General features: G+C 50.5%; 55 protein-coding genes and 2 tRNA genes (1 of these 57 cut by a window edge). 28 read left to right on the top strand and 29 right to left on the bottom strand.

The window, feature by feature from the left end; genetic code table 11:
* Positions 1-66: 66 nt before the first annotated feature.
* On the bottom strand, positions 67-1,668 hold the full coding sequence (locus ACQ5ES_RS08495) for a S8 family serine peptidase (protein ID WP_445015827.1): 1,602 nt from the start codon (positions 1,666-1,668) through the stop codon (positions 67-69).
* Between the two features lie 235 nt (positions 1,669-1,903).
* Between ACQ5ES_RS08495 and trmA the strand changes: the two genes are divergently transcribed.
* A complete protein-coding gene (gene trmA / locus ACQ5ES_RS08500) occupies positions 1,904-3,001 on the top strand; it encodes a tRNA (uridine(54)-C5)-methyltransferase TrmA (protein WP_445015829.1) in 1,098 nt (365 codons plus the stop codon).
* Here the strand turns inward: trmA and ACQ5ES_RS08505 are convergent.
* The 3 genes from ACQ5ES_RS08505 to efp form a co-directional block, all read right to left on the bottom strand.
* A complete protein-coding gene (locus ACQ5ES_RS08505) occupies positions 2,985-3,371 on the bottom strand; it encodes a MerC domain-containing protein (RefSeq protein ID WP_445015831.1) in 387 nt (128 codons plus the stop codon). The two genes, trmA and ACQ5ES_RS08505, sit on opposite strands and share 17 nt — an antisense overlap.
* A gap of 84 nt (positions 3,372-3,455) precedes the next feature.
* Positions 3,456-4,427: an EF-P lysine aminoacylase EpmA gene (epmA, locus tag ACQ5ES_RS08510; protein ID WP_445015833.1), complete on the bottom strand. Its 972-nt coding sequence runs from the start codon at positions 4,425-4,427 to the stop codon at positions 3,456-3,458.
* 17 nt (positions 4,428-4,444) lie between these two features.
* Positions 4,445-5,014, bottom strand: a complete 570-nt coding sequence (gene efp / locus ACQ5ES_RS08515; RefSeq protein ID WP_445015835.1) for an elongation factor P — start codon at positions 5,012-5,014, stop codon at positions 4,445-4,447.
* A 111-nt stretch (positions 5,015-5,125) separates the two neighbouring features.
* On the opposite strand from efp, the gene epmB reads away from it, so the two are divergent.
* Positions 5,126-6,139, top strand: a complete 1,014-nt coding sequence (gene epmB / locus ACQ5ES_RS08520; protein ID WP_445015837.1) for an EF-P beta-lysylation protein EpmB — start codon at positions 5,126-5,128, stop codon at positions 6,137-6,139.
* Positions 6,140-6,152: 13 nt separating this feature from the next.
* Here the strand turns inward: epmB and ACQ5ES_RS08525 are convergent, their stop codons facing one another.
* Positions 6,153-6,665 (bottom strand): DUF3016 domain-containing protein, encoded by a 513-nt coding sequence (locus ACQ5ES_RS08525; protein ID WP_445015839.1) that lies wholly within the window; start codon positions 6,663-6,665, stop codon positions 6,153-6,155.
* A 419-nt stretch (positions 6,666-7,084) separates the two neighbouring features.
* Here ACQ5ES_RS08525 and ACQ5ES_RS08530 point away from each other — a divergent pair, with 419 nt between their 5' ends.
* Positions 7,085-8,494, top strand: coding sequence for an amidohydrolase family protein (locus ACQ5ES_RS08530; RefSeq protein WP_445015841.1), 1,410 nt, complete (start codon positions 7,085-7,087; stop codon positions 8,492-8,494).
* Positions 8,495-8,750: 256 nt separating this feature from the next.
* On the opposite strand, the gene groL is transcribed toward ACQ5ES_RS08530, so the two are convergent.
* Together groL and ACQ5ES_RS08540 are read right to left on the bottom strand one after the other, a co-directional pair.
* Positions 8,751-10,385 carry a chaperonin GroEL gene (gene groL, locus ACQ5ES_RS08535; protein WP_445015843.1) on the bottom strand — a complete coding sequence of 545 codons (1,635 nt, stop codon included), beginning with the start codon at positions 10,383-10,385 and terminating at the stop codon, positions 8,751-8,753.
* Positions 10,386-10,422: 37 nt separating this feature from the next.
* The gene (locus tag ACQ5ES_RS08540; protein WP_445015845.1) at positions 10,423-10,716 is read right to left on the bottom strand and encodes a co-chaperone GroES; all 294 of its coding nucleotides are present in this window, start codon (positions 10,714-10,716) and stop codon (positions 10,423-10,425) included.
* Positions 10,717-10,889: 173 nt separating this feature from the next.
* Between ACQ5ES_RS08540 and cutA the strand changes: the two genes are divergently transcribed.
* The 11 genes from cutA to purD all read left to right on the top strand — a co-directional run bounded on the left by cutA (position 10,890) and on the right by purD (position 21,681).
* Positions 10,890-11,210 (top strand): divalent-cation tolerance protein CutA, encoded by a 321-nt coding sequence (cutA, locus tag ACQ5ES_RS08545; RefSeq protein WP_445015847.1) that lies wholly within the window; start codon positions 10,890-10,892, stop codon positions 11,208-11,210.
* Entirely contained in the window at positions 11,210-13,006 is a 1,797-nt protein-coding gene (locus ACQ5ES_RS08550; protein WP_445015849.1) for a protein-disulfide reductase DsbD, read from the top strand. The genes cutA and ACQ5ES_RS08550 overlap by 1 nt, the downstream gene beginning before the upstream one ends.
* 145 nt (positions 13,007-13,151) lie before the next feature.
* A complete protein-coding gene (gene aroQ / locus ACQ5ES_RS08555) occupies positions 13,152-13,616 on the top strand; it encodes a type II 3-dehydroquinate dehydratase (protein ID WP_445015851.1) in 465 nt (154 codons plus the stop codon).
* Positions 13,617-13,653: 37 nt separating this feature from the next.
* On the top strand, positions 13,654-14,112 hold the full coding sequence (accB, locus tag ACQ5ES_RS08560; RefSeq protein WP_445015853.1) for an acetyl-CoA carboxylase biotin carboxyl carrier protein: 459 nt from the start codon (positions 13,654-13,656) through the stop codon (positions 14,110-14,112).
* A gap of 23 nt (positions 14,113-14,135) precedes the next feature.
* Entirely contained in the window at positions 14,136-15,485 is a 1,350-nt protein-coding gene (gene accC / locus ACQ5ES_RS08565; protein WP_445015855.1) for an acetyl-CoA carboxylase biotin carboxylase subunit, read from the top strand.
* 5 nt (positions 15,486-15,490) lie between these two features.
* Positions 15,491-16,372 carry a 50S ribosomal protein L11 methyltransferase gene (prmA, locus tag ACQ5ES_RS08570; protein WP_445015857.1) on the top strand — a complete coding sequence of 294 codons (882 nt, stop codon included), beginning with the start codon at positions 15,491-15,493 and terminating at the stop codon, positions 16,370-16,372.
* A gap of 124 nt (positions 16,373-16,496) precedes the next feature.
* Positions 16,497-17,489, top strand: coding sequence for a tRNA dihydrouridine synthase DusB (gene dusB / locus ACQ5ES_RS08575; protein WP_445015859.1), 993 nt, complete (start codon positions 16,497-16,499; stop codon positions 17,487-17,489).
* Entirely contained in the window at positions 17,482-17,775 is a 294-nt protein-coding gene (fis, locus tag ACQ5ES_RS08580; RefSeq protein ID WP_126764210.1) for a DNA-binding transcriptional regulator Fis, read from the top strand. Before dusB ends, fis begins: the two co-directional genes overlap by 8 nt.
* A 94-nt stretch (positions 17,776-17,869) precedes the next feature.
* Positions 17,870-19,438, top strand: coding sequence for a bifunctional phosphoribosylaminoimidazolecarboxamide formyltransferase/IMP cyclohydrolase (purH, locus tag ACQ5ES_RS08585; RefSeq protein ID WP_445015861.1), 1,569 nt, complete (start codon positions 17,870-17,872; stop codon positions 19,436-19,438).
* 67 nt (positions 19,439-19,505) lie between these two features.
* Positions 19,506-20,369, top strand: coding sequence for a class I SAM-dependent methyltransferase (locus ACQ5ES_RS08590; protein WP_445015863.1), 864 nt, complete (start codon positions 19,506-19,508; stop codon positions 20,367-20,369).
* A 25-nt stretch (positions 20,370-20,394) separates the two neighbouring features.
* Entirely contained in the window at positions 20,395-21,681 is a 1,287-nt protein-coding gene (gene purD / locus ACQ5ES_RS08595; RefSeq protein ID WP_445015865.1) for a phosphoribosylamine--glycine ligase, read from the top strand.
* Between the two features lie 55 nt (positions 21,682-21,736).
* Here purD and ACQ5ES_RS08600 read toward each other — a convergent pair whose 3' ends face one another.
* From ACQ5ES_RS08600 to ACQ5ES_RS08615, 4 genes are all read right to left on the bottom strand, one after another.
* On the bottom strand, positions 21,737-22,102 hold the full coding sequence (locus tag ACQ5ES_RS08600) for a MaoP family protein (RefSeq protein ID WP_445015867.1): 366 nt from the start codon (positions 22,100-22,102) through the stop codon (positions 21,737-21,739).
* Between the two features lie 110 nt (positions 22,103-22,212).
* A complete protein-coding gene (locus ACQ5ES_RS08605) occupies positions 22,213-24,408 on the bottom strand; it encodes a TonB-dependent receptor domain-containing protein (protein WP_445015869.1) in 2,196 nt (731 codons plus the stop codon).
* Positions 24,408-26,495, bottom strand: a complete 2,088-nt coding sequence (locus ACQ5ES_RS08610) for a cytochrome D1 domain-containing protein (protein ID WP_445015871.1) — start codon at positions 26,493-26,495, stop codon at positions 24,408-24,410. The genes ACQ5ES_RS08605 and ACQ5ES_RS08610 overlap by 1 nt, the downstream gene beginning before the upstream one ends.
* Positions 26,496-26,639: 144 nt before the next feature.
* On the bottom strand, positions 26,640-27,113 hold the full coding sequence (locus ACQ5ES_RS08615) for a hypothetical protein (RefSeq protein ID WP_445015873.1): 474 nt from the start codon (positions 27,111-27,113) through the stop codon (positions 26,640-26,642).
* Positions 27,114-27,172: 59 nt separating this feature from the next.
* Here ACQ5ES_RS08615 and ACQ5ES_RS08620 point away from each other — a divergent pair, with 59 nt between their 5' ends.
* The 4 genes from ACQ5ES_RS08620 (at position 27,173) to dgcN (ending at position 29,997) form a co-directional block, all read left to right on the top strand.
* Entirely contained in the window at positions 27,173-27,544 is a 372-nt protein-coding gene (locus ACQ5ES_RS08620; RefSeq protein ID WP_445015875.1) for a DUF423 domain-containing protein, read from the top strand.
* Positions 27,545-27,556: 12 nt separating this feature from the next.
* Complete coding sequence (locus ACQ5ES_RS08625) at positions 27,557-27,946, top strand: hypothetical protein (RefSeq protein ID WP_445015877.1); 390 nt, start codon at positions 27,557-27,559, stop codon at positions 27,944-27,946.
* 60 nt (positions 27,947-28,006) lie between these two features.
* The gene (locus ACQ5ES_RS08630) at positions 28,007-28,897 is read left to right on the top strand and encodes a LysR family transcriptional regulator (RefSeq protein ID WP_445015879.1); all 891 of its coding nucleotides are present in this window, start codon (positions 28,007-28,009) and stop codon (positions 28,895-28,897) included.
* A gap of 95 nt (positions 28,898-28,992) precedes the next feature.
* Positions 28,993-29,997 carry an N-acetyltransferase DgcN gene (gene dgcN / locus ACQ5ES_RS08635; RefSeq protein WP_445015881.1) on the top strand — a complete coding sequence of 335 codons (1,005 nt, stop codon included), beginning with the start codon at positions 28,993-28,995 and terminating at the stop codon, positions 29,995-29,997.
* Positions 29,998-30,030: 33 nt separating this feature from the next.
* Here the strand turns inward: dgcN and ACQ5ES_RS08640 are convergent.
* The 3 genes from ACQ5ES_RS08640 to orn form a co-directional block, all read right to left on the bottom strand.
* Positions 30,031-30,106 (bottom strand) — tRNA-Gly (locus tag ACQ5ES_RS08640).
* A gap of 28 nt (positions 30,107-30,134) precedes the next feature.
* Positions 30,135-30,209 (bottom strand) — tRNA-Gly (locus tag ACQ5ES_RS08645).
* A gap of 77 nt (positions 30,210-30,286) precedes the next feature.
* Positions 30,287-30,841 (bottom strand): oligoribonuclease, encoded by a 555-nt coding sequence (gene orn / locus ACQ5ES_RS08650; protein ID WP_445015883.1) that lies wholly within the window; start codon positions 30,839-30,841, stop codon positions 30,287-30,289.
* Between the two features lie 113 nt (positions 30,842-30,954).
* Between orn and rsgA the strand changes: the two genes are divergently transcribed.
* The 3 genes from rsgA to ACQ5ES_RS08665 are packed head-to-tail and all read left to right on the top strand — an operon-like array spanning position 30,955 to position 33,619.
* Positions 30,955-32,019 carry a small ribosomal subunit biogenesis GTPase RsgA gene (gene rsgA, locus ACQ5ES_RS08655; RefSeq protein WP_445015885.1) on the top strand — a complete coding sequence of 355 codons (1,065 nt, stop codon included), beginning with the start codon at positions 30,955-30,957 and terminating at the stop codon, positions 32,017-32,019.
* Positions 32,016-32,885: an archaetidylserine decarboxylase gene (gene asd / locus ACQ5ES_RS08660; RefSeq protein WP_445015887.1), complete on the top strand. Its 870-nt coding sequence runs from the start codon at positions 32,016-32,018 to the stop codon at positions 32,883-32,885. Before rsgA ends, asd begins: the two co-directional genes overlap by 4 nt.
* Positions 32,886-32,890: 5 nt before the next feature.
* Positions 32,891-33,619: a glycerophosphodiester phosphodiesterase gene (locus ACQ5ES_RS08665; RefSeq protein ID WP_445015889.1), complete on the top strand. Its 729-nt coding sequence runs from the start codon at positions 32,891-32,893 to the stop codon at positions 33,617-33,619.
* Here ACQ5ES_RS08665 and ACQ5ES_RS08670 read toward each other — a convergent pair.
* From ACQ5ES_RS08670 to nudC, 4 genes are all read right to left on the bottom strand, one after another.
* On the bottom strand, positions 33,616-36,723 hold the full coding sequence (locus ACQ5ES_RS08670) for an efflux RND transporter permease subunit (protein ID WP_445015891.1): 3,108 nt from the start codon (positions 36,721-36,723) through the stop codon (positions 33,616-33,618). The two genes, ACQ5ES_RS08665 and ACQ5ES_RS08670, sit on opposite strands and share 4 nt — an antisense overlap.
* A gap of 2 nt (positions 36,724-36,725) precedes the next feature.
* Entirely contained in the window at positions 36,726-37,781 is a 1,056-nt protein-coding gene (locus tag ACQ5ES_RS08675; protein WP_445015893.1) for an efflux RND transporter periplasmic adaptor subunit, read from the bottom strand.
* Positions 37,782-37,890: 109 nt separating this feature from the next.
* Positions 37,891-38,955: a uroporphyrinogen decarboxylase gene (hemE, locus tag ACQ5ES_RS08680; protein ID WP_445015895.1), complete on the bottom strand. Its 1,065-nt coding sequence runs from the start codon at positions 38,953-38,955 to the stop codon at positions 37,891-37,893.
* 70 nt (positions 38,956-39,025) lie between these two features.
* Positions 39,026-39,847, bottom strand: a complete 822-nt coding sequence (gene nudC / locus ACQ5ES_RS08685; protein ID WP_445015897.1) for an NAD(+) diphosphatase — start codon at positions 39,845-39,847, stop codon at positions 39,026-39,028.
* An 88-nt stretch (positions 39,848-39,935) separates the two neighbouring features.
* Here nudC and rsd point away from each other — a divergent pair, with 88 nt between their 5' ends.
* Positions 39,936-40,406: a sigma D regulator gene (rsd, locus tag ACQ5ES_RS08690; protein ID WP_445015899.1), complete on the top strand. Its 471-nt coding sequence runs from the start codon at positions 39,936-39,938 to the stop codon at positions 40,404-40,406.
* 159 nt (positions 40,407-40,565) lie between these two features.
* On the opposite strand, the gene fkpA is transcribed toward rsd, so the two are convergent.
* Positions 40,566-41,357: an FKBP-type peptidyl-prolyl cis-trans isomerase gene (gene fkpA / locus ACQ5ES_RS08695; protein WP_445015901.1), complete on the bottom strand. Its 792-nt coding sequence runs from the start codon at positions 41,355-41,357 to the stop codon at positions 40,566-40,568.
* A gap of 87 nt (positions 41,358-41,444) precedes the next feature.
* On the opposite strand from fkpA, the gene ACQ5ES_RS08700 reads away from it, so the two are divergent.
* Together ACQ5ES_RS08700 and ACQ5ES_RS08705 are read left to right on the top strand one after the other, a co-directional pair.
* Complete coding sequence (locus ACQ5ES_RS08700) at positions 41,445-41,681, top strand: SlyX family protein (RefSeq protein WP_445015903.1); 237 nt, start codon at positions 41,445-41,447, stop codon at positions 41,679-41,681.
* 87 nt (positions 41,682-41,768) lie between these two features.
* Positions 41,769-42,662: a phosphoribulokinase gene (locus ACQ5ES_RS08705; protein WP_445015905.1), complete on the top strand. Its 894-nt coding sequence runs from the start codon at positions 41,769-41,771 to the stop codon at positions 42,660-42,662.
* Here the strand turns inward: ACQ5ES_RS08705 and ACQ5ES_RS08710 are convergent.
* The 8 genes from ACQ5ES_RS08710 to rpe form a co-directional block, all read right to left on the bottom strand.
* Complete coding sequence (locus tag ACQ5ES_RS08710; protein WP_445015907.1) at positions 42,659-43,525, bottom strand: 23S rRNA (adenine(2030)-N(6))-methyltransferase RlmJ; 867 nt, start codon at positions 43,523-43,525, stop codon at positions 42,659-42,661. The two genes, ACQ5ES_RS08705 and ACQ5ES_RS08710, sit on opposite strands and share 4 nt — an antisense overlap.
* A complete protein-coding gene (locus ACQ5ES_RS08715) occupies positions 43,526-43,930 on the bottom strand; it encodes an OsmC family protein (protein ID WP_445016178.1) in 405 nt (134 codons plus the stop codon). It lies immediately after the preceding gene.
* Between the two features lie 15 nt (positions 43,931-43,945).
* Positions 43,946-45,430: a succinylglutamate-semialdehyde dehydrogenase gene (gene astD, locus ACQ5ES_RS08720; protein WP_445015909.1), complete on the bottom strand. Its 1,485-nt coding sequence runs from the start codon at positions 45,428-45,430 to the stop codon at positions 43,946-43,948.
* 29 nt (positions 45,431-45,459) lie between these two features.
* The gene (astA, locus tag ACQ5ES_RS08725; protein ID WP_445015911.1) at positions 45,460-46,479 is read right to left on the bottom strand and encodes an arginine N-succinyltransferase; all 1,020 of its coding nucleotides are present in this window, start codon (positions 46,477-46,479) and stop codon (positions 45,460-45,462) included.
* A gap of 15 nt (positions 46,480-46,494) precedes the next feature.
* Entirely contained in the window at positions 46,495-47,697 is a 1,203-nt protein-coding gene (locus ACQ5ES_RS08730; RefSeq protein WP_445016180.1) for an aspartate aminotransferase family protein, read from the bottom strand.
* Between the two features lie 183 nt (positions 47,698-47,880).
* Positions 47,881-48,474 (bottom strand): anthranilate synthase component II, encoded by a 594-nt coding sequence (locus ACQ5ES_RS08735; protein ID WP_445015913.1) that lies wholly within the window; start codon positions 48,472-48,474, stop codon positions 47,881-47,883.
* Positions 48,475-48,493: 19 nt separating this feature from the next.
* A complete protein-coding gene (trpS, locus tag ACQ5ES_RS08740; RefSeq protein WP_445015915.1) occupies positions 48,494-49,498 on the bottom strand; it encodes a tryptophan--tRNA ligase in 1,005 nt (334 codons plus the stop codon).
* Positions 49,499-49,547: 49 nt separating this feature from the next.
* The gene (rpe, locus tag ACQ5ES_RS08745) at positions 49,548-50,222 is read right to left on the bottom strand and encodes a ribulose-phosphate 3-epimerase (protein ID WP_445015917.1); all 675 of its coding nucleotides are present in this window, start codon (positions 50,220-50,222) and stop codon (positions 49,548-49,550) included.
* Positions 50,223-50,391: 169 nt separating this feature from the next.
* Here rpe and ACQ5ES_RS08750 point away from each other — a divergent pair, with 169 nt between their 5' ends.
* Both ACQ5ES_RS08750 and ACQ5ES_RS08755 read left to right on the top strand, forming a co-directional pair.
* On the top strand, positions 50,392-50,724 hold the full coding sequence (locus ACQ5ES_RS08750; RefSeq protein ID WP_445015919.1) for a hypothetical protein: 333 nt from the start codon (positions 50,392-50,394) through the stop codon (positions 50,722-50,724).
* Between the two features lie 9 nt (positions 50,725-50,733).
* A complete protein-coding gene (locus tag ACQ5ES_RS08755) occupies positions 50,734-50,931 on the top strand; it encodes a DUF2970 domain-containing protein (protein ID WP_445015921.1) in 198 nt (65 codons plus the stop codon).
* On the opposite strand, the gene prlC is transcribed toward ACQ5ES_RS08755, so the two are convergent.
* On the bottom strand, positions 50,928-52,994 hold the full coding sequence (prlC, locus tag ACQ5ES_RS08760) for an oligopeptidase A (RefSeq protein WP_445015923.1): 2,067 nt from the start codon (positions 52,992-52,994) through the stop codon (positions 50,928-50,930). The two genes, ACQ5ES_RS08755 and prlC, sit on opposite strands and share 4 nt — an antisense overlap.
* A 104-nt stretch (positions 52,995-53,098) precedes the next feature.
* On the opposite strand from prlC, the gene ACQ5ES_RS08765 reads away from it, so the two are divergent.
* A complete protein-coding gene (locus tag ACQ5ES_RS08765; RefSeq protein WP_445015925.1) occupies positions 53,099-55,402 on the top strand; it encodes a S9 family peptidase in 2,304 nt (767 codons plus the stop codon).
* Here ACQ5ES_RS08765 and ACQ5ES_RS08770 read toward each other — a convergent pair.
* Positions 55,399-56,109: a M48 family metallopeptidase gene (locus tag ACQ5ES_RS08770; RefSeq protein ID WP_445015926.1), complete on the bottom strand. Its 711-nt coding sequence runs from the start codon at positions 56,107-56,109 to the stop codon at positions 55,399-55,401. The genes ACQ5ES_RS08765 and ACQ5ES_RS08770 overlap by 4 nt on opposite strands.
* Before the next feature lie 111 nt (positions 56,110-56,220).
* On the opposite strand from ACQ5ES_RS08770, the gene gorA reads away from it, so the two are divergent.
* Positions 56,221-57,265 carry the 5' portion of a glutathione-disulfide reductase gene (gorA, locus tag ACQ5ES_RS08775; RefSeq protein ID WP_445015928.1) on the top strand. 311 nt of this gene lie beyond the right edge of the window, so the window shows 1,045 of its 1,356 coding nt (coding positions 1-1,045); its start codon is at positions 56,221-56,223; its stop codon lies off the right edge, out of view.

Consider the following 57,265-nt stretch of genomic DNA (forward strand, 5'->3'; position numbering starts at 1 on the left):
TCTATTCAACCCGCATAAAAAAAGCTCGCAAACTGCGAGCTTTTACATCAAATGTCAGCTGTTAGGTTACTTCTTCGGGCCGCCTTTGCCACCACCGTTACCACCACCTTTACCGCCACCAGTGTCACCACCGGTATCGCCACCGGAACCACCACAACCGTTAACAGTTAAGTAGTCGACTGCAGTTTTGGTCTGTACCAAGCCGTAGCCATAGGCGTTATCACGACCGGCAGCACCTAAATCTTTGGCTGATGCCTGCAACGCCGCGCGAATTTGATTATTGGTACAGCTGGTGTGATGCGACCAAACTAACGCTGCTACACCAGCGACATGTGGTGTCGCCATTGAGGTGCCATTGAAGAACGCCCAATTGCTATCGACTACGCTTACCGTAGTACTTGCACCTACTTGTCCAAGCAGCGCTGCACCATCAGTATCAGAAATACCCACAGCCGGGATTGAGGCGCTGTATTCACCAAGTGTGCCTAATAACGGGCCAGCTTCATTGTTATACACAATAGCGCCAACGCCACCACCGGCTTCACATGCCTGAACTTTCTCAGCGAAAGAAATCGCACCACGTTCAATCAGACATACCGCGCCGACAGCGCCTGGACAAGCTTGGTCGCCGATACCGCAGTCAGCCAAATTGCCGGTGACTTCCGTTCGCGCTGAGCCATCCATACCATTCGCGTCATAACCAGTACCGGCGACACTCACGGCAACTTTTTCACCCGTGCCACGTGGTACCGAGGAAAGTACAGCTACGCCTGGCCCGGCAAGTTCCACTTGATCGTTCTGTTGCGAAAACGCAGCAATGGTCTCAGTGCTATCAATTGCAGCAACAGATACCACAGCATCATAAGAAGCTGGGTAGGAGTGGCGAGTATTGCCATCGTTACCTGCCGCAGCGATGCTCAATACACCGGCATCGTTTAACTGCCGGAAAGCGCGTTCTTCCGTGCGGTTTGCACGAGAACCACCAAGACTCATGTTGATTACTTGCGCACCTTCAGTCGCACACTGATCAGCCGCAGCAATCAATGAAGATGAATAACTCCAGCCACTAGCACTAAACACTTTTACAATGTGCAAGTTAAGGTTGCCATTCGGCAGTACGCCGACTACCCCGTCACCATTAGCAAGAGCTGCAATTGTGCCAGCAACATGGGTACCATGACCGTTTTCATCGGTGTACCAGTTACCAGAGCCACTATCGAAGCGCCCGGTAACACCTGAAGTTTGTAAATCTGGATGGCCCAGATCATAACCCGAGTCGATGATGCAAACCTTGCGGCTACCAGCACCAGCATCAGAAACTAAATCAGCTTGAACCTGCGCGATACCATAAGGTGTACCTGGCTCATATTGCGAGCTTAACAATTGACGAGGACTATCTTCTTCCACTAAAACGATATTCGGATTATTACGCAGGCCATTTAAAGCAGCCGCAGGAACAGTTATTGCCATTGCGTCATATTTGGCAAGGTCGACCTGCTTGTTACCGCCAGCACGAGCAACGGCTTTCTCTACAGTTGCCTGGCTACCAGGTTTAAATTGGATAATGACCCGCTCTTTATCGTTACCTGCATGGGCAACAGCGCTACTTACCGCAAGGGCGAGGGCTGCTACGGCAAAACTACCACGCTTTACAAAATGCTTAGACATGTTAATCACCTTATTCTTTTTGTTAGTAACTCTTGTTGTTCGACGCAAATAAATGTTTGTTTATCGCACACGATAAAACATATTGAAACATTTAGTGCGGTTAATCAATGTTCAATTGCATACTTTTCGTAAATACAGAATCACACCGTAGCACTAGACTTTTACACCTTAGTGTTTACAATTCGGCCTCGCGCAAGCAATGCCAATACAGACGTACCACGAGAAGGGAGTGTCGATGACACATTTAGCTATACAGCCGCAAAATTACCAACAGCAACTTGCTGAGAAGCAAACACGTTTGAAACGTATGTTGGAGCCCTACACCAGTGCTGAGCTAGACGTGTTCGCTTCGCCGCCATGTCATTACCGCATGCGCGCGGAATTCAGGGTTTGGCATGAAGGCGATGATTTGTTCTACATCATGTTCGACCCCGACACGCGGGAAAAGATCCGCATGGACACTTTCCCTCCCGGCAGCTTATTGATCAATGCATTGATGCCGGAACTGATTAAGCAAATTAAAGATCGGCCGGTGTTGCGGCAAAAGCTGTTTCAGGTCGAGTTCTTAACCACAACGAGTGGCCAAGCATTAATCTCGTTGATTTATCATCGCCAACTTGATGAGGAGTGGGAGCAAGCCGCTAAACAGCTGCGCACTGCATTACAAGCACTTGGAACTATTCATCTTATCGGCCGTTCACGGAAACAGAAAATCAATCTGCAACAGAACTGGGTTGTTGAAGAGCTTGAGATTGCCGGGCGCAATTATAAGTTTCAACAAATCGAGAACAGCTTTACTCAGCCCAATGCGGCAGTAAATATTAAAATGGTGGAATGGGCACTCGCCGCCACTACCGAAACCGAGCACGACCTGCTTGAATTGTACTGTGGCAATGGGAATTTCAGTCTGCCGCTGGCACGCAACTTTAATCGTGTTTTAGCGACCGAAATTAGTAAGGTTTCCGTTGCCTCAGCGCGTTATAACTGTGAACTTAACAACATTGATAACGTCACCGTCGTGCGCATGTCGGCCGAGGATTTTAGTGCGGTCATGAAAGGTGAAAAAGAATCGCGACGTGCGAATGAAGCTGATTTAGCAAGCTTTAATTGTGGCACCGTGGTGGTCGACCCGCCGCGGGCCGGTCTTGATGCTGACACCATTGAACTGGTGCGGAACTACCAGCGAATCGTTTACATTTCTTGTAATCCAGAAACCTTAGTAGACAATTTGCAGAGCTTAACGACCACGCATAACGTTGTGAAATGTGCGCTGTTTGACCAGTTCCCCTACACCCATCATGTTGAAGCTGGTGTGATTATTGAAAAGCGCTAGCGCGAAGTAGTGAGGCCTGACGAGTAAGCTTTAAGTTTACCCAGTGTGCAGCAACGATGAGTGCAGCACCACAGAGAATAATGATAGGTTCGCCCACTTCGCCAAGACTGTCTTTGTGCCAGTAGATTGCTCCACCCGCAACTAACAATACCAGAGGGTAAATGCGAAGATGTTGACGCATGCCCATCACCAAAGCGATAAGTCCAAGCAAGATACTTGTGCCAAGAATCAGCCGTTCAAGCACTTCTTCACCAATGAACGATAAACCGATCAATGACAACATCGGCAGAATCACAGGCAACAACAAGCAGTGCAACGCACACACGGTGGTTACCCACATACCTGTTCTGTCTAATGACCGTTGTGTCATAGCTACTTGCCTTTATCTTCGCTTTGCGATAATTGTTATATTATAACATCACGATGGGATTCGGCAAGTGCCACTGCGATCTTCTTAAGCACGGTCGATGGCGAACGGCAATACTTCGCTAATATGGCTTTTGTTTAAGTGAATCATCAGCAAGCGGTCAAAACCTAAAGCTACACCAGAACATTCAGGCAAGCCGTTCTCCAGTGCTGCTAACAGCCGCGTATCTTCAGGATAATCTGGCTTACTCAGTGCTTTGCGCTGTTCACGGTCACGCTGAAAACGTTGCTGTTGTTCTGCCGCATCCGTCAACTCTTGATAACCATTGACTAACTCAACCCCACCGTAAAATAATTCAAACCGCTGCGCCACGCGCGAGTCGTTTGGGTTTATCTGCGCCAGCGCCGCCTGCGATGCGGGATATTCGGTAACAAAAGTTGGGGTGGCAGCATCAAGGCGAGGTTCGATAACCGTAGCCATAGCGAGATCCAATAAAGTGTCCCGATCGTTCTCGCGCGTCACCAGTTCCGCTAATCCAGGCTGCTTGCTTAACGCCTGTCGCAGCGCAACGACCGCGTCATCGGCCAGCGGGTCAACACCAAGTTGCTGAATAAAAAGATCTTGGTAGCGCACGGTTTGTGTTGGCGGCGCCGCAATCGTAAATTGCAATAAGGCTGCGATCTCCTGCATCAAGTCCGCAGCCGAATAATCGACGCGATACCATTCCAGTAAGGTGAACTCTGGATTGTGTCGCGGGCTTTGCTCATCGTCCCGAAAGACTTTTCCCAACTGATAGATACTGCCGCTGCCGGCAGCTAACAGGCGCTTCATTGCGTATTCAGGAGAGGTTTGCAAAAAATAAGGAGCTGGATCACCAGCCAGATGAGTGCGCAGGTTTTCTAAGTGTACATCGCTTACACCATGATGGCTTAGCACTGGTGTATCGACTTCAAGCACGTCACGTGCAGCAAAAAACGCTCGGACTTTAGCTAATAATGCAGCGCGTTGACGCACTACCTCCAAGGTTGCTGAAGGCTGCCAGGCGTTTGAGCGCTGCATCACTTAACTTAACACTACTATTTCTGTACGCGTGAAACGTATTCACCGCTACGTGTATCGACTTTTATAACTTCACCGATTTGCACAAATAACGGTACGCGCACAACTGCGCCGGTACTTAATGTTGCTGGTTTACCGCCGGTACCTGCGGTGTCACCTTTTAAGCCAGGATCTGTTTCCGTGATTTCCAGCTCAACAAAGTTAGGTGGAGCAACCGTAATCGGGTTGCCATTCCACAACGTTAAGGTGCAGACATCCTGCTCTACCAACCACTTGACCGCATCACTTACAGCTTTTTCATCCGCAGCAATTTGCTCGAAGGTTTCGTTATTCATGAAGTGCCAAAACTCACCATCATTATAAAGATAAGCAAGATCGACATCGATAACATCGGCACCTTCAACGCTATCGCCAGACTTAAACGTCTTCTCGACAACTTTACCGCTAATCAACTTACGGATTCTCACCCGGTTAAAGGCCTGACCTTTGCCCGGCTTAACCATTTCGTTTTCAACGATGGCACAAGGCTCGCCATCTTGCATAATCTTCAATCCAGCCTTGAATTCGTTCGTGCTGTAGTTCGCCATAATTTCCTCTTCATCCGACAGGTTTAGCGATTTCGCGCGCAATAATAAACCATAACTGCGGAATTTTCAGGTAAAATAATGCGTCTAGCTAATGAATTTTAAGAGTGATTTGTGACTGACGTAGCTGATATCGCGGTTCGCCCGGCCTGGCAACAGGCTCTCGCGCAGGCGATTCGAGATCCCGGACAACTAGCTGAGATGTTGGATTTACCCGCCACCTGGGTGTCCAAACATGCTGCTGCTCGCGAGCTTTTCCCTTTGCATGTAACCCGTCACTTCGTCAATTTGATGACGCCGGGCGACATCAACGATCCGCTGTTACGCCAGGTGCTGCCGCATCAAGATGAATTCCTTGAGGCTGAAGGCTTCACCACCGATCCTCTGATCGAACAACAGAGCAGTCAACCAAGTCTGTTACACAAATATCAATCGCGCGTGCTGGTGATCATGCGCGGTGGCTGTGCTATTAACTGTCGCTATTGTTTTCGGCGCCACTTTCCCTACGCCGATCATCACTTTGGTTCGCAGCAACGCGCAGAATTGATCGACTATCTAAAACGCGACCCAGCCATTAACGAAGTTATTGTTAGTGGCGGCGACCCTTTGTTAGCCACCGACCCACAATTTTCGCGCTTACTGGACGAGCTCGAACAGTTACCGCAACTACGCCGGATTCGAATTCACTCACGACTACCAGTGGTGTTACCTGAACGTTTGACCAACGATTTAGCCCAGCGACTGGCACACAGTCCTTTGCAGGCGATTTTGGTGATTCACGCCAATCATCCACAGGAAATTGCACCGCAACTTCAGCGGCGCCTGAAAATCTGGGCCGATGCTGGCATTACTCTGCTAAATCAAAGTGTTCTGCTGCGGGGTATTAATGATGATGCCAAGGTCCTGGCAGAGCTCAGCGAACGCTTGTTTGCCGCGCGGGCTTTACCCTACTACTTGCACCAGCTGGATAAAGTAAAAGGCGCCAGTCACTTTGCCGTGACTGACGCCGATGCGTGTGCTATTGCTGCGCGCTTACGTGCGCAATTACCGGGCTTTTTGGTGCCACGCTTAGTGCGTGAAATTGCTGGCGAGCCCAGCAAAACACCACTTGAGTTAACCCTGTCTTGATCACCGTACGTAGTTAGCGGACGTCGAACTGACGGCGCATCCATTCAGTCATTAAGAGTTTCTCACGGTACAGCGAATCGCCGCTGGTGCCGTGTATGCTGCGCAAGGTAGACGAGCTACTGCCTAAATCTTTCAGCTTTACATCAGCCTCTGCGGCGATAACTTTGCCGCTAGCGTCGGTATAGCTATAAGAAAAGTTCATGGTCGGGAACGACAAACTGTCTAAAACCCGAATATAACCGCTACCGCCAGCACCGTAAGTCGGTTCGATACGACCTGCTAAATCTAAGTCTGTCATGGTAACTGCCAGCTTATGATCTTCAGGCAATTTCGTACCCAGGTCCTGCCAATGCGCCGTTAAATCTGCCATGACACGTTTTTCGAAACGCTCCTGAATATCGCTCACCGCCTCAATGTCCCGGTAATCATCAACACCTTCCCATTTTACGTTCACTTCAGCAGCAAAAACTGTCGTGGTCAGTAAACTTGCAACCAGAACTGTGGTTATACGATTTAATTTTTTCATGATGCACCTCCTTTGGGCTTTAACTTTAAGATGCACACACTGCCGAATTTGTGACAAAAAAAAGCGGCGCTCACCAATGAGCACCGCTTTTCGTTTTCCGGCCTGGGGCTACATCATGCCGCCCCATATAACAAAACCGTGTCGCCTCCGGATAATTCGCCAACCGCCAGGCATCAAACCCCGCAACTAACTCCTCATCAAAAGAGGAGGGGGCTGACACCATCGAATGGGGTTGCTGGAGTTGTGGGTGCTGTGCACGCGAGTGTGAGGCGGTAACGTTGGGGCGAACTGAGAGAGCCAGCAGCTACCCAACCTGGCCCACACCCACTACCAGAATCGCAAATTGCTGCCCTGCCAATGGCTGGTATTCTGCGGTAGTTCGCATTGCATTACCCCTTAGCTGCGGTTAAGTTGGTTTCATGATAACCAAAAAAGCGAAAACAACTATGAAGAAACTACTCACAGCTTTACTCACCGGCGCATTGCTCGCCACAGCCAGCGGCGCGGTGCAAGCCGAAAAGATCGCGCTGGTAGGCGGCAGGCTCATTGATGGCACCGCGGCGCTGCCGGTTCGCAACAGCGTCATTCTGATCGACAACGGTATTATTCAGAAAGTCGGACAACGCGACTCCCTCCCGGTGCCAGAGGGCTACCGGGTAGTATCAACCGAAGGGCATGACGTATTGCCCGGCCTGTGGGAAAACCACGCGCACATTCAGCTGACCGGCCATTCCAATTATGTGCACTGGCAAAAGACTTATCAGGATCGTTTTGTCGACGAAATCATGCCTGCCAGCCTGGTTCAGCTGCTGCTGGCCGGCGTTACCAGCGTCCGTGATCTCGGCGCCCCGCTGGAAGATACCCGCATTATCAAGGAACGGCTCGAAACCGGCGTGATCCCCGGCCCTAATCTGTATGCTTCGGGCCCCTTCCTGCAATATGAAGTCGATGACTGGCAGGCTAATTATCGCTGGGCGGTTCCTACCGTTGAAGACGCCGTACGGAAAGTCAACATATTGGCCGATGCCGGCATGGAGATCGTAAAACTTATCGATCAGGATGACCTGCCGCGGGAAATTGCCCAGGCCATCATTGACCAGGCCCATAAACGCGGCCTGAAAGTAGTCGCCCACGCCCACAAACCCGACGAAATCCGCCTTGGCGTGGAAATGGGTGTGGACAACTTTGAGCACACCGGCCTCACCACCGCCCCGGAATACCCTGCAGATGTTATGACCGCACTAAAAGAGCGCACCGCCACCGGCATCTTCCACGGCTTACTGTTCTGGACACCAACGGTTGAAGGTTTATGGAGCTACGAAGAAACCATCAAAAACCCTGAGCACCTGGATGATAAGTGCTGGCATCGTGGTCTGAAAGCCGACACTATCGCCGACATTAAGCAATCTATTGAGCAGCCAGGCCACCTCACTTATTCACAGTTGGTGCCACTGCGCAAACCAACCCTGAAACGCAAAATCGAGCAGCTCAAAGAATCCGGTGTGGTCCTGCTAATCGGCACCGATTCCGGCATCCCGATGAAGTTTCATTGCCAGAGCACCTGGCACGAGATGGCAGTCTGGGTTGATGAGCTTGGCTTCGAGCCCATGGAAACCATCCGCGCCGCAACCTACTGGCCGGCAGTCATGATGGGCGTACAGGATCGCTACGGCTCAGTCACGGAAGGCAAAGTGGCGGATATTATCGCCATCCGCGGCGACGTGCTCAAGTACATGAACCTGACGCGCAATGTAAACATGGTGATGAAAGACGGCGTGATCTATAAGCAAGACGGCATTGTCAACGAAGCCGCTCTGCAACAACGCTAAGCCCCCCTTCAGCAATAGAAAACAGAGGCCGCAACCGCCAAAAGTTGCGGCCTCTGTCGTTGTGGGATAGCATTTACAGCTAACTCAAATAAAGCACGCAGGATATTGGATAAAGTCAATCTTGATGAAGTTGAAACAAAAAAGGGCAGTACCGAAGCACTACCCTTTCAACTTGGTGTCTACATTGGTGTCTACTTTTATGTCTACATCAAATGTAAGCGACTGATTTTAAAGAAGTATTAAAATACCCCTTTGATTACATCATGCCGCCCATTCCGCCCATGCCACCCATGTCAGGGGCTGGGGCTTCATCTTTTGGTAACTCTGCCACCATAGCTTCGGTGGTGATCATCAGAGCTGCAACAGATGCGGCGAACTGTAATGCTGAACGAGTCACTTTAGTTGGATCCAAAATGCCCATTTCCAGCATGTCGCCGTAGGTGTCATTACCGGCGTTGTAGCCGTAGTTGCCTTCACCGTTTTTCACGTTGTTGGCAACGACTGAGCCTTCAGCGCCAGCGTTCATTGCGATTTGACGTAATGGTGATTCCATTGCACGCAATGCCAACTTGATACCGACGTTCTGGTCTTCGTTGTCACCACGCAGGTCGCCCAGTTTGCTAGCTGCACGTACAAGTGCAACACCGCCGCCTGGGACAACGCCTTCTTCGACCGCAGCACGGGTTGCATGCAAGGCATCTTCAACGCGCGTTTTCTTCTCTTTCATTTCCATTTCGGTCGCAGCGCCAACTTTGATGACCGCAACACCGCCAGCTAACTTAGCCAGACGTTCTTGCAATTTCTCTTTGTCGTAATCTGAAGATGTATCTTCAATTTGCTGTTTGATCTGAGACACACGGCCTTCGATTGCTGCTTCATCGCCGTTACCATCAACAATAGTAGTGTTGTCTTTGCTGATCACGACGCGCTTCGCAGTACCAAGCTCTTCCAGCTGCGCTTTCTCAAGTTCCATACCGATTTCTTCAGAAATCACGGTTCCACCGGTCAATACTGCGATGTCTTGCAACATGGCTTTACGGCGGTCGCCGAAGCCAGGTGCTTTCACTGCAGTGACTTTTACGATGCCACGCATATTGTTGACAACCAAGGTCGCTAAGGCTTCGCCTTCAACGTCTTCGGCAATGATCAACAATGGCTTGCCTGATTTCGCTACGCCTTCAAGGGTCGGTAATAACTCACGGATATTTGAGATTTTCTTATCAACTAACAGGATGTAAGGGCTCTCAAGTTCAACGGTGCCATTTTCCTGATTATTGATGAAGTAAGGCGACAAGTAACCACGGTCGAATTGCATACCTTCAACCACGTCAAGTTCGTCTTGTAATGCCTGACCTTCTTCGACAGTGATAACACCTTCGTTACCAACTTTTTCCATCGCTTTTGCAATGATTTCACCGATGGTCTTATCAGCGTTTGCAGAAATTGTACCGACCTGCGCGATGGCCTTGTTGTTATCGCAAGGCTGCGAGATCTTTTTCAGTTCTTCTACAGCACTGATCACAGCTTTGTCGATGCCACGTTTTAAATCCATTGGATTCATGCCCGCAGCAACGGCTTTCAAGCCTTCGCTAACAATCGATTGTGCCAAAACAGTTGCTGTCGTGGTGCCGTCCCCAGCTTCGTCATTCGCTCTTGACGCTACTTCTTTCACCATTTGGGCGCCCATATTCTCGAACTTGTCTTCAAGTTCGATTTCTTTTGCCACTGAAACACCATCTTTGGTGATAACAGGTGCGCCAAATGATTTTTCTAGTACCACGTTACGGCCTTTTGGACCCAACGTTACTTTTACTGCATCGGCTAATATGTTCACGCCTTTCAACATACGTTGGCGTGCGGTATTTCCAAATTTGACTTCTTTAGCTGCCATGTTCGTTGTCCTCTTAAAAAAACTGTACCTGGGAAGATTAACCTTCGACGATCGCGAGAATGTCCGCTTCGTTCATGATCAAGTATTCTTCGCCGTCGATTTTTTGGGTTTTCACACCATAGCCTTCATTGAACAACACACTGTCGCCAACTTTGACGTCGAGCGCTTTTACTTCACCGTTGTCCAAAATACGGCCATTACCGACTGCCATGACTTCGCCGCGGGTAGATTTCTCCGCTGCGGAGCCAGTCAGTACAATACCGCCGGCAGATTTGGTTTCTGCTTCCGAACGTTTAATGATCACACGATCATGTAAAGGACGAAGTTTCATCGTTGATAACTCCTAAACCTAAGTAGTGGATGGATAACTTGCCCTTGTGATTCCTCACCGGGGCTGTTAAAAAGTTTGTGCCTCAGTTATGGGGGGGCAAAAGCCGGAACTCAAGGCTTAAGGCAAATTTTTTTTCTACTTTGAAAACTAATTTTGATAATCAAGGATGCAATATGACCACACCCTTTCAAGTTGTTCTTTGCAGCTGTCCCGATAAAGGTACCGCCAAAGCTATTGCCGAGAAGGTTCTGCGTGCGGGACTAGCGGCCTGTGTTAATATAGGCGCTCTTTCTACGTCTATTTATTGGTGGGACGATCACTTGCATAGTGATGACGAAGTGATGTTGGCGATTAAAACTTCACAAGAGCACCTTGAAGCTCTGTTCGCTATGGTCCAAACAGCTCACCCTTATGAAGTCGCAGAACTAATCGCTTTGCCGATAACGGCAGGCAGCGAAGCTTATTTAAATTGGTTAAAAGAGGTAACAAGCTGATGCGGCAAAACGGGAACACCCTGATTTTCACTATACTGTTCATATTCATCGGTTTTATTTGGGCAGCAGAAGCTCAAGATTTTTCCGATACGAGTTCAGATCCATTTGCCCAATCAGAATTCCTTCCCGTTGATCAAGCGTTTCAGTTCGATTTCCGCCAACAAAGCAAAAAGCTTACTCTGCGATTCGAGATTGCCGAGGGTTACTACCTCTATCAACACCGATTCAGTTTTGGTGATTCAGTTCCGCTTGCAGAACAGGTTCAGCTGCCACCGGGGGAAGCGCATTACGATGAGTTCTTTGGCGAGTCCACTATTTATCGCAAGCAGCTCGAATTTACTCTGTTATTGGCTAACACCAATGCAGAATCGATCACCATAACCTATCAAGGCTGTGCCGACGCTGGCTTGTGTTACCCGCCAACCAGCAAAAACATCCCATTATCAGCCGTCACTGACTCGGTTGCTGTTACGCCTGGTGTAGCAGCAACTAACCGCGCCGCTACCCCAGTTATTAATGTCGAACAAGTCGCCGCTAATAGTCAGCAGTTTAGTGCGACAGGCTTATTTGATGACTTGAATGAACAACCTTTAATTTGGTTGTTAGGTATTTTCTTACTTGCCGGGATCGGACTGGCTTTCACACCTTGTGTGCTGCCCATGTATCCCATTTTGTCGACCATCATTATGGGCTCACAACAGCGCTTATCAACCGGCCGTGCGTTTACCTTATCCTTCGCTTACGTGCAGGGTTTGGCGCTTACCTACTCGTTGCTGGGCATCGTGGTGGCCATGGCTGGATTGCGCTTCCAGGCGATGCTGCAACACCCGGTGGTACTGATAATCCTGGCGGTACTTTTCATCGCACTGGCTTTAAGTATGCTGGGTTTGTATACCTTGCAACTGCCAGACAAGTGGCAAAACTATCTTAATGAGATGAGTCAGCGTCAGCGGGGCGGGGCCCATCGCAGCGTGTTTGTTATGGGTGCGCTGTCCGGTTTAATTGCTTCCCCCTGTACTACGGCTCCACTCTCTGGCGCGCTATTGTTTATTGCCCAGACCGGTAACCTTACCGTCGGCGCGAGTGTGCTTTACGCGTTAAGTCTGGGTATGGGGATCCCATTGATTTTGTTCGGCACCACCGGAGGCAAACTGCTTCCCAAAGCCGGTCCATGGATGAACATCATCAAACGCGCCTTTGGCGTTATCTTGTTGGCCGTGGCAGTGCTCTTTGTTGAACGTCTATTACCCATTCATCTGGCCGATTGGCTCTGGGTCGTCTTTATCTCGTTAAGCGCGCTCTTCCTAATTACCAGCACCCTGCGTGATAGCGAAGCTGCAGCCGGAATCGCTCTGAGCTCGCTCTGGCTAGTGCTTGCTGCCTGGTTGCTAATACTATGGTGGCCACAAGGCGAGCATCAGCGCTTACCCTTTCTCAAAGTGGATTCAGTCGCTGCGATTGAACAACAACTTGCAACAGCTAAGGATGACCAATTGGTGATGTTCGATCTCTATGCCGACTGGTGTGTAGCCTGTAAAGAGTTCGAGCGTTATACCTTTAGTAACCCGCAAGTTCAAAACGCATTAAGTGATGTGGTGCTACTGCAAGCAGACGTTACGGCAAACTCCACCAATAACAATGAAATTCTGCAACGCTATCGCGTACTTGGCTTACCGACGATTTTATTTTTTCGCGACGGCGAGCCCCTTGAACAAGCACGCGTTGCTGGATTTTTAGACGCACAAGCCTTCTTGCAGCATCTGCAAAAGCTAGAGTCTACGCAACAATTGCAGTGATCTTCGGTGATAAGACCAGTATTTTGCTGCGTTTTGGCTCATTTTAACTATAATGCCAAGTTACCGATGAGAAAAAGCGAGGGATCCTGCGGGTTTCCTTGGTAATTTCTAATAACGCAACAACTTCGCAGCAGATAGCAGCAAAATGGCAGAAAATACTAAACATACTTATCGAATCATGTTGTTAAACGGACCCAACCTGAACCTTCTCGGTCAGCGGGAGCCAGACATTTATGGTTCAGAAACACTGTCTCACATTGAAGGTAATCTGCGGCATCACGCTGAAGCTGTCGGTGTCACTTTAGACTGCCGTCAATCGAATGCTGAACATGAGCTGCTCGAATGGGTACATGAAGCTGCGGGCAGCAAAGTTGATTTTATTATTATCAATCCCGCAGCCTTTACCCATACCAGTATTGCGCTTCGGGACGCGCTAGCCGGCGTTAATATCCCGTTTATCGAAGTGCATCTGTCAAACATTCATGCACGCGAAACATTTCGTCGTCACTCGTATCTTGCCGAATTAGCTGTAGGGGTTATTTGCGGCTTCGGTGCGCAAGGTTATGAACTTGCCTTGCAGGCTGCAGTCTCAAATTTACAACAGCATTAATCTAATTAACTACATCAGTATGGGGTCATAACAGATCATGGATATTCGTAAAATAAAAAAGCTGATTGAACTGGTCGAAGAATCAGGTATCGCCGAATTAGAAATCACCGAGGGCGAGGAATCAGTACGAATTCATCGTGGCAGTAGTCAGATGGCTGCACCAATGCAGTACGCAGCACCAATACAACAACAAACGGCCCCTGCACCGGCAGCGCCAGCACCAGCAGCGCCTGCCGCTGAAGCTGCAGAACCAGAAATAACCGGCCACATCGTACGGTCCCCAATGGTCGGCACCTACTATGGTGCACCAGCACCTGGCGCCAGTGATTTCGTTTCCGTCGGACAGCAAATAAAAGCTGGTGAAACCCTCTGCATCGTCGAAGCAATGAAGATGATGAACCAAATCGAAGCTGATAAAGGCGGCGTGGTCAAGCAAATCTTGGTCGAAAACGGCGAGCCGGTAGAATTCGATCAACCCTTGTTCGTGATCGAGTAAATGCATCAATTCGGGACATCATCATGTTAGATAAGGTTGTCATTGCAAACCGAGGCGAAATTGCGCTGCGCATACTGCGCGCTTGCAAAGAACTCGGCATTAAAACTGTAGCGGTGCACTCCACCATCGATCGTAATCTCAAGCATGTATTACTTGCTGATGAGTCGATTTGTATCGGTAAAGCACCAGCCAACGAAAGCTACTTAAATATTCCACGTATTATCAGTGCGGCGGAAATTACTGACGCTGCGGCAATCCACCCTGGCTATGGCTTCTTAGCGGAAAACGCTGACTTCGCCGAGCAGGTGGAGAATTCAGGCTTCATTTTTGTCGGCCCGACCGCTGATGTCATTCGTTTAATGGGCGATAAAGTATCGGCTATCGAAGCGATGAAGAAGGCTGGCGTACCTTGCGTACCCGGCTCGGGCGGTCCGTTAGACGACGATGAACAGACCAACATCAAGGTCGCCGAACGCATTGGCTATCCAGTTATCGTTAAAGCTGCCGGAGGCGGCGGTGGTCGTGGTATGCGCGTCGTTCGTAAAGAAGAAGAACTGGTCCGCGCCATCAGCACCACCAAAGCCGAAGCCGGTGCAGCCTTTGGCAACTCTATGGTCTACATGGAGAAGTTTCTGGAAAATCCACGCCACATCGAAATTCAGGTGTTGGCGGATGGCCAGGGTAGCGCCGTCTATTTAGGTGAGCGCGACTGTTCCATGCAGCGCCGTCATCAAAAAGTTGTCGAAGAAGCTCCAGCTCCTGGTATTACTCCAGAGGTACGCAGGTTTATTGGTGAACGCTGTGCCAAAGCCTGTATAGAGATTGGCTATCGCGGCGCCGGTACCTTTGAATTCTTGTATGAAAATGGCGAGTTCTACTTCATTGAAATGAATACACGTATTCAGGTAGAGCACCCAGTTACGGAAATGATCACCGGCATTGACCTCATCAAAGAGCAATTGCGCATCGCAGCAGGTCAGCCGTTATCATTTTCGCAAGAAGAAGTAGTGATTCGCGGGCATGCCGTTGAGTGTCGTATTAACGCCGAAGATCCAGATACCTTTGTACCATCGCCCGGTTTGATCAGTCGTTTTCACCCGCCAGGTGGTTTAGGCGTGCGTTGGGATTCCCACGTGTATGCGGACTACCGCGTACCACCAAATTACGATTCCATGATTGGTAAACTGGTGACTTACGGTGAGAATCGCGAGGTTGCCATTGCGCGCATGCGCAACGCATTGAGCGAGCTGATCATTGAAGGCATCAAAACTAACGTGCCGTTGCAGAAAGATATTATGGCCGATGCGAACTTCCAGCAGGGTGGTACTAATATCCACTATCTGGAGAAGAAACTGGGTATGGGTGGTCATTAACACCCATGCCATGGATTCAACTTACGGTTGCCGCTCCTGAGCAGCATGCGCCCCTCGTGGGCGACATGTTGCACGGCGACGGCGCACTCGCTGTAACCTATCGAGATGCACAAGATAATCCGATTTTTGAACCTCCTTTAGGTGAAGTTCTGTACTGGCAAGAAACCCTTGTAACCGGGCTTTTCCCTGCCGAAACTGACCTCCGTCCGATACTCGAAAACCTTAAACAGTCACGCTACTTTGACGAGACGTTTAACTACAAAACGGATCAATTAGAAGACAAAGACTGGGAACGCGAATGGATGGATAATTTTCACCCCATGCAGTTTGGCCAACGTCTTTGGGTTTGTCCGAGTTGGCGGGAAATCCCTCAACCAGAAGCTGTTAATATTATCCTCGATCCAGGTATGGCGTTCGGTACCGGTACTCACCCGACCACCGCCCTATGCCTGACCTGGCTTGATAGTCAGGATCTTACTGGCAAAACAGTCGTAGATTTCGGTTGTGGCTCAGGCATTCTGGCGATCGCTGCACTATTGTTAGGAGCTGAGCGAGCGATTGGCATCGATATTGATCAACAAGCTCTAATTGCCAGTAAAGACAACGCTGAACGTAACGGTGTCACTGACAAGTTAGAAGTGTACTTGCCGAGTAATCAACCCAACTTAGCTGCTGATATTGTGCTGGCGAATGTGCTTGCTGGCCCACTGCAGGAGCTTGCTGAGATTATTCAGGCCTATGTAGGTGAAAATGGTCAACTCGTGATGTCTGGTATCCTGCAGCGACAAATAGAGCAGGTCGAGTCGGCGTATCAAACAAACTTTGTGTTTAGCGCGCCGCAAGTGCAAGATGAATGGGTGATGCTCCACGCACACCGTAAACATTAGATTGTCACACAATTGTCAAGTGGAAAAAGTGCAAAAAAGGCGGCTTTTGTACAAATTACAGCCTTTCCTTTCGCCGCCAAATTCCCTAAAATTTCCGACCCTTGAGTTGAACAGTTTTTGACCGATGCGGATCGGACCTTATCAATTAGATAATCCAGTTATCTTGGCACCTATGGCAGGTGTCACGGACGTACCCTTCCGGCAACTTTGCCAGGAATTGGGGGCTGGCCTGACCGTATCCGAAATGCTCTCAAGCAACCCCCGCGTGTGGCAAACGCCAAAGTCACAGCAACGCATGGGGCATGCTAACGAGCCAGGTATAAAAGCTGTGCAAATCGCTGGCTGCGAACCCGAATTGATGGCCGCTGCTGCACAACATAATGTGGCAAATGGCGCGCAAATTATTGATATCAACATGGGTTGTCCAGCGAAAAAGGTAAATAAGAAAATGGCGGGTTCAGCCTTATTGCAATACCCCGACCTGGTGCAAGATATCTTGCATGCAGTGGTGACTGCAGTAGCGGTTCCTGTCACCTTGAAGATCCGTACAGGTTGGGATGTCGAGCATCGCAACGGCGTTGATATAGCCAAACTTGCTGAGCAGGCAGGCATTCAATCGCTGGCGGTGCATGGCCGTACGCGGGCTTGTATGTATAAAGGTGAGGCAGAGTACGACACCATTCGCGCAATTAAGCGCGCGGTATCGATACCCGTCGTTGCTAATGGCGACATTACTTCACCAGAGAAAGCCCGGGAAGTTCTCGATTACACGGGCGCCGACGCTGTAATGATCGGCCGCGGTGCTCAAGGTAATCCATGGCTGTTTCGCGAGATTGCGCATTTTCTGGCAACCGGCGAGCAGCTGGCAAAGCCGGATAACGCTGAAGTCAGCGCAGTGGTCGTCAACCATGTACACAGGTTACATGGCCACTACGGCGAGTTCAGTGGTGTTCGGATTGCCCGAAAGCATGTTGGTTGGTACTTACAACAGCAGCAACCAGCAGCAGAATTTCGGCGCCAGTTTGTGGCCATCGAGTCAGCAACCGAGCAACTCGATGCCTTGGCGACGTTTTTTAACTCAGTAAACTTAGAAGAGACAGAGCGCACCTATGTTTGATCAAAATGGAAATCGTGACCGAGTTTCACCTTTCACGACGATTGGTAACAACGCCCAGCCGAAACCGCTGCGTGATTCAGTAAAGCAAGCAATGAACTCATTCCTTAAGCAGCTCGACGGACAAGATCCAGAAGAATTGTACGAGTTAGTACTCGCTGAACTTGAAGCGCCACTGTTGGAAGAGGTCATGACCTACACTCGCGGCAATCAAACTCGTGCCGCGACCATGTTAGGTATCAACCGCGGTACGCTGCGTAAGAAGTTGAAAAAATACGGCATGAACTAAATGCCCCTGAAAAAGAGCGCCTTGTGTGCTCTTTTTTGTTTGCAGAAATCAAACTTTACGACTAAACGTTTAGTGATTCTTAATGGTGACCATAATGGACTTCCGACCAATTCAACGTGCTCTTCTCAGTGTTTCCGATAAAACAGGTATCGTCGAATTTGCCCGCGCTTTACAACAACGAGGCGTACAAATTTTATCCACTGGAGGCACCGCCCGACTGTTGCGTGAACATGACGTTGCAGTTACCGATGTATCCGAGCATACCGGCCAACCGGAAATCATGGACGGACGGGTTAAAACTCTACATCCGAAGATACACGGTGGGATTCTCGGCCGCCGAGGCAAAGATGACGATGTCATGCAACAACAAGATATCGCCGCCATCGATATGGTTGTGGTCAATCTGTATCCGTTCGCGGCGACCGTTGCTGACCCAAACTGTTCACAGCAAGATGCTGTAGAAAACATCGATATTGGTGGGCCAACTATGGTCCGTGCTGCAGCTAAGAATCATCAGGACGTAACCATTATCGTCAACGCTCACGATTATGATCGTGTCATCGCTGAAATGGACGCCCATGACAATAGTTTGACCTTTGACACGCGATTTGATTTAGCGATTCGCGCGTTTGAACACACTGCCCAGTACGACGGTATGATTGCCAACTACTTTGGCGCACGCTTACCGCAGCAGGAAAGTAAGTTTCCGCGCACTTTCAACGCACAGTTTGAGAAAAAGCAGGATTTACGTTACGGCGAGAACAGTCATCAACAGGCCGCGTTTTATGTTGAACCGCAGCCGTACGAGGCTTCTGTTGCCACCGCAGTGCAGATACAAGGCAAAGAGCTGTCCTTTAATAATATCGCCGACACTGACGCCGCACTGGAATGTGTGAAGTCTTTCACCGACCCGGCCTGCGTTATTGTTAAACATGCGAATCCATGTGGTGTAGCCATTGGAGTCTCTTGTTTAGAGGCTTACGACCGCGCCTTCAAAACCGACCCAACCTCGGCCTTTGGTGGAATTATCGCTTTCAATCGTGAATTGGATGAAACGACAGCGAAAGCCATTATCGAGCGCCAGTTCGTCGAAGTCATTATTGCTCCAAGTATCACCGCAGAAGCCCAGCAAGTGGTTGCAAGTAAAGCCAATGTGCGACTGTTATCCTCAGGTCAATGGTCAGCCGAACGGACGCCGAGTTTTGATTACAAACGGGTTAATGGTGGTCTCTTGGTACAAGAAAACGACCTTGGTGCCGTTACCGAGACTGATCTTCGCGTGGTCAGCAAAGTGCAGCCAAGTGCTGTCCAGCTGCAAGATTTACTGTTCTGCTGGAAAGTTGCCAAATTCGTCAAATCGAATGCTATCGTCTACGCCAAAGATGGCATGACCATCGGTGTTGGCGCTGGACAAATGAGCCGTGTCTACAGTGCAAAAATTGCCGGCATTAAAGCGGCCGACGAAAACCTCGAAGTCGCCGGTAGCGTCATGGCCTCCGATGCTTTTTTCCCATTCCGCGATGGTATTGATGCGGCGGCAGCTGCAGGTATTAAAGCCATCATTCAGCCGGGCGGTTCCATTCGTGATGAAGAAATTATTCAAGCCGCGGATGAGCATGGTATTGCCATGGTATTTACCGGAATGCGTCACTTTCGCCATTAATTACGTTGCCGAGAAGCTATCCTGCGTCTAGGATTATACAAACCTTACGACATAGAAGGATAACGATATGAAGAACTTCTTTGCACTACTAACCCTAGCTGCCGGCGTTTCAATCCTGGCAGCTTGCTCTGACGGCTCTGACAGCGGAACCGCTGTTGAAGCCGCAGCAGACACCATGACTCTTGAACAAGCAGTAAACGACAATCCGACGCGGAGCGCTAACAACCTCAAACGCGATATGTACCGTAATCCCATCGAGACATTACGTTTCTTTGGTGTAGAGCCGGACATGACCGTGGTTGAAATTTGGCCAGGTGCTGGTTGGTACACCGAGATCCTCGCACCTTATTTACAAGAAAACGGCAAACTTTATGCCGCACATTTCGCGCAATCCGAAACACGCGACTACTACGTGAACTCACGCAAGCAGTTTGTTGAACGCGTGGCCAAGGATCCGGCATTTAGCGACATTATCATCACTGAGTTTGCACCTGATGCCGATAGTGAGATTGCGCCTCCGGGAAGTGCCGATCGGGTGCTTACCTTCCGCAATCTACATAACTGGTATATGAATAGCGGCACCGACGGTGTGCAGGCAGCCTTTGCAACTTTTTACACCGCTTTAAAGCCAGGAGGTATTCTTGGTGTCGTTGATCACCGATTACCGGAAAATCGCCCCGACACTCATATGGACAGCTCAGGCTATATCAAGCAAAGTCTAGCCATTGATGCTGCTGAAGCGGCTGGCTTTGAGTTTGTCGATGCCAGCGAAATCAATGTAAATTCCGAAGATACCGCCGATTATCCTCGTGGCGTTTGGACTTTGCCGCCGACCTTAGGTCTTGGTGAAGAAAACCTCGAACGTTATCTGGAGATTGGTGAGAGTGATCGCTTTACCCTGAAATTTAAGAAACCTGAATCATCCTCATAAGCAAAACAAGAGAGTCTGAAACGACATGAATGTACTTGTGATTGGCGGCGGTGGCCGTGAGCATGCGTTGGCATGGAAAGCGGCGCAGTCGCCGTTGGTAGAGACTGTGTTTGTGGCGCCCGGCAACGCCGGCACCGCCACCGAACTGAAGCTAGAAAATATCGATCTCGCAGCCGACGACATCGGCGGCCTGTTGGCCTTTGCCCAAAAAAAGGAAGTGGGTCTTACTATTGTTGGTCCTGAGGCACCGCTAGTGGCTGGCATCGTTGATCGGTTCAACACCGCGGGTTTGAAAATCTTTGGTCCGACGCAAGGAGCTGCGCAGTTAGAAGGGTCCAAGGCATTCAGTAAAGACTTCCTCGCGCGCCACGCGATTCCAACTGCAGCATACGGTACCTTCACCTCAGTGGACGAAGCCAAGGCTTACGTCTCACAGCAAGGCACGCCAATTGTCATCAAAGCGGACGGCTTGGCGGCTGGTAAAGGTGTCATTATTGCCGAAACTGAAGCACAAGCTTTCACCGCTATCGACGACATGCTGGCTGGCAATCGATTTGGTGAGGCAGGCAGTCGTGTCGTTATCGAAGAGTTTCTGGTTGGTGAGGAAGCCAGTTTTATCGTGATGGTCGATGGTAAGACCGCTCTCGCTTTTGCCAGCAGCCAGGACCACAAAGCGCGCGACAATGGTGACAAAGGACCCAACACCGGTGGCATGGGAGCCTACTCGCCTGCCCCTGTGGTGACACCTGACGTGCACAACTGGGTGATGGACCTTGTTATTACACCCACCGTAGAGGGAATGTCTGCCGAAGGACATCCTTACACCGGCTTCCTCTACGCCGGTTTAATGATCGCGCCGGACGGCACTGCCAAGGTACTTGAGTACAATTGCCGCTTCGGCGATCCGGAAACTCAACCCATCATGATGCGCTTGCAGTCTGACCTGGTTGAACTTTGTCTCGCAGCCTGTCAACAACAACTTGAGCAACACCTTATCGACTTTGACCCACGCACCACTGTAGGCGTCGTCATGGCGGCTGGCGGCTACCCTGACAGCTACGCTAAGGGTAAGCAGATTAAAGGGCTTGCAGCAGCTGACAGTAATGACACAAAAGTCTTTCACGCGGGAACTAAGCGCCTTCAGGACGGCTCAATTGTCACTTCTGGCGGACGCGTACTCTGTGTTACCGCCATCGCTGACAGCGTGCAACTGGCGCAACAAAAAGCCTATGCAGGGGTCAATAAGATTAAATGGGAAGATGCGTATTACCGCACTGACATTGCTCACCGGGCGATTGCTCGGCAACAGTAAAATGGTTGCTCAGATTGAAAGCCGCGTGTAAGTTTAGCCACACGCGGCTTTTTTATTAATCTTCGACAACTAAGTCTTCGTCGTCACTATTTGCTATTTCAAAAGCTTCGTCGGTATAACGGCTACGGCCGTACATACTACCGACCTTGGGCCGATTGATTCGCGCCTGATATTTTGACCAAGCTTTCTCGATCGGCGACTCCGCTGATTTTTCACCGCGAGCGACGGCAAGTATAGATTGCTCTTCTGCTGACATCGGCTCCGCATCGCCATTGATCAGTGCTGCAATCAAGCTACCATACTTGTTCAGCAATTCACTTTCGCGAATTGAAAAGTCACCGGAACGGGCAAATCCATACGGATAGTTTTTGAAGTCGTTAAACGTCTTCTTAGCGATTTGATCACGGTTCATCGTTGCCATTTTGTGCCTTCCTTCAGACCAACAACTACAGGGAAATTCGTTCGCGTCTTTGCGACACTGACGATATAGTGGCGAACGGCACGGTTGTCAATAATTTTTTTTATTTTTCGCTAAAAACTATAATTAAGCGTCGCTCGAACATTGAGACCTGCGGCAGACAAAATTGGCACAATAGGATCATCCTGTGGGTAATTACCCACTTGCGCAGCATTCCAATAGCGCCGATCGGTCAAATTAAATACCCCAAAGCCGAGCTGCAGCTGGTCACCCGGGTACCATTGCAACAACCAGTCCAGAGTTGCATAACCCGGTGCCGCAAACAGTGCTTCAGCATCTGCGTCATAAAGTTGTTTTTGTCCTTGTTGCGCACGCAGAATAAGCCGCGACTCCCAAGCTCCAGAGGGTGCCTGGTAATTTGCCGCGGCAAGCATCGACGGCGGACTTACAGTAGGTATATCTTGGCTGGTGGTGCGATCTTCGCCGCGGCTGTAGTCAATCCATACCTCTGATGACCAATCTCGGTGCCATTGCTGTTGCCAGCTCAACTCAACACCCTCGATGACCACCTGCTCGCGATTGACCGATTGGAAAATAAGCAGTTGCCGTTGCAGATCAAAGCCCTGTGCAGCGCGACTATCGATAAAATCGCTAAACCGATTATGATAGGCCGTTACACTCAGTTGAGAGTCGCTGGAACGCCAGCGCACGCCAGTTTCTAAAGTAGACCCACGTTCAGGCTTGAGGTCCGGATTGGCAATAGCCAACACCCGAAATTGCGGATAGTACAGGCCCACATTTACATCAGCAAAAGGCGGTGCACGATAGCCGCGGGCATATTGAGCAAACCATTCGGCTTGATCGCTTAATGGCCAAAGCAGACCTAGTTTCGGTAACCATGCTGCGTGCGTGAGATCCGTCAGGTCAGTGTCCGGATACCGTGCCTTGAACAGCGCATCATCCTGAGTTTGCAAGTCATAGTATTCATAACGCAACCCCGGACTCAGCGTAGGTCCGCCATTCCACAACCGAATCTCATCATGTAAATAGATACCTAACTCAGTAATTTCGCTTCGCGGGAAATCACGCAACGGAAAGGTTTCGCCAAGCAAGGTTTTGGTTGCCTGCTGCGTGCTTTGATTGAACTGCCATGCATCACGTTCATCCCATACTTCCGCTTGCGTCCATTCAAAACCGTAACCCAAACGTTGCTTCAAGCCGGCAAAATTAACATCACTTTCCAGGTCGGCGGCGATGCCGTAACTGGAATAATCGTAACGGAAACCGCGGTAAATCGATAAGGGTTCAGCTAAGCGTCCCCGCTCTTCAAAGGAGTTCTGTCGGGTTTGGGCTTGTTGTACGAACACCCGCCATTCGCCCCGCTCAGAGAAAACATTGGGGTCCGTCGCAAAGCGCAAAATACTACGCCATTCGTAGCGCTCGTCATCACCGAAAAGCGCCGTGGTCGAAGCTTGCCGGCCAGTTCCTAAACTATGAATTACTTGAGTCTCTCGCTCTTCACGTAAAGCATCAAAACTCAACTGGATTTCACCGTAGCGGTTAAGATAGTTCCACTTCAACAACGCGCCTGTCTGTTTGATATCCTGAGGATCTAGAGCCGCTTGATTTACCCCTTCTGCTGCCAATTCATCTCGCACCGTCGCTGCCCCAGCGAGCAACACACTGTGGTTACCTGAACTATAAGCGGTCGCTACACGCCCATAACCGCGGTCAGCATCAGAGCCAAAACCTAAGCGCAGCCGAGTCCCGCGTTCAGAGGTACTTAGCACGTCCTCTGGATCAAGGGTATGCACAGCAACCACACCACCTAAGGCGTCACTCCCATAAAGCGTGGATGCTGGGCCCCGTAGTATCTCCACCCGATTAGCTAAGCCCAAATCGAGCAGACCACGACCGGTGTCAGAAAAACTACCAACCGCAAAACGATCGGCGATAGCTACTTGATCGACGACGATGGCGGTGCGGTTACCACCAACACCGCGAATACGGAAGCCGCTGTAACCAAAGCGATTAGAACTGTCATCAAGCTCCACTCCTATTTCATAGCGAACTAAATCGCTGGCGTTAAATACCAGATCACGCGCAAGTTCAGCGTCACTCAGCACCGAAACCGTGCCGGCAATCTCGCTTAATGCACGAGCCTGACGGTGGGCAACAACGGTGATGATTTCATCTGGATGAATTTCTGATTCTGACTCTGTGCTGTTTTGTTGCGCGGTGGCCGTGCCGGCCACCGCGAACATCAACGCGCCACAGACAATCTTTAGCCTGCTATGCGATTCGCGCATTAATACACCTCATTACGCGTGTTGTAGTTATTAAACTTACCGGTTGGTGTGACAATTTTATCGCCTTTGATCACATGCTTCAGTTCACGGGTTTTATCATCAACGATAACAATGGCAGACTCTTCTTCCATGCCACTCCAGACCGAGAACCAAACTTCGTCGCCAGCCATATTATATTCAGGCTGAACAATACGTTTCGGACCCGGACCTAAGTCAGCCCACTCCGCAATCGGCAATATTTCAAAACCAGCCGCAAGGTTGTTGATGTCAAATACCGCTACAGATTGCGCAATGTCGCTATCTGGGTTAAGCGGTGTATCGACCCACAAGTTGGTTGATTTAGGGTGTGTTTTAATGAACAACGAGCCACCCCCCTGGCCTTCGAGTATCCGTACCACTTTGAATGCGCTCTCAGGATTATTTTCTGGGTCGGTACCAATCAAAGTGATATTGGCATTCCCCAGCGCACTGGTTGCCCATACCGGACCATGCTCAGGGTCAATGAAGTTGGCCCCACGACCTGGGTGAGGAATCCGCTCGACGGAAATCAGAGCTTCCAACTCACGTTCCAGCGCATCCACCACCGCGATGGTGTCGTTCTCGTTAGCCGCGGTCAGGAAATAGCGCCCGGAACGATCCCAGCCGCCATCATGCAAGAATGGTGCAGCATCAATGGTGGTGACCTGCAAATTATCAATATCGGAATAATTCACCAGCTTAATCTGACCCGTCTCTTTCACATTAACGATAAACTCTGGGTGCTTGTGCGAACCGACAATGGCAGCTACCCGCGGTTCCGGGTGATATTCCTGAGTATCGACAGTCATTCCACGCGTCGAAACAATTTTCCGTGGCTCCAGCGTTTTACCTTCCATCAGCACAAAGTGTGGTGGCCAGTAAGCGCCAGCTATTGCGATTTCGTCTTCGTAGCCTTTGTAACGCGAGTTCTCAACGGAACGTGCTTCCAGGCCTATTTTTACTTCAGCAACAACTTGTGGTGGTGACATATACAAATCGATGAGGTCGATTTTGCCATCACGGCCAATTGTGGTGAAATAACGACCTGAACTCGATGCCCGCGAAATATGCACGGCATAACCGGTCTCGACGTAATTCAGAACTTTTTTGCTCGCACCATCGATAATTGCGACTTCACCAGCATCGCGCAGCGTTACTGCGAACATATTATCGACGTCGTAATCGTGTTGCGGCTCATCCGGACGATCTTCCGGTGCGACGTGGACCTTCCAACTTGCCATCATTTCTGGCATGCCCCATTCGGGCGGCGTTGGCGGCTCGTGCTGGATAAAACGCGCTAGAATATCAATTTCTTCAGCGCTCAGTTCGCCTGAAGTTCCCCAGTTGGGCATGCCGCCCGGTGAACCATAATTAATCAGCGCCTTGAGGTAATCCGTGCCTTTCTCCTGCGTGATATCCGGCGTCAAAGGTAAGCCCGTTGCCCCTTTACGCAATACCCCGTGGCAACCTGCACAACGCTGAAAGTAGAGATCTTGCGCCAGCGCGAATTCGCCTTCGGTCATCGGTGGAGCACCCGGCGAAACCACTTGTTTGCCACCTTTCACCGCAGACGGAGCGCCTTTATAGCTGAGTTCAGCTGCGGTTGCTTCAGAATGGGGGTTGCCCGCTGAACGATCGCCCTGTCCCGATTTTGCGCGAACAGCTTCAACATCATCATCGTCCACTTCAGTGCCGGAATTATCCCAACTGGAGAGTACGTAGTTGGTAATGGCCGCGACGGTATCATCACTGAGATGCTGCATGGGGGGCATCACCGCATTGTACGTTTTTCCATTTACCTCAAGGGGTCCAGACTTACCCTGTAAAATGGTAGCAATCACGTACTCAGGATTATTATTAACATTAGGGTTATCCGCTAAGGGCGGGAAAGCCCCCGGGAGCCCGGTGCCGGTTAGCTGGTGACAGGCCTGGCAATGTTTTGCGTAGGCCTCTTTACCGCTTTCATCGGCAACGGCCGGTTGAACTGAGAAAACAAGTGCGGCCAGACTACCAAACAACACTAACGGTGAAATACGCCACTTCGGCTGAGAGCTGAGATTGGAATACATAAGACGTCCTCCTTGATGGACTATCAGTTAATAACCAACTGATATCATTCTAAGCTTAGAGCAAAGACTAAGTTTGATCGATATCAAGGAATGGAGGGGCCTCCCGACCGCAAAGGGAGTACCCCCTAACGAGTAGCGACAACACTAAATAGTTAGGCGTAGCCCCCAGTCGTTATGTGCCTCCCGTGCCAGCTGTTCGCGGAATTGCGGGGCGGACCGGGTCGCTTCAACCGAAATGCCAAGGCTACAATTGCCGTGCGCATCTGGTGGGGAAACCTGAATCAGTACAGCATCTAAATGTTGTTCACCCGAGCGGAAAAGCTTCGGGATCTCCGATAGGAAAATCGGCACGTAGTCCGCAAGCCCCTCGTTCACCGCTTTCCGTGTTGACTTACCAACGAAGAACGCACGTTGCCGGAGATGTCCGGCGAGCGCGGGGTCACCCAATAACTCGCTATGCTCCGTGTGTAGCTGCAATAAGGTCATGTTGCGGCGTTGCGGGGCTATCTCTGCCAGCCCCTCAAGCAGCTTGTAGGGGGTGGCTGCCATTGACTGACACCAGATGACGTCGTTATCCGACAAAATACTTAGGGCTTCTGCCGCCGTTGCTACACGCATTTTAACTCCTTTTGCGGTACATTAAGACTTCGTTCATCAGAGTTCAGAGTAAGAATAGTATGAAGTTATTCGCAATGTTAGGCGCAATCAATATGGCACTTGGGGTAATTCTTGGCGCATTTGGGGCACATGGTTTAAAAGATAAACTGAGCCCGGAAATGCTAGCGGTATTTCAAACTGGTGTGCAGTACCAGATTTATCATGCGCTGGGTTTGTTGCTGGTCGCGGCTTTGTTGCTTCCGTATCCGCAGGCAACCGGATTGCGTACCGGCGGCTGGTTACTGCTGGCCGGTATTATTCTATTCTCGGGTAGCCTCTATCTGCTGGCATTAACCGGAGCTAAATTCTTTGGTCCAGTCACACCAATTGGTGGGGTTTGCTTTATTATCGGCTGGATCTGGATCTTCTGGGCCATGCTAAAAGAGTTCTGAGGTCATTGTCTGATGCTGATTGCATTGATGTTTAGCACATTACTCGCTGCGACTCAGCCTGAGCTGACATGGCACCCTTGTCTGCTAGGTCAAACGTTAACGGCTAACGAATGTACCGGCGAAGCGCAACGGTGGCAGTGGAACCAGGCCAAGCTCGCCATCGGCCAACTCGACGCTGAGGCAAACTGGCGCCTGGCAACGGTGCAGGAGCTGAAACGCTATCTAAATAGTAACGAAGCCCCCCTACCCATAAACGGACCCGTGAACAGTGAGTGGTTACTTACCTCTTCGGTAATGCGCCATGGCGACGAACTACTGGTCGCTGCCGTGCACTATGAATCAGGGAAAGTTGAGTACCTGTCGGTTCGCGACCATGGCTTAGTGGTTCTTGTTCACGATTAAAAACGATGCAAGAATGACAGCATCTTAGCTTGCCGACTGGATGGTTTTCACCACCATATTATGCGCTTACGCCACATTGAAGTTTTTCATGCCATTTATACGACCGGATCCGTGACGGCGGCAGCGCAACTGCTGCATATTTCTCAGCCCGCAGTATCCAAAGCTTTAGGGCATGCTGAGCAACAACTTGGTTTTGCCCTGTTTAAACGCGAAAAGGGTAAGTTGCTTCCCACCGATGAAGCGCTGGCGTTGTTCCCCGCGGTGGAACAGGTTTATCGCCAGTTGCACAGCGTTAAGGCCCTTGCGCAAAATATTCAGCGTCATGATGAAGGCCTGATCGATTTAGCCATTACACCAGCGCTGGGCTTTAACGTTATCCCGGTTGCCATTGCGCGCTTTAATCAACACTACCCTAAGGTGCGTTTTCGGCTGCAAACGATCCACAATGATGAAGCCATGCAGGCCTTGGTTGAGCGTGACTGTGAGCTTGCCCTGCTCTATGCCTCGCCGAGTTATCCAAACGTTGAAGCTATCGAACTTGGCAGCACTGAAATCAAGGTGCTTTACCCGCGTGAGACCTTCGCCAGCCAGCCCCAGTCGCTGACCTATGCCGACCTATCCACGCAGTCGTTGATCGCCATCTGGGACAGTGGCCCTATCGGTCAGTTGCTTTGGCAACAGCTTAATCAGGCCGGGGTTGATACCGCATCGATCATTCAGGTCGATACCTATTACATTGCTGCACGCATGGTCGCCCAAGGTCTGGGCTGCTGTACTATCGATGCGATTTCGGCTCAGGGCAATCCGGATGAACGCATAGCCACAGCGTCCCTTGAACCACCACTTCAGGTGCCAATACGCGCGCTTCATCTGGCCGCTAAACCGCTATCGAAACTTAGCCAGGCTTTTTTGCCTTTCGTACAGAGCGCCTTACTCGAGCAGCAGTCATAACCTCAGGTTATACCGCTCCTTCTCTTATTCACTGTTGTTTTGCGGTCAATTTCTTATCCTATGGCGGACATTAACCACCTATTCAAGGAATCCAGATGACGCCGCTAAAAGCACCCTACTTACTATTCATTGGTGATGCTAACGATCCCCTTAGCATTAAAATGGCTCGTAGCGCGGCGGACTGGAGCCCGGAAAAATGTATTGGTGAATTGCGTCTGCCGGGCTGCAGCGTGACGACCGGTTGTCCGGCTATGACAATTGAAGAAGCCAAGGCTGCCGGTGCGAAAAGCTTCGTTTTGGGCTTTGCCAACAGTGGTGGTTATATTGATAGAGCCTGGCTACCCATGATTCAGCAAGCGCTTGCTGCTGGTATGGATATTATCAGCGGCCTCCACGACCGCCTGCACGATATTCCCGAACTCATTAGTGCAGCACAAGCTAATGGTTGTGAGTTATTTGATATTCGTCATCCACGCAAGCGGCTACGCACGGGTAAAGGCTACCGCCGCACCGGCAAGCGTCTACTTACCGTCGGTACCGACTGCTCTGTCGGTAAGATGTATACCAGTCTGGCCATTACCCGCGAGCTGCAGCGTCGCCAACGCAATGTAAGTTTCCGGGCAACGGGACAAAGTGGGATTTTAGTGGCAGGTGATGGTGTTGCCGTAGATTGCGTTATCGCTGATTTTATCGCTGGTGCTATCGAGGATTTAGCGCCGGACAATGCGGCCGACCACTGGGATATTATTGAAGGCCAGGGTTCGCTCTCACATCCTGCATTTGCGGGAGTAAGTCTGGGGCTATTGCACGGTTCACAACCAGATGCACTGGTGGTCTGCCATGCATTAGGGCGTTCGAGTATGCGCGCTATTTTGGATCGCCCACTACCAACTTTGGAAGAAACCATTACCCTCAATGAACAGCTGGCGCGGATAACGAATCCGGATGCCAAGGTCATCGCTATTGCGGTGAATACTTCCGCGGTCGACGAGGAAGGTGCAATGACCTACTGCCGTGAAGTTGAACAGCAACTTGGCTTACCTTGCGTCGATCCGATCCGCCATGGCGTGGTACGCATTGCTGATCAATTAGATAACTAGTGGAAAATAAATAAGGGCGGGTGTACATCGACTTGGAGCGGGAAACGAGATTCGAACTCGCGACCCCAACCTTGGCAAGGTTGTGCTCTACCAGCTGAGCTATTCCCGCATCAAGAAAGGTGTTCGAGGGTGAAGTTTGGAGCGGGAAACGAGATTCGAACTCGCGACCCCAACCTTGGCAAGGTTGTGCTCTACCACTGAGCTATTCCCGCATGAACTTCTGTTATCAAACGCGATAACGGAGGCGAATTTTACTGAATTCGGCAGGCTTTGCAACCGCTTTTTCGGGTTATTCGGCTTGAATGTCGAAAAAGTGTGCACGGTAATGCTGCAATTCATCTATCGATTCGCGAATATCTGCAAGTGCGGTATGCGCACCTTGCTTTATCACCCCCATAGCGACAGCCGGCGCCCAATATTTGGCGAGCTGTTTTACCGTACTGACATCAAGGTTTCGGTAATGGAAAAATGCCTCCAGTTCAGGCATGTGTCGGGCGAGAAAACGACGGTCCTGACAAATACTGTTACCGCACATCGGAGAACTTTGCGGAGCGCACCATTTGGCCAGAAACTCGAGGGTTTCTTGTTGCGCTGCAGCTTCATCCTGGGTGCTTGCTTTGATCCGTTCAACCAGCCCTGAACCGGTATGCGTACGGACATTCCAGTCATCCATAAGATCCAGATGTGCCTGCGGCTGATGCACTGCAATAACCGGGCCCTCGGCCAGTATATTCAGGTGCTGATCGGTGATGATGGTCGCCACTTCAATAATGAAGTCGCGGCCCGGCTCCAGTCCAGTCATCTCTAAGTCTATCCAAATTAATCGATCCGCAGTTGCCGTCATGTTCTACCCTCTCGTTGATGCTGTCAGCGCCCATTGTGCGTAATTCAGGCGGAGTTGCAAAGAATATTGTATCATTAGCAGCAATTGACGTTCCCAACCAAGTTAGGAGCCTTGTGGGTAAACATCGAAAGTTAAATAAAGGGCAGTTACGCCGCGTTCGCGCCAACCAACAAAAACGGTTGCAGCAAAACGATCTTGAACAACAGCTCGATGACGCAAGTTTAGGTGGCGCTGAGGCTGGCATCATTGTCGCGCGGTTCGGTCAGCACGCCATCGTGGCAAATGATGAAGAAGAGCACTTTCGTTGTAACATACGTCGTGGCATTGAAAGTCTGGTGTGCGGCGATGAGGTGGTATGGCGACGCTTTGCCGGGCAAAGTGCCAACACTGAGCAAGGCGTTATCGAGGCGGTGCAGCCACGTAGCTCGCTACTCAGTCGGCCTGACTACTACGACGGTCTGAAACCGGTCGCCTCAAATATCGATCAAATCCTGATCATTTCGAGTGTGTTACCGGCCTTTTCCACCCAAATAATTGACCGCTACCTCGTCGCGTGCGAAGACATCGATATCACGCCAGTGATCGTGCTGAATAAAGCCGACTTGCTGACTGACATTGGGCCCGCACAACGCGAGGAAATTGAAGCTGCACTGTTAATGTATCAGGCCATCGGCTACCAAGTTCTTAGTGTCAGCGCCAAAACCAACGGCGGCTTGACCGACATAAAAACCTTGTTACAAAATCAAGTATCCATCGTGGTAGGGCAGTCCGGAGTGGGTAAATCATCGCTGGTTAATGCGCTCCTGCCTGACATCGACGCCGATGTCGGCGACGTTTCCAGTAACTCTGGACTAGGTCAACACACCACCACTGTTGCTACCCGTTATCCCCTGCCAGAAGGCGGTTTCCTGATCGACTCGCCGGGGATTCGCGAGTTCGCGCTTTGGCATTTAGACGAGACGCGCGTAGCCTGGTGCTTTATCGATTTTCGGCCGTTTTTGGGTCAGTGTAAGTTTCGTGATTGCAGGCATCAGCCACAAGATCCTGGCTGTGCATTACAACAAGCAGTGGAAGCAGGTGATCTGCATCCACTTCGGTTGTACAATTTCCACAAAATCATAGAGTCGATGGCGAGCAGTAAACCGTCACGCGCAATACCTCGAGGTAGTAAGAAGTGAATTGGGACGACGTAAAAATTAAAGCACAATACTTAACGCCTAAGCACGCGCTATCTCGCTTAGTTGGCGCTTTTGCGGCTGCCCGCGCCGGGTGGTTTACACAACTCTTTATCCGCTGGTTTATCCGGCAATACAAAGTCGATATGAGCGAGGCGATACATGAGAGCCCCAGCCATTATAAGACTTTTAATGACTTTTTTACCCGCTACCTCAAGCCGGAGTCACGTCCGCTGCAGGCAAGCGAAGCACATCAATTCGCCCATCCGGTCGATGGTGCAATCAGTCAGTTAGGTGACATCAAGGACGGTCGCATTTTTCAGGCCAAAGGCCACGATTACAGCCTGACCGAACTACTGGGCGGCGATCCGCGTGATGCCCATGCATTTAAAAACGGTGAATTTGCCACCATTTATTTAGCACCCAAAGACTACCACCGTATCCACATGCCGTGCGATGGTGTGCTGCGTAAAATGATCTATGTGCCTGGTGATTTATTCTCGGTGAACCCTTTAACTGCCGCCAATGTACCTAACTTATTCGCTCGTAATGAACGCGTGGTTGCGATTTTTGATGGTGAGTTCGGTAAATTCGCGATGGTGCTGGTCGGCGCTACGATCGTTGCCAGTATCGGCACCGTCTGGGCCGGCACAGTGACCCCGCCAACCGGTAAGCATGTGCATAGCTGGGACTATCCGGCCAGCGGTGATCAGGCGATTCGCCTGAAAAAAGGTGAAGAAATGGGACACTTCAAGCTGGGTTCAACGGTGGTACTCACTTTCCCTGAAGACACCATTGATTTTGACGACGATCTTGGTCCCCTATCTGTCACCCGCATGGGACAGGTGCTCGGGGAACGAGACGACTAGCGCCTATGCTGATTATCGCTCATCGCGGCGCGAGTTTTGAAGCCCCGGAGAATACCCTGACGGCCTTCGGTCGCGCCCTAGACGCGGGCGCCGATGGTATTGAGCTTGATGTTTATCCGCTGCAAGATGAGTGGATTGTATTCCACGACAGGTATTTGGCACGGCTCACCGCACACCCCGGCCGGCTGCAGGACCTGACCTTAGAACAAGTACGCAAACTCAAAGTGTTCGGTCAGCAACCGGTGCCGACGCTAGATGAGGCGCTGGCGTTCATCGCCGGGCGCTGCATGGTCAATATCGAATTAAAAGGCGCGGATATTACCCGCGGTTTGACTCAGCATTTGCGCTTTGCCCGCGCCGAACTCGGTTTTAGCCGTGAACAGTTGCTGGTGTCGAGCTTTAATCACCATTGGTTACGCCAGCTGAAAGAAGATCACCCGCAGCAACTCATCGGCGCACTCACCACCTCATGCCCACTAAGCTACGCGGCTTTTGCCAGTGAATTACAGGCTTGGTCCGTGCACATCGATGTCGACTTCGTAACGCCTGAGTTCGTCGCCGACGCCCAAGCCCGCCACTTGCAGGTGTTCGTGTTCACGGTCGATGAGCCGGAAGATATGCGCGATCTTCATACCATGGGTGTCGACGGCATCTTTACCAACCATCCAAGTGTTGCACGTAACATCCTCCAAGGGCTGCAGGTGCAACCCTCAGAGGCTTGGCATATCGACTAGTCGTTGTCACCTTGACGCTTTGGAAAACGCTGCTGAAGCTCATCCAACTCATGACTCAAGGCCATAGGTGATGTGGTATTGCGCGCCAGCACCGAGTACAACGATGGGATCACAAAAATCGTCAGAAAGGCTGAGAAGGCAACCCCACAGAAGATCACCGTACCGATGACCATACGGCTTTCAGCACCCGGACCTGAGCCTAAGATAAGCGGAACCGCGCTCATCAAGGTGGTAAAAGCGGTCATCACAATAGGTCGTAAACGTTGTTGCGATGCGCGTACCAGTGCCTCATCAAAATCGTAACCTGCATCGCGCAATTGGTTGGCGAATTCGACGATCAGAATACCGTTCTTAGCCGCTAAACCGATCAACATGACGATACCGATCTGACTGTAGATATTGAGCGTGAGATCAGTGAAATACAAGCCAAATGCCGCCCCCAAAATCGCAATCGGTACCATCAACATGATAACCAGAGGGTGAATAAAGCTCTCAAACTGCGCCGCAAGCACCAGGTAAGCAATAACTAACGCCAGTACGAAGACAAAAATCACTGAGCTACCGCTTTCCTGATACAGCTGTGACTCACCTTTGTAATCAATCGACACATCATCAGGCAGTTTTTCGGCGACGATATTCTCTAAATACGCCAACGCATCGCCCAGGGAATAGCCCTCGGCTAAGTTGGCTTCGATGGTAATACTGCGCATCCGGTTGTAACGATTAAGCTCGCCTGAGGTTGCCCGTTCTTCAATGGTCACCAGATTCGCCAATGGAATTAGCTGACCACTGCTGTTTGAGCGCACGTAAATCTGGTCGATGGCAGTCGGGTCACGATAATCCCCACGTTCACCCTCAAGTATCACATCGTACTCTTCACCACGGTCTAAGTAGGTGGTGACCCGCCGTTCGCCCAACATAGTTTCCAGGGTACGCCCAATATCGCCGACCGACACGCCCATATCCGCAGCACGGGTTTGATCGATCTGGATCAGCAACTGCGGTAGGGTTTGTTTAAAGTCGCTATCAAGTTCCAGTAAATTCGGGTTCTTGCTCGCTTCTTCAATCACGATGTCGCGATAAGCGGCGAGCTGATCATAGGTATTCCCCTGCAACACGAATTGCACGGGACGTCCGCTACCGCCGGAAATACCACTGCGCATGAAGGCAAAGGCCCGCACCCCACTGATCTGATTGAGTTTGGCACTGACTTCGTCCATCAGCTCAAAGGTACTCCATTCACGTTCGTCGAACGGCACCGCACCAACGATGGCAATACCCGCAGAGTTCCCCCAGCCCGGCGCACGAACTAAGAGACGGTCAATCTTGCCTTCATCCAGGTAGGGTAAGAGTAGAGCTTCGATTTCGCGCATGTGTTCGGCATTGGACTCGAAACTCGCACCCTCGGCACTGCGCACCATCACAAAGAAGGTGCCACGGTCTTCTGGTGGTACAAATTCCTGCGGTACCAGCTTCAGCATGTTGTAAGACACCAATGTCGCAAGTATCACCAGTACCACCGCCAACCAAGGGTAAGCCAGCGTGCGCTTTAACACACGTGCGTAACCTTCTTCGAACCAGTTAAAAAAGCGATCAATTGCCCGGCCAAAGCGACTGGTGCGTTCGCGGCGGCGGAGGATCTTCGAACTCAACATGGGTGATAAGGTTAAAGCGGCAATACTCGAACAGAGCACCGCCGCGGCAATAGCTAGCGCAAACTCAGTGAAAAGCTGGCCAATATTGCCCTCCAGAAATGCCAAGGGCACAAACACCGCGATTAACACCAAAGTGGTCGCAACCACCGCAAAACCTACCTCTCGCGCACCCCGGTACGCGGCTAATAATGGCGGCTCACCCGCTTCCACCCGCCGGTAAATATTCTCCAGCACCACGATAGAGTCATCCACCACCAAACCTATTGCCAGCACTAGCGCCAATAAGGTAAGTAAGTTTACGGAGAATCCCATGGCAAAGAGTGCGATGTAGGAGGCAATAATCGCCACCGGCACCGTCAGCGCTGGGATCAAGGTAGCGCGAATGTTGCCAAGAAATAAGTAGATGACGACCACCACCAGGCCCATAGCGATACCGAGGGTATTGTAGACCTCGTCGATCGAACCTTTAATGAAGATCGACGAATCGTAACTCGGCACAATGATCATCGATTCCGGCAAGGTCTTCTGGATGGTTTCGATTTCGCTGCGAACGTTCTCAACCACTTCAAGGGTATTGGCTTTTGATTGCTTAATCACACCAACACCAATCATATTAATGCCATTACCGCGGAATTCGGTTTTATCGTCTTCAGATCCCATTTCAATTCGCGCAACTTCACCAAGCCGCACCAGTTGACCGCTGTCGCTCCGTTTTATTGCGAGTAATCTGAAATCGTCGGGGTTGAGATAAGTTCGCGCAACGCGGACGGTAAACTCCCGGTCGACCGATTCTACTTCACCTGCAGGTAGCTCGACGTTCTCCGAGCGTAACCGGCTTTCGATATCACTTACGGTAACACCACGTGCCGCCATCGCATCGCGATCAAGCCACACCCGCATCGCATAGCGGCGCTCACCGCCGAGATTTACCCGAGCGACCCCGTCGACTACCGACAATCGTTCGACAATGTAGCGATCTGCATAGTCGGTCAGTTCCAGAATACTGAGATTTTCGCTGCGCAGGTTGTACCACACCACCGTTGTTTCATCGGAGTTGGCTTTCGACACCTCGGGCGGGTCGACTTGCTCAGGTAAGTTATCAACCACACGGGATACCCGATCACGCACATCATTGGCTGCGGAATCCACATCACGACTCAGGTTAAAGTCAATGCTGATGCGCGAGCGACCATTGCGGCTGCTGGAGCTTATGTTTTTAATACCCTCGATACCGCTAATCCGGTCTTCAATCGGCTGGGTGATTTGGGTTTCAACGATCTCTGCTGAGGCGCCCGGATAGCTGGTATCAATAGATACCACTGGCGGATCGATATCGGGGTATTCACGCAACGGTAACATGGTAAAACAGACAATACCGAAGACGATCAGTAACAGGTTGACGACGGTCGCAAATACCGGACGTTTAACGGAAACATCGGAGAGCAACATGATTAGCTCTCCTTAATGGTAACTTCGATGCCGTCGCGCATCCGCACGATACCGTCAGTTACAATTTGTTCGCCAGGTTCGAGGCCTTCAATAACTTCAACTACGCCCGGTTGGCGCCGTCCGATGGTGATTTTGCGTTCCCTGGCGATATTATCCTCGCCAACCACATAAACAAAATGTCGGGTATCCAGCGGTACCACTGCGCGTTCGGGCAGCAGCATAACGCTATCAACACTGCGCAGCAACTCGACCCGCAACAGCATGCCTGGGCGTAAAAAACCTTTTTCATTAGGAACTTCGGCGCGCACTAAGATTGAGCGCGTTACCGGATCGACCCGCGAATCAATACTACGAATGATGCCCTCAAATTCACGACCTGGATAAGCACCGCTTAATGCGGAAACCGTCTGATTAATAGCCAAGCTCGCGAACACCAGCTCCGGCACACTGAAATCCAATTTAATCGGGGTAATATCATCTAAAGTAGTAATCTCTTGTCCTGGCGCCACCAACGAACCCACGCTGATCTGACGAATACCTAAACGACCATCGAACGGCGCAACGATACGCTTTCGCGCAAGCTGCGTTTCAGCAACATCTAACGATGCAACAATTTCTTTTACCACGACATCCTGGGTTTCAAGCTGTTGCTGAGACGCCGCCTTTTGAATTGCGAGATCCTGCAACCGTTGGTATTGGCGTTTGGCTTCAGCCAGGCGGAATTTCAACTCCTGCACACGGGCTTGTTCTTCGCGCGCATCAAGTTCAACCAGTAAGTCACCCGCTGAAACGGTCTGGCCATCACTAAAATGAACCGCGACCACTTTCTCCTGGGTTTGTGCAGTGATCACCACCGACTCATTCGCCTGAGCGGTACCAATAGCTGCGATAATATCGCGAAAAGGTTTCATCTCTACTGCGGTCGCTTTAACAGGCACAGCTTCTTGCTGCCGCTGTTCTTCGATAACTGCTTCATGAATGAAGATGAAATAAGCCGCGGCTAAGGCCAAAAGTACGACTAGTAATGAAACCGGATTAAAAAATTTTGCCACCGCCATCTACTCCCCGACGTGCTTTAAAGGAATTCTAAGACTATGGCGTTATTGTACAGTGACACGACCCGGCGGCAGCCCCGCTTACCGCCGATTCGTTGAGGTTTACCGCAAATTAGCGGTGATAGGCAGGGCTAAGCTTATGCACGGCTTCAATAAATGCCGCTGCATGGTCTGGATCGACTTGCGGGTGAATACCGTGGCCAAGGTTAAATACATGACCGTGACCATGGCCGTAGCTTGCCAGAATCGTTGCCACTTCTTCTTCAATTCGTGCTGGCGACGCGTACAGCATGCTTGGGTCCATATTGCCCTGTAAGGCGACTTTGTCCTGCACTAACTTGCGCGCATCGGCAAGATCTGTGGTCCAATCGACGCCCAAAGCATCAGCACCGGTTTTGGCCATTTCGTCCAACCAGGGGCCAGCATTTTTGGTAAACAAGGTGACAGGTACACGACGCCCTTCGTTTTCCCGCGTCAGGCCATCGACAATCTGTTGCATATAGCGCAGCGAGAATTCGCGATAATCGCGTGGGCTTAGCACACCACCCCAGGTGTCGAAAACCATAACCGCTTGCGCGCCGGCAGCGATTTGCGCATTCAAATAACTTGTGACCGACTGTGCCAACGTGTCCAGTAACTTATGCATTGCCTGTGGTTCAGCAAACATCAATTTTTTCACTTCGCTGAAGTTTTTGGTGCTGCCACCTTCAACCATGTAGGTCGCCAGCGTCCACGGGCTGCCAGAAAAGCCAATCAGCGGCACCTTACCCTGCAATTCACGTCGAATCGTGCGAACGGCATTCATCACGTAGCCAAGCTCTTGCTCAGGGTCGGGAACACCGAGTTTATTAATCGCAGCAAGATCTCGCACCGGACGCTCGAATTTCGGGCCTTCTCCGGTTTCAAAATAGAGGCCAAGCCCCATCGCATCTGGAATCGTCAGAATATCTGAAAACAAAATGGCGGCATCTAGCGGGAACCGGCGTAATGGTTGCATAGTTACCTCACATGCCAGCTCCGGATTCTTGCACAGCGTCATAAAATCGCCAGCTTCTTTACGAATCTCGCGATACTCAGGCAAATACCTGCCTGCCTGGCGCATCATCCAAATCGGTGTGCGCTCTGTCGGCTCTCGCAACAATGCACGTAAATAAAGATCATTTTGCAAAGTACTCATTCGCTTGTACTACCCATGTTTAGCTTTAAAGGTTCGGCCGGTCAAAAATTGCGACGCTATTCTATCAGTCTCAGGTCTCAGATTCTTGCTCTATTTGCGCTTTTGCGGTTTGGATCAATCTATGGGCAATGGTGTCTGGCAGGGGTACATCGGGTAGTTCTGCAAAGCTAAACCAAGCGCCTTCCTCAAGTTCAAATGGATCCAAATGCAGGTCGCCACTTTCCCACTCCGCGGTGAAACCCATCATTAATGAATTGGGGAATGGCCAGGGTTGGCTGCACACGTACTCGACGTTTTTAACTTTGATACCGGCTTCTTCCATCACTTCCCGGGCCAGCGTCTGTTCAAGGGTTTCGCCTGATTCAACAAAACCGGCCAGGACCGAGTAGAGTCCAGGGCGATGACGTTTACCGCGCGCCAATAAAATTTTGTTACCTTTGCGAATCGCCACAATAATACACGGCGAAATGCGTGGATAGCAGCGATGTTTGCAGGTGTGGCATTGCATTGCCAGTTCCCAGTCAACTGCTTGCATGCGGGCCCCACAACGACCACAAAATCGGTGGGTCGATACAAACTCGGTCAGCTGTTTCGCCCGTGACGCCATGGAAAACATCTCTTCGTCATAATCTTCGATCATGGGTCGCAACGACTGGAACTCACCGAGTCCGGCAAAAGCGTCATCGCCGAAATCTGCTAACACTAAATAGCAGCTGCGCTCACGCACTTCCCCCAGCCAAATCACCTCGTATTCGTCTAAGGTGGGCAACGGAAGATCTTGCGCGCGGCCATGGGGCGGTTGATTGTCCTCATCGAGAACAATCTCACCACCAGCACAAATAAACCACCAAGCCGGTTCGTCAGCAGCAGGACGTTGATAAGGTTTTGTCATAACAGCAACTTATCTATATGGTAAAAACTATTGACCTAAGCTTAGCATCATCGGAAGATTGACACTACGCAAAGAAGGAGAGGCAAGCATGCTGAAGCAACAAGAACAAGCCAAACAACGTTGGGGCGGCGCCCATCAAGCTATTGATACCTGGTTACAGGAACGCCAGCTGCTGCTCATCGAATATTTCAAGCTTGCTGGACTACCTCCCTATGACAAAGAAAAGTCAGCACTCCCAGCGGTGGAAGATGTGCGTAACTTCTGCGGGTTGCTCGTTGATTACGTTTCCGCAGGTCACTTCGAGATCTATGACCAAATCATTACGAATTGTGGCGATGCACCGGCCGAAACAGAAGAGCTTGCCGCTGAACTTTTCCCTCTGATCAGCGAAACTACGGAAGTCGCACTCGCCTTCCACGACCAGTACGGTAATAGTGTCGATGATACGCACTTAGACGACTTTGACCGTCACTTGTCTGCACTCGCAGAAGCACTGGAACTACGGATGGAGTTTGAAGACCGTCTCTTACACGCCCTGGAACAGCATCGTTTACTGTAGGGAGACTAGGCAGGATTTTGTTGTGGGGCGTTGTCGGGAAAGGTGCCCCATTTTGGCAGCAGGTTTTCGTAGCAATTAATGTACTGACCTTGCAAAAAAAGCGCCGACGAACGGCGCTTTTCTATACTTTACTTAGGGGAGCTTGAGGAAGCTTGAGGCTTAGCCTTGTGCTTCAATTTCTGCAGCTGCTTCAGGCGCTGCTTCAGTTGCTGGCTTGTCTTTAACGTCAAGCAGCTCAACTTCGAAGATCAGCGTTGATTTCGGTGGAATTGTGCCGCCACCGACTTCACGGTCACCGTAAGCCAATTCAGGTGGAATAACGAAGCGATACTTGTCACCTACGCTCATTAACTGCACACCTTCGGTCCAGCCTGGGATCACTCGGTTAAGAGGAAATACTGCTGGTTCACCGCGCTCGACTGAGCTGTCAAAAACTGTTCCATCAACGAGGGTTCCCTCGTAGTGAACTTCAACGATATCGTCAGCTGCAGGCTGCTTACCACCCTCAGCACCTTCGGTCAGCACTTCGTACTGCAGGCCTGACTCGGTCACCGTAACACCTTCTTTATCGACGTTCTCAGCTCGGTAAGCTTCACCGGTTGCTTGCGCTTCAGCACCCAAATTGGCTGCTTTTTTCTCGGTGAATTGCTTTTGCATGTCCGTAAGTAATTGCTGTTGTTCTTCTTCGGTTAACTTCGACTTATCTTTAAGCGAGTCAACAAACCCAGCAATAACTTGGTTACGGTCAAGCACGAACTCCATTTTATCTTGCTCATCCAGGTTACTGTTCACAAAAGTACCCACTGAAGCACCCAGAGCATAGGCCATTTTCGCTTGCTCTTCTGTTGGTGCCTTTTCAGAAACAGGATAGGTTTCCTGTTTTTGTTGGGTACAACCACTAATTGCGATAGCAACGAGGCTAAGCGCTAAAGTCTTCTTTAAATAGCTCATTCACTTACTCCATGATTGAATTCTTGCTTCTAACAAGGTCTAATTTGTCGCAACCACTATACTACACATAAACAGGTGTATTTGCCTATGGCTGAACAGCATGACAGCGAACTCCAAACGCGCGTTGCCGATTTAGAAAGTCGGTTAGCGTTTCAAGATGACACGATTGAAACCCTCAATCAATTAGTCACCGTACAATCTGAACAGCTGCAAATTATGCAGCACAAGCTAAAACTACTTGGCCAGCGCCTGCAACAGCTGCAAGAGCGCAGTGACGATAATGATAATAGTGACCCAGCAGACGATGTGCCACCTCATTATTAATAGTCCACCTCGACCACGAATTCGAGCTTAACTTGACCGCTGTTAGCTGACCCCGTATAACATTCATTCAACTTTAACGGAGTCAGCATGTCGGTCAAACATCCAATTATTGCGGTAACAGGCTCCTCAGGAGCAGGCACCACCACCACAAGTCAGGCGTTGCGACACATCTTCCGTTCGCAGGACATCACTGCCGCCTGCGTTGAAGGCGACAGCTTTCACCTGTACTCGCGCCCCGAAATGGACGTTGCCATTCGTAAAGCTCAAGAACAAGGCCGACACATTAGTTACTTTGGGCCGGAAGCGAACGACTTCAACCGTTTGGAAGCATTATTTCGCGAGTATGGTGAAAGTGGCAAAGGCGAAGTTCGGCGTTATTTACACAACTTTGATGATGCCGTGCCCTACCACCAGATGCCAGGTACCTTCACTCCCTGGGAGTCGGTCCAGGATGATACCGATCTGCTCTTTTACGAAGGACTTCATGGTGGCGTAAAAACTGCCGATCATGATGTCGCGAACTACGTCGATTTGCTGATCGGCATGGTTCCAATCGTCAATTTAGAATGGATTCAGAAATTGCTCCGCGATACTGCGGAACGGGGCCATAGTCGCGAGGCGGTAACCCAAAGTATTGTGCGCAGTATGGAAGATTACATCCATCACATCGTACCGCAATTTTCGCGTACCCATATAAACTTCCAACGGGTTCCCACCGTGGATACCTCCAACCCGTTTAGTGCTAAAGACATTCCATCGTTGGACGAGAGCTTCGTAGTGATCCGCTTTCGTGGCATGCGTAACGTCAATTTCCCCTACTACCTGCAAATGATAGAAGGCTCATTTATGTCTCGCATGAATACCTTAGTCGTACCGGGTGGCAAAATGGTCTTTGCCATGGAGTTGATCCTGGCACCGCTGATCGAAGAAATGATGTTCGCTAAATTACACGGCGGCAAGCCAGGCTGGTTGAAAAGTTAGCCTGCTTCGCCCACCAGCCAATGACTTTGCCATTCGGCACCGCGCTCTTGTCTGAGCAAAGGGGTGAGAAAATTCATGATAGTCGGCAACTGTTGCACCACACCATAAGGTGGATTAATAAACAGCATGCCGCAACCGTTTAAGCGGCTCGAGTCTTGCGCTCCACAAATCAACAAATCAACAGCCATGGCTTTATTTACCTGCGGCAAGTCAGCCACTGCCTGTTGAAACTCACTGGCAACCACGGGGTCCTTAATCGGGTACCAGACCACATAGGTTCCGTTCGCCCAGCGTTTGGTACCGTCGGCCAGCGCATTAATCACCTGCGCAAACTCATCCGGTTGTTCAAAAGGTGGATCGATCAGTACCATGCCCCGTTTGATGGGTGGCGGTGTCAGTGCTTTTAATGCAGCAAAGCCATTACGACCGCCAGCAACGGTAATGCGTTGGCTCCGGGGGAAATCCTGTACAACGTTTTCGGCCAGCAGTTGCGCATCTTCAGGGTGAAGTTCGCACAACGTCAGCTGATCCTGCTCACGTAACTGCAACGCGGCCAAGTACGGTGACCCCGGATACCAGCGGCAGCTATCGTCTGGCAGGTTGAGTTCACGCACAGCTTGTACGTAACCAGCAAGCTCTTCAGGTACATCCGAGGCGTGCAATAGGCGCTTAATACCTAATTCCCATTCCGCGGTTTTTTGCGCCTGCTCGCCCTGCAAATCGTACATACCGATTCCGGCATGCGTGTCCAATAACCAGAACGGCTTTTGCTTTTGCTGCAGATACGACAAACACGCCCATTGCAGAGCGTGTTTCATTACATCAGCAAAATTACCGGCATGATAACTATGGCGATAGTTCACTTAGTCGGCCTGCTCGATACTGTAACTGTGTGACATTTCGACAGCGGCTTCCAGCATCTTCGCTACCGAACAATACTTCTCCGCCGAAAGTTGAACAGCGCGCTCGACGTGCTTTTCTGCAACATCTTTACCGGTTACCACAAAATGCAGGTGAATCTTAGTAAACACGGCCGGCACTGCATCAGCGCGCTCACCGTTGACTTCGCAGCGACAGCCAGTGACCTGCTGCCGCGCTTTTTCCAGAATACTCACCACGTCTACAGATGAACAGGCGCCTGCCGCAGCAAGCACCAACTCCATGGGTGAACCAGCAACGGCTTTATCGCCATCGAGCATGACCTCATGACCGGTTCCTGAAGTGGCCTTAAAAACCATGCCCTGTTGCCATTCGACTGTTGATTTCATTGCTGTTGCCATGACTCAGCCCTCTTGCTTGTCGAAATGCAGACCAGGAAGTAATTTCTCTGGCATGTTGACCTTTTCAGTTTCGACTGAGGCCACCGGGTAAGCACAGTAGTCAGCTGCATAGTAAGCACTTGCACGGTGATTACCACTGGCACCAATACCGCCAAACGGTGCAGCACTGCTTGCGCCGGTGATCGGTTTGTTCCAGTTCACGATGCCTGCACGAATACGCTTAAAGAAGTATCGGTAAGTCTCTTCCGCATCGCATAAAATACCAGCAGATAAGCCGAAGCTGGTGTTATTCGCTTCTTTAATCGCCGCATCAAAATCTGTGTACCGGTAAACTTTCAACAATGGACCGAAATGCTCAATATCTGGCATGTCTTCAACGTTGGTCACATCGATAATGCCCGGAGTGACAAAGCCAAGGTGATGGTCTTTTTGTTGCATACGTAGCAATACACTCCCACCAGCAGCGGCCAAATCGTTTTGTGCTTTTACCATTTCATTTGCCGCTTTGGCAGAAATCATCGCGCCCATAAACGGCTGAGGTTCTGCTGCGTAATCGCCTACTTCAATTTGTTTGGCTACTTCGAGTAAGCGCTCAAGGATGACGTCGCCATTATCGCTACGCTCAATGAACAGGCGTCGCGCACAAGTGCAACGTTGACCCGAAGTAATAAATGCCGATTGCACGATGTCATGAACTGCACCATCAACATCGGCAACGTCTTTCACGATGAGTGGGTTGTTGCCCCCCATCTCTAACGCCAGAATTTTATCCGGTCGACCGGCAAACTGCTTGTGTAGCACATGCCCGGTGCCCGATGAACCGGTGAAGAACAAGCCATCAATTTGGCCGTGAGCAGACAATGCTTTCCCCGTTTCTACCAGTCCTTGAACCAGGTTAAGCACGCCTTTTGGTAAGCCCGCTTGCTGCCACAGTTTCATCGTGAACTCAGCCACTTTCGGGGTCATTTCACTAGGCTTGAAGACGACAGTGTTGCCCGCTAATAACGAGGGCACAATGTGGCCGTTCGGCAAGTGCCCAGGGAAATTATAGGGGCCATAAACTGCCACAACACCATGAGCTTTATGGCGAATGAATGCCTTACCGGCTGGCATTGGATTCTCAACTGTTCCCGTACGTTCATGATAGGCGCGCTCGGAAATAGCAACTTTACCGATCATGGCACCAACTTCTGTCAGCGTTTCCCAAATAGGCTTACCGGTTTCCTCGGCAATGATTTCCGCAAATTCTTGTTTATTCTCTTCAAGTAATTCAGAAACCTTTTTACAAATCGCCAGGCGCTCATCGAACTCACGATCAGTCCAGTCGATAAAGGCCTCACGCGCGGCCATTACCGCAGCATCAACTTGCGCCTCTGAAGCACAACGCCCCGCCCAAACGACTTCGTCACGAGCTGGGTTAATTGACTTAAATTCGTCACCTTCACCAGCAAGCCATTCGCCGCCGATGAATAAATTTTGTTCTGACATAATGTGTGTTCCTCGCAGTTTGAGTCCACTTACAACGCGACAAAGCGCGCATGATCCCCGTTTTGCAGGCGCAGTTGGTCAGCCGTTTCGGGGGTAATAACAATATGATCGGAGTGTTCTTGTATGCTGGCACGTCCGGCACGGAAATCCGCCACTCGCGTATTGCACATAATCACATCAGCTGCATTGTCGGACTGAACTTCAGCAATACGGACAGCTTTACGCTGACTTTCCCGGACACTTTTAATATTGGCGACTTCCACTTCCACCGTTGGTCCGGCATCAAAAATATCCACGTATCCACGGAAACGGAAGCCTTCACTTTCCAACATCCGTAACGCAGGGCGGGTGTTGTCATGCACCTTTCCAATCACGGCTTGTGCTTCAGGTTCGAGCATTTTCACATAGAGTGGAAATTGTGGCATCAATTCAGCAACAAAGGCTTTTTCACCAATACCCGTAAGGTAGTCAGCCTGGTCAAAGTCCATATTGAAAAAATACTTTTCTAACCAGCCCCAGAACGGGGATTCGCCATTGTCGTCCGAAACACCACGCATCTCGGCAATCGCAAATTGACTAAAGCGTTCATGAAACTCCGCCATAAACAGCATGCGGAAGCGCGAGAGCACTCGACCATTTTGGTTTTTCCGAAAGGGTTCGCGCAAAAATAGCGTGCACAACTCACTCACCCCAGTGTAATCATTACATAGGGTTAGCGTTTCTAATGCATTGTAGACGTCAAGTCCTTTAGAGTGGTGGACGATCTTACCCAGCCGGTAATGATAGAATGCTTCGGTTAAGCCCACAGCAGCCTCAATACCGCTACAGCCAACGACTTCACCCGTTTCGGTATCTTCCATAACGAACAGGTAGCCTTCCTCGCCTGGCTCGCTAACATGCTCTCGCGCAAAGGCTTCCTGAGCACGCGCGATACGCCGGCGCAACAAATCTTCATCAACGGGCAATGAAGTAAAGCCGTAACCTGACTCCACTGCACAGTCATAAAGCGCCGCATAATCCTGCGGCCTAATTGGACGTACTACTAACATATAGGCTCCGCCGTCTTATCCGACGAGTTTCGCGACCGCTTTTTCGAAGCGTGCCAAACCCTCTAAAACATCCGCTTCAGGAATAACCAACGACGGTGTGAAACGAATCACATTGGGGCCTGCAACCAGTACCATCACGCCCTCTTCTGCACCCGCGTTAAGAAAGTCGCGCGCTTTACCTTCGTAGTTGTCGCTCAACTCAGCACCGATCAACAGGCCTTTGCCACGGATATCTTTAAAGATGCCGTAACGTTCGTTGATTTCTGCCAGCTTACTTTTAAATAACTCTTCGCGCGCTTTAACACCTTCCAACACTTCCTCGGTGCTCACCACATCAAACACAGCTTCAGCGACGGCGCAGGCAAGCGGGTTACCGCCATAAGTACTGCCATGGGTGCCCGGTTTCAGGTGTTCAGCGATAGCTTTGGTGGTTAACATCGCACCAATTGGGAAGCCGCCACCCAGCGATTTCGCCGACGCCAAAATATCAGGGGTAACACCCAGTTGTTGATAAGCATAAAGGCTACCGGTACGGCCAAAGCCTGTTTGTACTTCATCAAAAATCAACAGCGCGTTGTATTTGTCACAAAGCGCCCGTACACCTTTAACAAACTCCAGATCTGGGCTTATGACTCCGCCTTCGCCTTGCAACGGCTCCATCATCACGGCACAGGTTTTATCTGACATTTGCGCTTCGAGTGCCGCCAGATCATTGTATTCGACGTGTTGAATGCCGCCTGGTTTTGGCCCGAAGCCATCTGAGTAAGCGGGTTGTCCACCGACAGTGACGGTGAAAAATGTACGCCCGTGGAAACCTTTGGCGAAAGCGACAATTTGATCTTTGTCAGCGCCGTGGTTATCCAGCGCCCAGCGACGCGCCAGCTTTAACGCGGCTTCGTTCGCTTCCGCGCCTGAGTTAGCGAAATAAACCCGATCAGCAAAGGTCGCGTCGGTCAGCTTTTTCGCCAGACGGATCGCCGGTTCATTGGTGAACACATTGCTAAGATGCCACAATTTATTGCCTTGCTCGGTTAAGGCTTTCACCATTGCCGGATGGCAGTGTCCCAAGCAGTTCACCGCGATACCGCCAGCAAAATCAACATATTCAATGCCTTCTTGGTCCCACACGCGTGATCCTTCACCTTTTACGGGAATCATCTTCGCGGGGTTATAGTTTGGAACCATTACGTCATTAAACGTCTCGCGGGTAACCTTCATGTGTTCTGCCATAAATTCCTCTCTGTCGGATTCTATTACGGGTAATTTGAGTGGCCATATTATTGCAGAAAATCGTCGGTTTGTCGTTGCGAAAGAGCAGAAAAAACAGTGCGTTCAGCGAATCAGGTTAAGCTTGCGGGATGGCTGCATAACTATGCGTATGCTGTCATTTCTGTTGAATAGTTAACGCGTAAAATTTCGGCAACTAGTGACGAAATTCTGCAAAACAGCATGGCCATGTTCGGTTTCAATAGCCTCCGGATGGTATTGCACCCCCCAAACTGCCAAATCGCGGTGATGCAATGCCATAATTTCACGTTCACCACTGGCGTTTTCTGTCCAGGCGTCAATCGCGAGACAGGCTGGAATACTATCGTTCGCCAACACCAGTGAATGATAACGTGCCACTCTGAACTGTTGCGGCAGCCCCTGCATAAGACCTTCACCCTGATGGCTCAGCAGTGACGTTTTGCCATGCATGACTTGGGTGGCGCGTACCACCTTGGCACCAAATACCTGACCTATGGCTTGATGACCAAGACAAACGCCAAGTAGCGGAATTTCACCAGCAAAGGCTTCGATTACCGCTAAGGTGATGCCGGCGTCGTTCGGAGTGCAAGGGCCTGGAGACAGAACGATACCACTGATAGGTAGAGCGGCGATTTCCGCCAGGGTAATGGCGTCATTACGCACCACCATCACCTCGCACTCCAGCTCGCGGAAGTAACGCACCACGTTATGAGTGAATGAGTCGTAATTATCGATCATCAACAACATGGAACGTCGCTCTCAAGGCTTAAGGACGTGGCACAAGGCCGACAACGTCATAGACCTTGCGCAAGGTTTCCGTGGCATAGCCGCTGGCTTTATCTGCGCCTTTGGCCATGACCTGATTGAGGAAATCCAGGTCCGCACGGTACTCGTGGTAACGTTGCTGAATCGGCTCCAGCATCGCCACTACCGCATCGGCAGTATCAGTTTTCAAATGGCCATACATTTTGTCTTCGTACTCGGGCACCAGCTCAGCAATCGGCCGATCTGTCGCTGCTGATAAAATCGACAGTAGATTTGAAACCCCAGCTTTTTCGTCGGGGTCAAAATAAATCCGCGCTTGCTCATCAGAGTCGGTAACCGCGCGTTTTAGCTTCTTGCTAATTTTTTTCGGGTCTTCCAACAAGCCAATGAAATTATTTGGATTTTCGTCCGACTTGGACATCTTTTTGGTCGGATCCTGTAAGCTCATTACGCGCGCGCCAAATTCGGGAATAAAAGGATCTGGAATCGTAAAGACGTCGCCATAGATGTTGTTAAACCGGGTCGCGACATCGCGTGCCAGCTCCAGGTGCTGCTTCTGGTCATTGCCTACAGGTACTTCGTTGGCTTGATAGAGCAAAATATCAGCGGCCATCAGTGCCGGGTAAGTAAACAAACCCGCATTAATATTGTGCGCGTGACGATCTGATTTGTCCTTGAACTGGGTCATGCGATTCAGTTCACCCATTTGCGTGTAGCAATTCAAAATCCACGCCAGTTGGGCATGTTCAGGCACATGTGACTGTACAAAAATCACGCTTTTATCTGGGTCAAGGCCGCACGCCATATAGAGCGCTAAACCGTCAAGGGTTGCTTCACGCAACTGCAGCGGATCCTGACGCACCGTAATCGCGTGCAGATCAACCAGCATGAAACGACAATCATGGGTCGCTTGCATTTTCACCCACTGCCGCAAAGCGCCAATATAATTGCCGATCGAAAGTTGCCCTGATGGCTGACAGCCACTTAATACAATAGGTTTACTCATAAATAATTCCGTTAACGTCCCGCGCAAATCTTAACCGATGGCGACTTTGTTAGTTTGATAATGTTGCTAATTCAGCCCGCATGTCATTAATGACTTTGGCATAATCCGGTTGATTGAAAATAGCCGAACCGGCGACGAACATATCGGCACCCGCCGCTGCTATTTCCGCGATATTTTCAGTTTTTACGCCACCATCTATTTCCAGTCGAATCGGCCGCCCACTCGCATCGATTCGTTGCCGGGCTTCGCGGAGTTTGTCCAGAGTACCTGGAATAAACTGCTGACCACCAAAACCAGGATTCACTGACATCAACAGGATGACGTCCAGTTTGTCCATGACGTAATCCAGGTAGTGTAAGGGTGTCGCCGGGTTAAAAACTAAGCCGGCCTGACAACCGTGATCGCGGATCTGTTGCAAACAACGATCAATATGCGTTGCCGCCTCAGGATGGAAAGTAATAATCGAGGCGCCCGCGGCCGCAAACTCATCGATCATCCGCTCTACCGGCTGCACCATCAAATGTACATCTATTGGTGCGGTGACACCGTGAGCACGCAAGGCTTTACAGACCATGGGACCAATGGTGAGATTCGGCACGAAATGGTTGTCCATTACATCAAAATGCACAACGTCGGCGCCAGCTTTTAAAACCGCGTCGACTTCATCCCCTAATCGAGCAAAATCTGCCGACAAGATCGATGGAGCGATGAGATAATCTGCCATGGTGGTCCCCGTTGCTTGCAATGCGCTGCGGCATTGGTTTAAGAAAGTGCCCTAGTGTACCAGACAGACCCGCGCTTGCCAGTTAAAAAAGCGGCAAATAGCTTGGCAAAGCAGGGACAAAGCTGCTAAATTGTACGTTATTCACGCATTCGCGGAAGGAGTGTCATCAGTGCAAAAACAGCGCAAACACAAACAGGTCGCCAGCGGCTTGGTTATTGCCAGTGTAATGCTTACAGCTGCATTGTTGACTAGTGGTGGACAATCGTCCGTTATTGCTTCTGAAGCAAAATGCCAAAAACTGTTTAATAACTCCGAGCAGCCGCAAGTCCTTCAACAATGTGTTGAACAAGCGAGTCAGAATGAACTCTCTTGGGGTTCATGGTTCTCTGGTCGCAGCCGCTCAACCCAGTTTCATTTCCTTGATCTGTTTGAGCTTCTTTTCGATGACTCGAAAGACGGTCAGAACGAATACGGCAGCAACAAGAAAGTCAGCTTGGGTTAACCTAAGTTAATGAGTACTGATTCCAAACCTAATTTTTTCAGTATAGTTATCAGCGTTCTAGCTGCGCTTTTTGGTGTGCAAACTGAAGGCAATCGCCAACGCGATTTTAGCAAGGGTCACCCAGGCATTTTCATCGGCGTTGGCGTCATCTTTATCGTCTTATTCGTGGTTACGCTACTACTTATCGTCAACTGGGTACTCCCTTAAACGGGAGCACCAGCCTGTTCGTGCGAGGTAATGCCTGAGTGGCGCAGCAAGGCTTCAACGTCAGGCTCACGACCACGAAATTCCTTAAACAACTGCATCGCTTCGCGCGAACCACCGCGCTCTAAAATGGCATGCAAGAAGTCCATACCAACGTCACGATTGAAAACCCCTTCCTCTTCAAATCGACTAAACGCGTCGGCGGATAAGACTTCAGCCCACTTGTAACTGTAATAGCCAGCGGCATACCCGCCAGCGAAAATATGCCCAAAGCCATGCTGGAAACGGTTATATGCAGGCGGTTTACGGACCGCTACCTGATCACGTACCGCATCGAGAATCGATTGAATTTGATCACTTTGCCCGACGTCGTAATCGCGATGGATACGTAAGTCGAACAAGCTAAACTCTAACTGTCGAACCATCTGCATTGCCGATTGAAAGTTTCGGGCAGCCAGCATTTTCTCCAGTAAATCTTGGGGTAATGGCGCACCAGTTTCGTAATGCCCAGAAATAACCGCCAAGGCTTCCGGCTCCCAGCACCAGTTTTCCAGAAACTGTGAGGGTAGCTCGACCGCGTCCCAGGCAACACCGTTAATTCCTGACACACCAGCCACATCGACTTTAGTCAACATATGATGCAAGCCGTGACCGAACTCGTGGAACAGAGTTAATACTTCATCGTGTGTGAACAGCGCAGGCTTATCACCCAAGGGCTTGTTGAAGTTACAGGTTAAATACGCAACCGGATGTTGCAACTTGTTTGCGGTAGTGACGCGACGTACCGCGCACTCGGCCATCCAGGCACCACCACGCTTGCCGTTTCGCGCATAAAGGTCAAGAAAGAAGCTGCCGCGTAACTCGCCATTGCTATCGCCAATAACAAAATAGCGCACGTTTTCGTGGTAACTCGATGCTGGGGTTTGTTCCTCTACGTTCATGCCAAAAAGATTTTCGACAACGTTAAATAGTCCGTTTAGCACCTGTTCTTCAGGAAAATAAGGTCGCAGTTCTTCGTCAGAAATAGCGTATTTTTGCTGTTTTAACTTTTCACTAAAGTAAGGTACATCCCAGGCTTCAAGTTGCTCGACGCCATAGTCGGTTTTGGCGAAATCGAGTATTTCTTGATAGTCCGTGTGTGCCTGTGGCAATGAGCGCGCCGCAAGATCTTGTAGAAACTGTTCAACTTGCGTCGCCGACTCCGCCATTTTGGTTGCCAAACTTAAGTCAGCATAGTCGCGATACCCTAATAATTGCGCCATTTCGTGCCGCAATGCCAAGGTTTCGTTCATAATTTCGCTGTTATCAAATTGCCCAGCTTGTGGCCCTTGATCCGATGCCCGAGTGGTAAAGGCTTGGTACATCACCTTACGCAGTTCCGCATCGTCCGCGTACATCATCACTGGTAAATAACTGGGAATTGCCAATCCAAAGCGCCAGCCTTGTTGGTCATTTTCTTCCGCCGCACTGGCGGCTGCATCAATGGCACTTTGTGGCAATCCGCCCAACCGCGCTTTGTCTGTGACGACATAGTGCCAACCATCAGTAGCATCAAGCAGGTTGTTGCTAAATGTTGAAGAAAGCTCAGACAAGCGGGTTTGGATCTCAGCATAACGTTTCTTCTCTGCCGCTGGTAACGCTACGCCAGATAACTCAAAATCTCGCAGTGTGTCATCGATAACTTTACGTTGTGCTTCCGTTAGAGCGTTGTACTCATCACTGTCTTTCAGCGCCCGGAAAGCTTTAAATAGTTCTTCATGTTGCCCGACAAAAGTGCCGTAATCGCTTAACAGCGATAGACAGGCGTCGTGCGCTTCACGTAACTCTGGCGAACTGACCACAGAATTAAGATGCGATACTGGCGACCAGCTGCGTTCCAATAGGTCATCGGCATCTTCCAACGGTGCTACGAGCCCATCCCAACTGTAATCTTGCGCCGCCAACACGGTTTCTATGGCCTGCTTACACGCTGCAATGCGTTGTTCAATTGCAGGCACAATGTGCTCTGGCTGGATGGCGTCGAAAGGTGGCAAACGATAATCACCTAATAAAGGGTTTTGACTCATGCGGGTTCCTCTTGAATAATGCGCTGTGTAACTACTCTACTGCAGATGTTAGGCCGAAGCTTTTGTTTTCAAGGTCGCAGCTCAAATAACAACAGGAAATCATCATGAATTTAGCTTACGCTGTGTTGCGTAAAATGCGCCATAGTTTAGCGGCAGCAATCGCTGTTATGACCCTCGCGGGATGTAGCAGCCTACCCACCCAGGCACCGCTTTCAGCGCAACAGGCGCATCCCAACGGCGAGTCACTTAGCTTAACTGAGCTCTACCAAACCGATACGTATCAAGCTCGAGGTGTACCACCCACCCGTTGGCTTGCCGACGGCAGCGGTTACACTATTCTAGAACAAGCCGCGCAAGATTCCGGACAGAATCTAGTTCGTTATCATCCACGCACGCAACAACGTACAGTGCTTATCAGTGCCACTGAGTTAACTCCAAAAGGCACGGAGGCTCCGCTAGAAATCGCCGACTATCACTGGTCAAACGCGGGCAACAAGCTGTTGATTTTCACCAACACTAAACGGTCATGGCGCACCCATACTTTAGGCGATTACTGGGTCTTCGACCTGCAGCAGCGCACCTTAACTCAGCTCGGAACCTTCGCTGATGCATCGACCTTACAGTTCGCTAAGTTCGACCCTGCTGCTGAGCGCGTCGCCTACGTTATGCAAAACAACATTTATGTTCAGCGCTTACGCGACGGTAAGATCACCCAGCTCACCCACGACGGCAGTGATACCATCGTTAACGGCACCTTCGACTGGGTCAACGAGGAAGAGTTTTTTTTGCGTGACGGCTTCCGCTGGAGTCCAGATGGTAAAGAAATTGCCTACTGGCAGCTGGATACCTCAGGTACCCCCATATTTACCATGATCAATAATACTGACACGCTGTATCCGACGTTGAAAACCTTCCCCTACCCGAAAGTTGGTGAGACCAACGCCGCCATGCGCATCGGCGTAATGCCAGCGGACGGTGGCGACACCACCTGGATGAAGGTACCCGGTGAGCCACGTCAGCATTATCTGGTTCGCATGCAATGGGCTGGTAATTCCGAGCAATTGTTTATTCAACAGCTCACTCGTTCGCAAGCAGTCAACCGAGCATTTTTAGCTCATGCTGACACCGGCAACGTCACTCAAGTGATTCGTGAAACTACTGAGAGCTGGGCTGAATACGTTGATGATGTGACCTTTCTCGCCGATGGTGAGTCGTTCACCTGGTTAAGCGAACGCAGTGGTTACCGCCATATCTACCGGGTTGATCGTGACAGCGGTCGTCTTACTGCCATTACCCGTGGCAACTGGGACGTGGTCGAGGTCGTGCAGATCAATGAGGAGCAAGGCTGGGTCTATTTTATTGCCTCACCCGAGACGCCACTTGAACGTTATTTGTTTCGCGCCAGCCTGGACGGTAGCAGCAAGTTGGAGCGACTGACGCCAGCGCAAGCCGGTACCCACAGCTATCAATTATCGGCAAATGCTGACTACGCTGTGCATACCTATTCCAGCGTCACGCAAATACCGCAAGTGGATATGATCAGCCTGCCCGACCACCGTCGTATTCGTATGATCAAAAGTAACTCCGAAGCACAGACTGCGTTCAATGAACTTGCTCGTGGTAGCTTCCAATTCTTCCAGGTCACGGCGCAAGATGGACTTGAGCTGGATGGTTTTCTGATGAAACCCGTCAACTTTGATCCGAGCAAAACCTATCCGATTTTGGTTTATGTTTATGGTGAGCCGTGGGGCCAAACCGTTAGCAATAGTTGGGGTGGCGAACGTTTCTTATGGCATACCTACCTAACTCAACAAGGTTACATTGTTACCTCGATCGATAATCGCGGCACCAAATCGCCAAGAGGTTTTGACTGGCGTCGTTCGATTTATAAGAACCTTGGCGTGGTTACCGTGCGCGACCAACATGATGCCTTGCAAGCCATGCTCGACCGCTGGTCATTTATTGATGAAGATCGCGTCGGCATCTGGGGCCACAGCGGTGGTGGCTCGCAGACGCTGAATGCGTTATTTCGTTATCCCGAGGCGTACGATGTCGGGTTAGCCTTGGCACCTGTGCCTGATTTAACGCTCTACGACACCATCTACCAAGAGCGCTACTCAGGATTATTACCGGAAGCGGCTGAGCGCTACCGTGAAACCTCCGCCATTACTCATGCGGAAAACCTGCGGGGCGACTTACTCTTGGTACATGGCACCGGCGATGACAATGTCCATTTCCAGGGTACTGAACGCCTGGTAAACGAACTGATTAAGCATGGTAAGCAGTTTGAATTTTTTGCCTATCCGAACCGTACCCACGGCATTAGTGAAGGTGCAGGCACCACGTTGCATCTGCGCACCATGATGACCGACTTTTTGCGTGAGAACCTGCCAGCAGGCGCTCGTTAATCATCCGCGTAGTCAAGATAGGCTTCGTTCAACACGGTCACGCCGTGTTGCCGAAGCCATCGTTCGGCCGCTTGATAATCATCTGAATAACGCGCCACCCACTGCCAGAATTTCGCACTATGATTGAATTCTGCCAGATGACAAAGCTCATGAATAACCACATTTCGCACCACCCATTCCGGCGCCAGCCATAACTTCCAGGAGAATTTTAGCTCGCCTTCGCGACTGCAATGTCCCCACTTGCTCGAGAAGCTCCCGACCTCCCAACTTTTTGGCTGCAACGGATGGTTGCGCGGCCAATCACTGAAAAAAACATCTAACCACTGCTTGGCCTGCTGCTGATACCAGCCACGAACAATGCTTTTAGGCTCTTTTTTTGGATTGGACCGCTTTGTTACTGTGGCAATGAGCGTGTTGTCCTTGCAGCAACAGCTCTTCCGCGTCGCAGTTCGCACTTGCAGAGTTAACGGCTGCCCCAGCCAACGTAGTCGCTCGCCGGCTTGCCAGTTGCGTGATTGGACGCCAGCGAGCTGCTGTTGCTGACGTTGCAGGTGCTTCTGGATCCAGGCTTCTTTGCTCGCCACAAATTGCTGTATCTTGGCTTCAGCAAGTGCCCAGGGCGCATGCACCTGCACTTCGCCATCACGAACTTTGATCGCGACAGAACGACGCTTTTTACTGCGATGGATGGGATAGATTAAGCTCATCGTTTTTTTCATCTCGCTTTAACCGCGGCTTGCGTTGCACATGCGTCCTTTTTGGGCGATCATACTACCTTCGATTTTGTCACAGATTAGCACGTAACAGGAGCACAACGCATGACCCGACACTACGATTATTTAGCGATTGGCGCAGGAAGTGGTGGTATTGCCTCAGCAAACCGCGCAGCGATTCGCGGTGCCAAAGCCGCTGTTATCGAAGCTAAAGCCGTAGGTGGAACCTGCGTAAATGTGGGTTGCGTGCCGAAAAAAGTCATGTGGTACGGGGCACATATTGCCGAAGCACTAAAATACAGTGAAGCCTATGGTTTCGACATTCAACAAAACGGCTTTGACTGGAAAACCTTAGTACGGAATCGTGAAGCGTACATTGAGCGCATTCATGGTGGTTACAAACGCGGGTTTGAGAGTAACGGTGTGGAATACATTGAGGGTTTCGCTCGCTTTGTTGACAAAAATACTGTTGAAGTCAATGGTGAGCAAATCACCGCTGACCACATTACCGTGGCAGTTGGTGGCCGCGCCATCGTCCCCGCTTGTGAAGGTGCCGAGTATGGTATCGACTCAGATGGCTTTTTTGCTTTAGAAGATCGCCCCAACAAAGCTGTTGTGGTCGGTGCTGGCTACATTGCGGTAGAAATCGCTGGGGTGTTACATGCACTGGGAAGTAACAGTCACTTGCTGGTGCGCCGCGACCGTCCATTACGCTACTTTGATGAAGATATCACTGATGCATTGCTCGAACGCATCGAGCTTGATGGGCCAACGCTGCATACCAACACTGTGGTCACCAAAGTCGAAAAAGATGATCGCGGATTACTGCAGGTATACACCGAAGCCGGCGATGTGATTGCAGACGTTGATTGCTTGGTGTGGGCCATCGGCCGCGAACCAGCTACCGACAAAATTAATCTTGAAGCGGCTGGCGTTGAAGTTGATCCGGTCGGTTTTGTCCGTACCGACAAGTATCAAAACACCAATGTTGAAGGTATATACGCAGTAGGTGACATCACCGGTGAAGCGCAGCTTACTCCGGTAGCCATTAAAGCTGGGCGCTTGCTCGCTGAGCGCTTATTCAACCCAGAGCTTGCCGACGCACACATGGATTACACCCAAATTCCAACGATTGTGTTCACCCATCCGC

It is taken from the genome of Pseudidiomarina xizangensis (assembly GCF_052541995.1).

Excerpts from the sequence above, each read along its gene's own strand:
- ACQ5ES_RS08590 (WP_445015863.1), top strand. The coding sequence starts at position 19,506 with ATGAAGAACTTCTTTGCACTACTAACCCTAGCTGCCGGCGTTTCAATC.
- fkpA (WP_445015901.1), bottom strand. The coding sequence starts at position 41,357 with ATGAGCTATTTAAAGAAGACTTTAGCGCTTAGCCTCGTTGCTATCGCA.
- ACQ5ES_RS08600 (WP_445015867.1), bottom strand. The coding sequence starts at position 22,102 with ATGGCAACGATGAACCGTGATCAAATCGCTAAGAAGACGTTTAACGAC.
- ACQ5ES_RS08700 (WP_445015903.1), top strand. The coding sequence starts at position 41,445 with ATGGCTGAACAGCATGACAGCGAACTCCAAACGCGCGTTGCCGATTTA.
- ACQ5ES_RS08615 (WP_445015873.1), bottom strand. The coding sequence starts at position 27,113 with ATGCGTGTAGCAACGGCGGCAGAAGCCCTAAGTATTTTGTCGGATAAC.
- ACQ5ES_RS08605 (WP_445015869.1), bottom strand. The coding sequence starts at position 24,408 with ATGCGCGAATCGCATAGCAGGCTAAAGATTGTCTGTGGCGCGTTGATG.
- prlC (WP_445015923.1), bottom strand. The coding sequence starts at position 52,994 with ATGAGTCAAAACCCTTTATTAGGTGATTATCGTTTGCCACCTTTCGAC.
- ACQ5ES_RS08530 (WP_445015841.1), top strand. The coding sequence starts at position 7,085 with ATGATAACCAAAAAAGCGAAAACAACTATGAAGAAACTACTCACAGCT.
- ACQ5ES_RS08705 (WP_445015905.1), top strand. The coding sequence starts at position 41,769 with ATGTCGGTCAAACATCCAATTATTGCGGTAACAGGCTCCTCAGGAGCA.
- efp (WP_445015835.1), bottom strand. The coding sequence starts at position 5,014 with ATGGCGAACTACAGCACGAACGAATTCAAGGCTGGATTGAAGATTATG.
- ACQ5ES_RS08540 (WP_445015845.1), bottom strand. The coding sequence starts at position 10,716 with ATGAAACTTCGTCCTTTACATGATCGTGTGATCATTAAACGTTCGGAA.
- ACQ5ES_RS08665 (WP_445015889.1), top strand. The coding sequence starts at position 32,891 with ATGCTGATTATCGCTCATCGCGGCGCGAGTTTTGAAGCCCCGGAGAAT.
- ACQ5ES_RS08715 (WP_445016178.1), bottom strand. The coding sequence starts at position 43,930 with ATGAAATCAACAGTCGAATGGCAACAGGGCATGGTTTTTAAGGCCACT.
- ACQ5ES_RS08495 (WP_445015827.1), bottom strand. The coding sequence starts at position 1,668 with ATGTCTAAGCATTTTGTAAAGCGTGGTAGTTTTGCCGTAGCAGCCCTC.
- ACQ5ES_RS08670 (WP_445015891.1), bottom strand. The coding sequence starts at position 36,723 with ATGTTGCTCTCCGATGTTTCCGTTAAACGTCCGGTATTTGCGACCGTC.
- purH (WP_445015861.1), top strand. The coding sequence starts at position 17,870 with ATGGACTTCCGACCAATTCAACGTGCTCTTCTCAGTGTTTCCGATAAA.
- ACQ5ES_RS08610 (WP_445015871.1), bottom strand. The coding sequence starts at position 26,495 with ATGTATTCCAATCTCAGCTCTCAGCCGAAGTGGCGTATTTCACCGTTA.
- rsd (WP_445015899.1), top strand. The coding sequence starts at position 39,936 with ATGCTGAAGCAACAAGAACAAGCCAAACAACGTTGGGGCGGCGCCCAT.
- ACQ5ES_RS08505 (WP_445015831.1), bottom strand. The coding sequence starts at position 3,371 with ATGACACAACGGTCATTAGACAGAACAGGTATGTGGGTAACCACCGTG.
- dgcN (WP_445015881.1), top strand. The coding sequence starts at position 28,993 with ATGACGCCGCTAAAAGCACCCTACTTACTATTCATTGGTGATGCTAAC.
- ACQ5ES_RS08765 (WP_445015925.1), top strand. The coding sequence starts at position 53,099 with ATGAATTTAGCTTACGCTGTGTTGCGTAAAATGCGCCATAGTTTAGCG.
- ACQ5ES_RS08630 (WP_445015879.1), top strand. The coding sequence starts at position 28,007 with ATGCGCTTACGCCACATTGAAGTTTTTCATGCCATTTATACGACCGGA.
- rpe (WP_445015917.1), bottom strand. The coding sequence starts at position 50,222 with ATGGCAGATTATCTCATCGCTCCATCGATCTTGTCGGCAGATTTTGCT.
- ACQ5ES_RS08620 (WP_445015875.1), top strand. The coding sequence starts at position 27,173 with ATGAAGTTATTCGCAATGTTAGGCGCAATCAATATGGCACTTGGGGTA.
- cutA (WP_445015847.1), top strand. The coding sequence starts at position 10,890 with ATGACCACACCCTTTCAAGTTGTTCTTTGCAGCTGTCCCGATAAAGGT.
- accC (WP_445015855.1), top strand. The coding sequence starts at position 14,136 with ATGTTAGATAAGGTTGTCATTGCAAACCGAGGCGAAATTGCGCTGCGC.
- groL (WP_445015843.1), bottom strand. The coding sequence starts at position 10,385 with ATGGCAGCTAAAGAAGTCAAATTTGGAAATACCGCACGCCAACGTATG.
- dusB (WP_445015859.1), top strand. The coding sequence starts at position 16,497 with ATGCGGATCGGACCTTATCAATTAGATAATCCAGTTATCTTGGCACCT.
- astA (WP_445015911.1), bottom strand. The coding sequence starts at position 46,479 with ATGTTAGTAGTACGTCCAATTAGGCCGCAGGATTATGCGGCGCTTTAT.
- ACQ5ES_RS08625 (WP_445015877.1), top strand. The coding sequence starts at position 27,557 with ATGCTGATTGCATTGATGTTTAGCACATTACTCGCTGCGACTCAGCCT.
- aroQ (WP_445015851.1), top strand. The coding sequence starts at position 13,152 with ATGGCAGAAAATACTAAACATACTTATCGAATCATGTTGTTAAACGGA.
- ACQ5ES_RS08730 (WP_445016180.1), bottom strand. The coding sequence starts at position 47,697 with ATGAAGGTTACCCGCGAGACGTTTAATGACGTAATGGTTCCAAACTAT.
- ACQ5ES_RS08755 (WP_445015921.1), top strand. The coding sequence starts at position 50,734 with ATGAGTACTGATTCCAAACCTAATTTTTTCAGTATAGTTATCAGCGTT.
- trpS (WP_445015915.1), bottom strand. The coding sequence starts at position 49,498 with ATGAGTAAACCTATTGTATTAAGTGGCTGTCAGCCATCAGGGCAACTT.
- prmA (WP_445015857.1), top strand. The coding sequence starts at position 15,491 with ATGCCATGGATTCAACTTACGGTTGCCGCTCCTGAGCAGCATGCGCCC.
- accB (WP_445015853.1), top strand. The coding sequence starts at position 13,654 with ATGGATATTCGTAAAATAAAAAAGCTGATTGAACTGGTCGAAGAATCA.
- ACQ5ES_RS08735 (WP_445015913.1), bottom strand. The coding sequence starts at position 48,474 with ATGTTGTTGATGATCGATAATTACGACTCATTCACTCATAACGTGGTG.
- nudC (WP_445015897.1), bottom strand. The coding sequence starts at position 39,847 with ATGACAAAACCTTATCAACGTCCTGCTGCTGACGAACCGGCTTGGTGG.
- ACQ5ES_RS08525 (WP_445015839.1), bottom strand. The coding sequence starts at position 6,665 with ATGAAAAAATTAAATCGTATAACCACAGTTCTGGTTGCAAGTTTACTG.
- ACQ5ES_RS08770 (WP_445015926.1), bottom strand. The coding sequence starts at position 56,109 with ATGAGCTTAATCTATCCCATCCATCGCAGTAAAAAGCGTCGTTCTGTC.
- fis (WP_126764210.1), top strand. The coding sequence starts at position 17,482 with ATGTTTGATCAAAATGGAAATCGTGACCGAGTTTCACCTTTCACGACG.
- hemE (WP_445015895.1), bottom strand. The coding sequence starts at position 38,955 with ATGAGTACTTTGCAAAATGATCTTTATTTACGTGCATTGTTGCGAGAG.
- astD (WP_445015909.1), bottom strand. The coding sequence starts at position 45,430 with ATGTCAGAACAAAATTTATTCATCGGCGGCGAATGGCTTGCTGGTGAA.
- trmA (WP_445015829.1), top strand. The coding sequence starts at position 1,904 with ATGACACATTTAGCTATACAGCCGCAAAATTACCAACAGCAACTTGCT.
- ACQ5ES_RS08550 (WP_445015849.1), top strand. The coding sequence starts at position 11,210 with ATGCGGCAAAACGGGAACACCCTGATTTTCACTATACTGTTCATATTC.
- epmA (WP_445015833.1), bottom strand. The coding sequence starts at position 4,427 with ATGCAGCGCTCAAACGCCTGGCAGCCTTCAGCAACCTTGGAGGTAGTG.
- ACQ5ES_RS08675 (WP_445015893.1), bottom strand. The coding sequence starts at position 37,781 with ATGGCGGTGGCAAAATTTTTTAATCCGGTTTCATTACTAGTCGTACTT.
- purD (WP_445015865.1), top strand. The coding sequence starts at position 20,395 with ATGAATGTACTTGTGATTGGCGGCGGTGGCCGTGAGCATGCGTTGGCA.
- orn (WP_445015883.1), bottom strand. The coding sequence starts at position 30,841 with ATGACGGCAACTGCGGATCGATTAATTTGGATAGACTTAGAGATGACT.